Origin of the sequence: Burkholderia cepacia GG4 (assembly GCF_000292915.1) — a bacterium.
GTDB lineage: Bacteria > Pseudomonadota > Gammaproteobacteria > Burkholderiales > Burkholderiaceae > Burkholderia > Burkholderia cepacia_D.
In genome coordinates this window covers 2,743,454-2,801,124 of sequence record NC_018514.1, presented here as the reverse complement: position 1 = coordinate 2,801,124, position 57,671 = coordinate 2,743,454, and the positions used below count along the sequence as shown (strand labels likewise).

44 protein-coding genes (2 of these 44 running past the window's edge) are annotated in these 57,671 nt (G+C 66.9%); 15 read left to right on the top strand and 29 right to left on the bottom strand.

Features of this window, described 5'->3' with window-relative positions; genetic code table 11:
- Positions 1 to 2,309: the 3' portion of a heavy metal translocating P-type ATPase gene (locus GEM_RS28265; RefSeq protein WP_014900857.1), read on the top strand. Its footprint begins 736 nt before the window's first position; the window shows 2,309 of its 3,045 coding nt (coding positions 737–3,045); the start codon falls outside the window, past its left edge; the stop codon is at positions 2,307 to 2,309.
- 193 nt (positions 2,310 to 2,502) lie between these two features.
- Here GEM_RS28265 and GEM_RS28260 read toward each other — a convergent pair whose 3' ends face one another.
- Entirely contained in the window at positions 2,503 to 2,982 is a 480-nt protein-coding gene (locus tag GEM_RS28260) for a GNAT family N-acetyltransferase (RefSeq protein WP_014900856.1), read from the bottom strand.
- A 265-nt stretch (positions 2,983 to 3,247) separates the two neighbouring features.
- Here GEM_RS28260 and GEM_RS28255 point away from each other — a divergent pair, with 265 nt between their 5' ends.
- A complete protein-coding gene (locus GEM_RS28255) occupies positions 3,248 to 4,453 on the top strand; it encodes an MFS transporter (protein ID WP_014900855.1) in 1,206 nt (401 codons plus the stop codon).
- Here GEM_RS28255 and GEM_RS30740 read toward each other — a convergent pair.
- From GEM_RS30740 to GEM_RS28245, 3 genes are all read right to left on the bottom strand, one after another.
- Positions 4,412 to 4,666 (bottom strand): hypothetical protein, encoded by a 255-nt coding sequence (locus GEM_RS30740; RefSeq protein WP_014900854.1) that lies wholly within the window; start codon positions 4,664 to 4,666, stop codon positions 4,412 to 4,414. The genes GEM_RS28255 and GEM_RS30740 overlap by 42 nt on opposite strands.
- 162 nt (positions 4,667 to 4,828) lie before the next feature.
- Complete coding sequence (locus GEM_RS28250; RefSeq protein WP_014900853.1) at positions 4,829 to 6,232, bottom strand: hypothetical protein; 1,404 nt, start codon at positions 6,230 to 6,232, stop codon at positions 4,829 to 4,831.
- A 104-nt stretch (positions 6,233 to 6,336) separates the two neighbouring features.
- Positions 6,337 to 7,035, bottom strand: a complete 699-nt coding sequence (locus GEM_RS28245; protein WP_014900852.1) for an MgtC/SapB family protein — start codon at positions 7,033 to 7,035, stop codon at positions 6,337 to 6,339.
- Between the two features lie 111 nt (positions 7,036 to 7,146).
- On the opposite strand from GEM_RS28245, the gene GEM_RS28240 reads away from it, so the two are divergent.
- Positions 7,147 to 8,256, top strand: coding sequence for an AGE family epimerase/isomerase (locus GEM_RS28240; RefSeq protein WP_041490869.1), 1,110 nt, complete (start codon positions 7,147 to 7,149; stop codon positions 8,254 to 8,256).
- On the opposite strand, the gene GEM_RS28235 is transcribed toward GEM_RS28240, so the two are convergent.
- Positions 8,229 to 9,854, bottom strand: coding sequence for a methyl-accepting chemotaxis protein (locus GEM_RS28235; RefSeq protein ID WP_014900850.1), 1,626 nt, complete (start codon positions 9,852 to 9,854; stop codon positions 8,229 to 8,231). The genes GEM_RS28240 and GEM_RS28235 overlap by 28 nt on opposite strands.
- A gap of 267 nt (positions 9,855 to 10,121) precedes the next feature.
- Here GEM_RS28235 and GEM_RS28230 point away from each other — a divergent pair, with 267 nt between their 5' ends.
- Complete coding sequence (locus tag GEM_RS28230) at positions 10,122 to 10,565, top strand: PaaI family thioesterase (RefSeq protein ID WP_014900849.1); 444 nt, start codon at positions 10,122 to 10,124, stop codon at positions 10,563 to 10,565.
- Positions 10,566 to 10,960: 395 nt separating this feature from the next.
- Here GEM_RS28230 and GEM_RS28225 read toward each other — a convergent pair whose 3' ends face one another.
- From GEM_RS28225 to prpB, 5 genes are all read right to left on the bottom strand, one after another.
- The gene (locus GEM_RS28225; RefSeq protein WP_014900848.1) at positions 10,961 to 12,010 is read right to left on the bottom strand and encodes a CaiB/BaiF CoA transferase family protein; all 1,050 of its coding nucleotides are present in this window, start codon (positions 12,008 to 12,010) and stop codon (positions 10,961 to 10,963) included.
- A 313-nt stretch (positions 12,011 to 12,323) separates the two neighbouring features.
- The gene (gene prpF / locus GEM_RS28220; protein ID WP_041490868.1) at positions 12,324 to 13,514 is read right to left on the bottom strand and encodes a 2-methylaconitate cis-trans isomerase PrpF; all 1,191 of its coding nucleotides are present in this window, start codon (positions 13,512 to 13,514) and stop codon (positions 12,324 to 12,326) included.
- Positions 13,515 to 13,540: 26 nt separating this feature from the next.
- On the bottom strand, positions 13,541 to 16,135 hold the full coding sequence (gene acnD / locus GEM_RS28215; protein ID WP_014900846.1) for a Fe/S-dependent 2-methylisocitrate dehydratase AcnD: 2,595 nt from the start codon (positions 16,133 to 16,135) through the stop codon (positions 13,541 to 13,543).
- An 81-nt stretch (positions 16,136 to 16,216) separates the two neighbouring features.
- Positions 16,217 to 17,389 (bottom strand): bifunctional 2-methylcitrate synthase/citrate synthase, encoded by a 1,173-nt coding sequence (prpC, locus tag GEM_RS28210; protein ID WP_014900845.1) that lies wholly within the window; start codon positions 17,387 to 17,389, stop codon positions 16,217 to 16,219.
- Between the two features lie 359 nt (positions 17,390 to 17,748).
- Positions 17,749 to 18,642, bottom strand: a complete 894-nt coding sequence (prpB, locus tag GEM_RS28205) for a methylisocitrate lyase (RefSeq protein ID WP_014900844.1) — start codon at positions 18,640 to 18,642, stop codon at positions 17,749 to 17,751.
- Positions 18,643 to 18,812: 170 nt separating this feature from the next.
- Between prpB and prpR the strand changes: the two genes are divergently transcribed.
- The gene (prpR, locus tag GEM_RS28200; RefSeq protein WP_014900843.1) at positions 18,813 to 20,807 is read left to right on the top strand and encodes a propionate catabolism operon regulatory protein PrpR; all 1,995 of its coding nucleotides are present in this window, start codon (positions 18,813 to 18,815) and stop codon (positions 20,805 to 20,807) included.
- A 42-nt stretch (positions 20,808 to 20,849) separates the two neighbouring features.
- On the opposite strand, the gene GEM_RS28195 is transcribed toward prpR, so the two are convergent.
- Positions 20,850 to 21,473 (bottom strand): CGNR zinc finger domain-containing protein, encoded by a 624-nt coding sequence (locus GEM_RS28195; protein WP_014900842.1) that lies wholly within the window; start codon positions 21,471 to 21,473, stop codon positions 20,850 to 20,852.
- A 279-nt stretch (positions 21,474 to 21,752) separates the two neighbouring features.
- On the opposite strand from GEM_RS28195, the gene GEM_RS28190 reads away from it, so the two are divergent.
- On the top strand, positions 21,753 to 22,136 hold the full coding sequence (locus tag GEM_RS28190) for a VOC family protein (protein WP_014900840.1): 384 nt from the start codon (positions 21,753 to 21,755) through the stop codon (positions 22,134 to 22,136).
- Positions 22,137 to 22,335: 199 nt separating this feature from the next.
- On the opposite strand, the gene GEM_RS28185 is transcribed toward GEM_RS28190, so the two are convergent.
- Positions 22,336 to 23,184 (bottom strand): ureidoglycolate lyase, encoded by an 849-nt coding sequence (locus tag GEM_RS28185; protein ID WP_014900839.1) that lies wholly within the window; start codon positions 23,182 to 23,184, stop codon positions 22,336 to 22,338.
- Between the two features lie 659 nt (positions 23,185 to 23,843).
- On the opposite strand from GEM_RS28185, the gene GEM_RS28180 reads away from it, so the two are divergent.
- Entirely contained in the window at positions 23,844 to 24,665 is an 822-nt protein-coding gene (locus GEM_RS28180) for an IclR family transcriptional regulator (RefSeq protein ID WP_014900838.1), read from the top strand.
- 227 nt (positions 24,666 to 24,892) lie between these two features.
- Entirely contained in the window at positions 24,893 to 25,444 is a 552-nt protein-coding gene (locus GEM_RS28175; RefSeq protein ID WP_014900837.1) for a hypothetical protein, read from the top strand.
- 673 nt (positions 25,445 to 26,117) lie between these two features.
- On the opposite strand, the gene GEM_RS28170 is transcribed toward GEM_RS28175, so the two are convergent.
- The 5 genes from GEM_RS28170 to GEM_RS28150 form a co-directional block, all read right to left on the bottom strand.
- Positions 26,118 to 28,475, bottom strand: coding sequence for a GNAT family N-acetyltransferase (locus tag GEM_RS28170; RefSeq protein WP_041490867.1), 2,358 nt, complete (start codon positions 28,473 to 28,475; stop codon positions 26,118 to 26,120).
- A gap of 571 nt (positions 28,476 to 29,046) precedes the next feature.
- On the bottom strand, positions 29,047 to 29,343 hold the full coding sequence (locus GEM_RS28165) for an H-NS family nucleoid-associated regulatory protein (RefSeq protein ID WP_014900835.1): 297 nt from the start codon (positions 29,341 to 29,343) through the stop codon (positions 29,047 to 29,049).
- 103 nt (positions 29,344 to 29,446) lie between these two features.
- Complete coding sequence (locus GEM_RS28160) at positions 29,447 to 29,731, bottom strand: hypothetical protein (RefSeq protein ID WP_014900834.1); 285 nt, start codon at positions 29,729 to 29,731, stop codon at positions 29,447 to 29,449.
- Between the two features lie 61 nt (positions 29,732 to 29,792).
- Positions 29,793 to 30,320: a hypothetical protein gene (locus tag GEM_RS28155; RefSeq protein ID WP_014900833.1), complete on the bottom strand. Its 528-nt coding sequence runs from the start codon at positions 30,318 to 30,320 to the stop codon at positions 29,793 to 29,795.
- Positions 30,321 to 30,386: 66 nt separating this feature from the next.
- Entirely contained in the window at positions 30,387 to 31,874 is a 1,488-nt protein-coding gene (locus GEM_RS28150; protein ID WP_014900832.1) for a sigma-54 interaction domain-containing protein, read from the bottom strand.
- Between the two features lie 326 nt (positions 31,875 to 32,200).
- Here GEM_RS28150 and GEM_RS28145 point away from each other — a divergent pair, with 326 nt between their 5' ends.
- Both GEM_RS28145 and GEM_RS28140 read left to right on the top strand, forming a co-directional pair.
- On the top strand, positions 32,201 to 33,604 hold the full coding sequence (locus GEM_RS28145; RefSeq protein WP_014900831.1) for a GntP family permease: 1,404 nt from the start codon (positions 32,201 to 32,203) through the stop codon (positions 33,602 to 33,604).
- A 492-nt stretch (positions 33,605 to 34,096) separates the two neighbouring features.
- Positions 34,097 to 34,348 carry a DUF4148 domain-containing protein gene (locus GEM_RS28140; protein WP_014900830.1) on the top strand — a complete coding sequence of 84 codons (252 nt, stop codon included), beginning with the start codon at positions 34,097 to 34,099 and terminating at the stop codon, positions 34,346 to 34,348.
- Between the two features lie 48 nt (positions 34,349 to 34,396).
- On the opposite strand, the gene GEM_RS28135 is transcribed toward GEM_RS28140, so the two are convergent.
- Entirely contained in the window at positions 34,397 to 35,992 is a 1,596-nt protein-coding gene (locus GEM_RS28135) for a thioredoxin family protein (protein WP_014900829.1), read from the bottom strand.
- A gap of 310 nt (positions 35,993 to 36,302) precedes the next feature.
- Here GEM_RS28135 and GEM_RS28130 point away from each other — a divergent pair, with 310 nt between their 5' ends.
- Entirely contained in the window at positions 36,303 to 36,647 is a 345-nt protein-coding gene (locus tag GEM_RS28130; protein WP_014900828.1) for a helix-turn-helix domain-containing protein, read from the top strand.
- A gap of 326 nt (positions 36,648 to 36,973) precedes the next feature.
- Here GEM_RS28130 and GEM_RS28125 read toward each other — a convergent pair whose 3' ends face one another.
- The 3 genes from GEM_RS28125 to GEM_RS28115 form a co-directional block, all read right to left on the bottom strand.
- Positions 36,974 to 38,020, bottom strand: coding sequence for a helix-turn-helix domain-containing protein (locus GEM_RS28125; RefSeq protein WP_014900827.1), 1,047 nt, complete (start codon positions 38,018 to 38,020; stop codon positions 36,974 to 36,976).
- Positions 38,021 to 38,364: 344 nt separating this feature from the next.
- Positions 38,365 to 43,257, bottom strand: coding sequence for a YadA-like family protein (locus tag GEM_RS30730; RefSeq protein WP_014900826.1), 4,893 nt, complete (start codon positions 43,255 to 43,257; stop codon positions 38,365 to 38,367).
- Positions 43,258 to 44,423: 1,166 nt separating this feature from the next.
- Positions 44,424 to 44,984 carry a GNAT family N-acetyltransferase gene (locus GEM_RS28115; protein ID WP_014900824.1) on the bottom strand — a complete coding sequence of 187 codons (561 nt, stop codon included), beginning with the start codon at positions 44,982 to 44,984 and terminating at the stop codon, positions 44,424 to 44,426.
- Positions 44,985 to 45,305: 321 nt separating this feature from the next.
- On the opposite strand from GEM_RS28115, the gene GEM_RS28110 reads away from it, so the two are divergent.
- Together GEM_RS28110 and GEM_RS28105 are read left to right on the top strand one after the other, a co-directional pair.
- Positions 45,306 to 45,575, top strand: coding sequence for a hypothetical protein (locus tag GEM_RS28110; RefSeq protein ID WP_014900823.1), 270 nt, complete (start codon positions 45,306 to 45,308; stop codon positions 45,573 to 45,575).
- A 162-nt stretch (positions 45,576 to 45,737) separates the two neighbouring features.
- Positions 45,738 to 46,730, top strand: a complete 993-nt coding sequence (locus GEM_RS28105; RefSeq protein WP_014900822.1) for a DedA family protein/thiosulfate sulfurtransferase GlpE — start codon at positions 45,738 to 45,740, stop codon at positions 46,728 to 46,730.
- A 69-nt stretch (positions 46,731 to 46,799) separates the two neighbouring features.
- Here the strand turns inward: GEM_RS28105 and GEM_RS28100 are convergent, their stop codons facing one another.
- From GEM_RS28100 to GEM_RS28070, 7 genes are all read right to left on the bottom strand, one after another.
- Entirely contained in the window at positions 46,800 to 48,272 is a 1,473-nt protein-coding gene (locus tag GEM_RS28100; protein WP_014900821.1) for an OprD family porin, read from the bottom strand.
- Between the two features lie 159 nt (positions 48,273 to 48,431).
- Complete coding sequence (locus GEM_RS28095) at positions 48,432 to 49,454, bottom strand: ABC transporter ATP-binding protein (protein WP_014900820.1); 1,023 nt, start codon at positions 49,452 to 49,454, stop codon at positions 48,432 to 48,434.
- On the bottom strand, positions 49,451 to 50,443 hold the full coding sequence (locus GEM_RS28090; protein WP_014900819.1) for an ABC transporter ATP-binding protein: 993 nt from the start codon (positions 50,441 to 50,443) through the stop codon (positions 49,451 to 49,453). The genes GEM_RS28095 and GEM_RS28090 overlap by 4 nt, the downstream gene beginning before the upstream one ends.
- A 1-nt stretch (position 50,444) precedes the next feature.
- Positions 50,445 to 51,347, bottom strand: a complete 903-nt coding sequence (locus tag GEM_RS28085) for an ABC transporter permease (RefSeq protein WP_014900818.1) — start codon at positions 51,345 to 51,347, stop codon at positions 50,445 to 50,447.
- Positions 51,348 to 51,360: 13 nt separating this feature from the next.
- Positions 51,361 to 52,299: an ABC transporter permease subunit gene (locus GEM_RS28080; RefSeq protein ID WP_014900817.1), complete on the bottom strand. Its 939-nt coding sequence runs from the start codon at positions 52,297 to 52,299 to the stop codon at positions 51,361 to 51,363.
- Positions 52,300 to 52,310: 11 nt separating this feature from the next.
- Positions 52,311 to 53,924, bottom strand: coding sequence for a peptide ABC transporter substrate-binding protein (locus GEM_RS28075; RefSeq protein ID WP_014900816.1), 1,614 nt, complete (start codon positions 53,922 to 53,924; stop codon positions 52,311 to 52,313).
- A 178-nt stretch (positions 53,925 to 54,102) separates the two neighbouring features.
- The gene (locus tag GEM_RS28070; RefSeq protein WP_014900815.1) at positions 54,103 to 54,684 is read right to left on the bottom strand and encodes a cupin domain-containing protein; all 582 of its coding nucleotides are present in this window, start codon (positions 54,682 to 54,684) and stop codon (positions 54,103 to 54,105) included.
- 499 nt (positions 54,685 to 55,183) lie between these two features.
- Here GEM_RS28070 and GEM_RS28065 point away from each other — a divergent pair, with 499 nt between their 5' ends.
- A complete protein-coding gene (locus GEM_RS28065; protein ID WP_039318547.1) occupies positions 55,184 to 56,707 on the top strand; it encodes a peptide MFS transporter in 1,524 nt (507 codons plus the stop codon).
- A gap of 120 nt (positions 56,708 to 56,827) precedes the next feature.
- A complete protein-coding gene (locus tag GEM_RS28060; protein WP_014900813.1) occupies positions 56,828 to 57,034 on the top strand; it encodes a hypothetical protein in 207 nt (68 codons plus the stop codon).
- Positions 57,035 to 57,089: 55 nt separating this feature from the next.
- Here GEM_RS28060 and GEM_RS28055 read toward each other — a convergent pair whose 3' ends face one another.
- Positions 57,090 to 57,671: the 3' portion of an OpgC domain-containing protein gene (locus GEM_RS28055; RefSeq protein WP_014900812.1), read on the bottom strand. Its footprint extends 543 nt past the window's final position; the window shows 582 of its 1,125 coding nt (coding positions 544–1,125); its start codon lies off the right edge, out of view; its stop codon occupies positions 57,090 to 57,092.

The window sequence follows — 57,671 nt, the reverse complement described above, 5'->3', positions numbered from 1 at the left end:
CGACGCCGGTCGCCGTCACGCCGCCTGCCGCTTCCGCTGCGTCGGCCGCTTCCGCCGAGTTTGAATTCGACATCGGCGGGATGACCTGCGCGTCCTGCGCCGGCCGCGTCGAAAAGGCGCTCGCCGCCGTGCCGGGCGTCGCGCGCGCGTCGGTCAATCTCGCGACCGAGCGCGCGTCGGTGCATGGCGCCGGCGCGCTCGACGCCGCCACGCTGATCGCGGCGGTCACGACGGCCGGCTACCGGGCGTCGCTCGCGGCCGCGCCTGAAGCCGGTGCCACCGCCGGCACGGACGCCCGCGCCACCGCCCCGGCACCGGCCCCCGACGCCCGCAAGCGCCGCGAAGCGATCCGCGAACGCAACCTCGTGATCGGCTCGGCCGTGCTGAGTGCGCCGCTCGTCGTGCCGATGCTCGTCGCGCCGTTCGGCATCGACGCGATGCTGCCCGGCTGGCTGCAGCTCGTGCTCGCGTCGATCGTCCAGTTCGGCTTCGGCGCACGCTTCTACCGCGCCGCCTGGCATGCGGTGAAGGCACGCGCCGGGAACATGGACCTGCTCGTCGCGCTCGGCACGTCGGCCGCGTTCGGCCTGAGCCTGTGGATGCTGTTGCGCGACGCAGCGCACCCGGGCCACCTGTATTTCGAGGCATCGGCCGTCATCGTGACGCTGGTGCGCTTCGGCAAGTGGCTCGAAGCGCGCGCGAAGCGCCAGACGACCGAGGCGATCCGCGCGCTGAACGCGCTGCGGCCCGACCGCGCGCGCGTCGTCGAGCACGGCGTCGAACGCGACGTGCCGCTCGCGCAGGTGCGCGTCGGCACGACCGTCAGCATCCGTCCCGGCGAGCGCGTGCCCGTCGACGGCCGGATCGTGTCGGGCCGCTCGCACGTCGACGAATCGCTGATCACCGGCGAAAGCCTGCCGGTGCCGAAGGACGACGGCGACCCGGTCACGGCCGGCTCGATCAACGGCGAAGGCGCGCTGGTCGTCGCAACCACCGCGATCGGCGCGGAGACGACGCTCGCGCGCATCATCCGTCTCGTCGAATCCGCACAGGCGGAAAAAGCGCCGATCCAGCGGCTCGTCGATCGTGTGAGCGAAGTGTTCGTGCCGGCGATCCTCGGGATTGCCTTGCTGACGCTGATCGGCTGGCTGATCGCCGGCGCCGGCACCGAAACGGCGATCCTCAACGCCGTCGCGGTGCTCGTCATCGCGTGCCCGTGCGCGCTCGGCCTCGCGACACCGGCGGCGATCATGGCCGGCACCGGCGTCGCGGCACGCCACGGCGTGCTGATCAAGGACGCGCAAGCACTTGAGCTCGCGCAGCGCGCGACCGTGATCGCGTTCGACAAGACCGGCACGCTGACCGAAGGCAAGCCGTCCGTGACGGCCTTCGAAGCGGTCGACATCCCACGTGAGCAAGCGCTCGCTCTCGCCGCGGCGGTCCAGCGGCACAGCGATCACCCGCTCGCGCGCGCCGTGGTCGCCGCGCACGCTGCGGACGTCATGGCCCGCGGCGGCGCCGGTGGGGCGGTCGAGGCGATCGTCGCAGCCGATGCGCGTGCGGTCGCCGGACGCGGTGTCGAAGCGCGCGTCGACGGGCAGCTTCTCGCGCTCGGCAGCACGCGCTGGCGCGACGAACTCGGCATCGTCGTGCCGCCCGCGCTCGACGCGCGTGCGGCGCAGCTCGAACGCGCGGGCAACACGATTTCGTGGTTGATGCGTGCCGATGCGCCGCGCGTGCTGCTCGCGCTGATCGCGTTCGGCGACACCGTGAAGCTCGGCGCGCGCGACGCGATCGCGGCCTTGGCGGCGCGCGGCGTCGCGAGCGTGCTGGTGACGGGCGACAACCGCGGCAGCGCGGCGGCCGTCGCGGCGGGGCTCGGGATCGGCGAGGTGCATGCGCAGGTGCTGCCCGACGACAAGGCGCGCGTGGTGGCCGAGCTGAAGCGCACGCACGGCGGGATCGTCGCGATGGTCGGCGACGGGATCAACGACGCGCCCGCGCTTGCCGCGGCCGACGTCGGCATCGCGATGGCGACCGGCACCGACGTCGCGATGCATACGGCCGGCATCACGCTGATGCGTGGCGATCCAGCGCTCGTCGCCGACGCGATCGACATCTCGAAGCGCACGTACCGGAAGATCCAGCAGAACCTGTTCTGGGCGTTCGTCTACAACCTGATCGGCGTGCCGCTCGCGGCGCTCGGCTGGCTGAACCCGGTGATCGCGGGCGCGGCGATGGCGTTCTCCAGCGTCAGCGTCGTGACGAACGCGTTGTTGCTGCGCAGGTGGCAAGGCCGCGCACGCTGATGCGGGCCGCGACGCGCGCCGGACCGTCCGATGGGCGTCCGGCGCTCGTCGCATGGGGAATGGGGAAAGTCGTGGCGCTTGCCAACCCGTCATGCACACGTGCTGGCACGAATTGCAGGCGCCGGGCCGCGCAGACAAGCGGAAGCTGGCGGGGCATCGGGAACGCGCCACGGCGAAGCACGAGCAAACGGCTTCAGCCCGGGACGACCGGCTTGATCAGCGTCGTCGTGATCGGCGCGAAACCACAGGCCCGATATAGCGCACGTGCGGCCGCGTTGTGATTGAACACCGACAGCCCGATCTCCGTGACGCCGTGGCGGCGCGCCTCGGCGTCGAGTGCGTCGAGCGCGCGCGTGGCCCAGCCCTGGCGGCGCCGGGACGGGACGATGTCGAGGTCGTAGATGAACAGCGTGCGGTTCGCCCCTTCGGGCACGATTGCGTACCAGAGGTCGCCGACCGTATCGCCGCTGGCGGCGTCGATCAGCAGGACGAGGGTCTGGCCGGAGGTGAGCAGGCCGTCGGGCAGCAGCGTGTCGAAACAGGCGCGGGCCCGGCCCTCCGCGTCGTCGGCCGCGTTCTGACCGGATGACACGAGATCGCGCGCGTAGCCGTCGATGGCGCGCGTGCGGTATGCCTGAAATTCGCCGGCCGTCATCGGCCGCATCTGCAGCATGGCCCGGTTGTCGCGAGGAAAGTCGAATTTCCAGTGTAGCGGGACGTTCGCACCGACGCGCGATGCGGCGACACCGATCGAGAAAACCTCTGCCCCGCGCCGACTCCGCATGGCGGCGACGCGCGCGCCTTCGACGAACGGCGTGTCAATGCAGATGCGCCCGCGCGGATCGGCAGATCGCCTGTCACGCGGCGCCCATTCTCTATGCATCCCCGCTGCGTTCTGATTAAATGACCGGCTCCCGGCATTCCGCAGAACAATAACGATGAGCGATCTGAATAGCGAAGTTTCCGTCGGAGAAACGCACGCTTCCGACGCTACGCGCCGGCGCACGCTGTGGGCCGCCTGCGGTGCGCACGCGGTGCATGACGGCCTGACGGACGTCATCTATGTGCTGCTGCCGATCTGGCAGGCACAGTTTGCGATCAACTTCGCGCAAATCGGCCTGCTGCGTGGATCCTATTCCGGGGTGATGGCGGGTTTCCAACTGCTCGCGAGCCGCGCGGCAAGGCGCTGGGGGCGGGAACCCATGCTGGTAGGCGGCACGGCCGTCGCCGGCATCGCTTACCTGATCGCGGGCCAGGCCGGCGGACTGGCGACACTGATGGTCGCGCTGGTGCTGGCCGGACTCGGCGCAAGCACGCAGCATCCGCTCGCGTCCTCGATGGTCAGCGACGCCTATGACGCGGGCGGCGGCGTGAAGGAAGCACTCTCCCAATACAACTTCGCCGGCGATATCGGCAAGACGCTCATACCCGGCGCGATCGGTCTGCTGCTGGCCGTTGCGACGTGGCGCACGGGCACCACGCTGATCGGGTTGATCGGCCTCGCTTCGGCCGGCCTGCTTGCGTGGCTGATTCCACCGAACCGCGTGGCTGCCAGGCTGAGCGGCAAAGCACCGAGGGCTGCTGCCGTGCGTGGATCGGTCTGGGGTTTGCGCGCGTTGCTCGCGACCGGAACCGTGGACAGTGCGGTGCGGATGGGTTTTCTGACGTTCTTGCCGTTCCTGCTGAAAAGCAAGGGCGCCGGCACCGCCGGTATCGGCATCGCGCTGGCGCTGCTATTCGTCGGCGGCGCGTTCGGCAAGTTGCTCTGCGGCTATCTGGGCGTGCGCATCGGCATGATGAAGACGGTGTGGCTCACCGAATCCGCCACGTCGCTGCTGATCGTGCTCGTCGTATTCGCGCCGCTGTTCGCGATGATGACCGCGCTTCCGTTGCTTGGGCTCGCACTCAACGGAACATCGTCGGTGCTGTACGGTGCGGTGCCCGAACTGGCGGGCGAAGGCAAACGCGAGCAGGCGTTTGCGCTGTTCTATACCGGCACGATCGGTGCCGGCGCGCTGTCGCCGGTCCTGTTCGGACATCTGGGCGACGTTGCTGGCGTGCCCGCGGCACTGCTTTCGCTCGCTGCGATTCTGCTGTTGACGCTACCGCTGTCGTGGTCCGTCCAGAAGGGACTGGATGCGTGACGCCGCGCAGTCGATCTGACCGCGCCCGATTGGCGAATCAGCGACGGTACAAGACGATCGGTACGAGGTTCGAACGACGCAGGCGAGGTTCGAACGACGCAGGCGCTCGGCTTCGGCGCGACGCGCAGCGTACGAATATTCCGCGTCGAGCGGCAGGTGCGGGGAGACGAACAGGTCGTCGATCTTTTGCAGCAGGGCAAGAATGAAGCTCATGTGAGACTCCTGACAGATGGCGCTAGGGTTTTCCCTTAGATGAACTCTATTCTAAGGGTTTTCCCTGAACTCTGCCAGCACGCCGCCCCCGTGCCGCCGCCGACGCACGGGCCGGAATCGCGAGCCTTGCCCGCTCTGGGTTTACAGGTAGGGTCGGAATATTTAACGGGTTCGACGCGCGCGCTTCGCCGCTGCCGCCTCGCGATTCGCGTTGCGCTGAAGCCGGTCGACCTGCGACAGCATCGCTTCGTGGTGTTCCGCGAGCGTCATCAGCGTGGCCTGCTGGGTCGACAGATCGGCAGCCAGCCGGTCGATCCGCTGTTGCCGGGTGTCCAGATCCTGTTTCAGTTGCGCGATCTGCCGCGTTTGCAGCACCAGCGTGACGAGCCCCGCGAAGACGACGGTCGCCAGCGCCAGCAGCAGCCGGTTGACGCGACGCATCTCGCGATCCGCAGCCTGCTTCAGGTTGGCCGTCTCAGCCTGCAGGGTGGCGAGCCGGTTCGACAGCGGGCGCAGGTGGGTGTCGGGATCGAAGACCGGCGCGCTCGGTGCGGTTGATTGTGCGCCGTCGGCCGACGGCTTCGTCACGAACGACGCCGCGGATGCCACCGGCTGCACGGCCGGCGATGCCGACGCTGCAACTGCTTGCGCGGCAGTTGCGGCAGCGGCGGAATCGACAGGTTCGGCGGTTGAAAGCGGTTCGGCGGATGGCGCAGTGTGCTGAGGTGCGGTCGATTCCGGCTCGGCGCCGACAGCCGCCTCTTCCGGTGCGCTGCGCACCGATGCCGCTGCGCGTGCGCCGGCGGCCGCCCGGCGCTTGCCGCCCGAGGCGGCACGCCGCCCTTTCGCGGTCTCGCCGGGCGTCCGCACTGCTTCATCCTGCGTGACCGGCGCTGCGGCAGCGTCGGCCTCGCCGCCTGCTTTCACGGGACGGTCGCCGATAACTGCCTCGACCGCACCGCTCTCCGCACTGTCGATCGCAACGGAGCGATCGGTTTGCGTCTCGGCCACGTGGCCAGTTTCCGACACGCTGCCGGCCTTCGCCTGGCCGCCATCAGTGACTGGCTCGCCGGCTGCAGTCGCGATGACGCCATCAGACTGCCGCGCATCGTCGAGCGCCTTTGCGTCGGCAGCGGCAGCGCGCACGACATCGGCGTCGGCGTCGATCCCATCCCCGTTGCCGCGCGTCGATGCAGACACTGTCGTCGGCGCGGTGTCGGAAGCCTGCTCCACCTCACCGGCAACGCCGCCGGTCGCAGCGAAGCCATCTAGCGTCGCCTGCCGACGGGCATGCTCGCCGTCCGCGACGGCCGCCACCGTCTCGACATCCGCCACCGCGTCATCGCGCGCGACGACCGACGCACGCGCGGCCGGCTCGAACACCGGATCGCCGAACAGGTCGAGCGTGCGTTCGTCGCGCGGCGAATCGCCGGCCGGCGCGTTGCCGGGCCGCACGGTGGCCTTCGCGGACGTGTCGCTCACGGCCGCGACTGCGCGCGGACGCGAACGGGCCGACGAACGGTTGGAATGGGAATGGGAGCGAGGCAGGGAAACGGATTCGGTCATGGAGTCGGATTACAGGCCCGCGAACGCGGAACCGGATGTCGAACGGAATCAGTGACCAGCCATTGTCGCATGACCGATCGCCGATCCGGCCGTTCCGATGCCGTCTATTCGTCGTCCGACAATCCGCTGCCTTCCTCGCAGCGCGTAACGCACGACAGCCCGCGCAGCTTGTCGCAGATCGCGCGATACTCCAGATCCGACACGCGCCCGAGCGCGATGCACGCTTCGTCGTGCTCGCCCGTGTCGTCGGCGCGCTGCACGATGAACTGCTTCACACGCGCGCTGTCGGGGCCGAGCGCCGCGTGCAGCGCATCGAACGTCAGAGTGCCGCTCACCACCGCCAGCGCAAGCTGGCGGCGCTGCCGCACCGTGAAGTAGCGCCGCTCGAGCGGCTTGATGCCGGCCAGGATGATCAGGATGATGATCGTCGCAGAAATCGCTGCGACGTACCAGCCGCCGTCCACCTCGAGGCCGATCGCGGCGACCGACCACAGGCTCGCGGCCGTCGTCAGCCGGCGCACGATCTCGCCGCGCAGCAGGATCGAGCCCGCGCCGAGGAAACCGATGCCAGACACCAGCTGCGCGGCGATCCGCGACGGATCGAGCACGATGTGTTCGCTGCTGCCGAGCACATCGGCGAAACCGAATGCCGACACGATCGTGATGAGCGTCGAGCCGACGCAGACCAGCATGTGCGTGCGCAGGCCCGCCGCCCATGAAAGGCGCTCGCGCTCGAAGCCGATGACGCTGCCGGGCGCCGCCGCGAGAACCAGTCGCATCACGAGTTCCCGGTTGCTCAGCATGCGATTTATCTCCTTTTTTGAGGACGGCCGCGCGGAATGTTATATCCTTGGCCCCGGCCGCGCCGCTCCGGGCCGCGCCGACTCGACTCGATCCAAGCGCTCAACCCCGCCATGTCCGTTCCCGATTCCGCTTCCACCCAGACCGCCCGATTGCGCGACCATTTTGCGCACGTCATCTTGCCGATCTGGCAGGGTTCAGGGTTCAACCAGACACTACGGCTGCCGTTCGAGGCCGTCGATCCGGCCAGCCACGCACCGCTGCCCGCCACCCGTTATCGCGCCATGGCATGTGCGCGGCAACTGTTCGTGTTCGCGCAGGCCGGCAACACCGCGCACGCGGCCACGCTGTTCGACTCGCTGTGCAGCCGCTTCCGCGACCCGCGCCACGGCGGCTGGTTCTACAGCGTCGACGCGCAAGGCGCGCCGCTCGACACGACGAAAGACCTCTACACACATGCGTTCATTGTGTTCGCGTGTGCCGCCTGGCATGCGGCGTCGGGCGACGCCGCGGCGCGCACGGTCGCCGAGGAAACCGCCGCGCTGATCCAGGACCGCTTCGCGCCGCAACCGGGCAACGCGCTGCTCGACGCCGCACGTCACGCCGATTTCTCGTCATCGGGCAGCGGCGCGCTGCAGAACCCGCTGATGCACCTGACCGAAGCGTGGCTCGCAGCGGCCGATGCGTTCGGCGACGCGGCGTTCGACGATGCGCTGGCGCACACCGCACAGGCCGTCGAGCGCACGTTCGTCGATACGGCGACCGGCTGCGTCGCCGAGCTGCCGCTCGGTGCGGCCGACAACCGCTTCGAGCCCGGCCATCAATTCGAATGGTTCTATCTGGTCGATGCGGCCGGTGCACGGCTCGCGCAAACCGGGCTCCCTGACGCGCTCGCGCGGGCGTTCGCGTTCGCCGAGCAGCACGGGATCGATGCGCAGACGGGTGCCGTGTGCGCGGCAGTGGACGCGCAAGGCGCGTGCCTCGACAGCACGCAGCGGATCTGGGCGCAGACCGAATACCTGCGCGCGCTCGCGACGCACGGCGGCACGCCGGCGTCCGCGCCGCTCGCGCAGCAGATCGAGCGCTTCGCCGCGCGCTTCCTGCATCCGCGCGGCTGGTTCGAGTGCAAGACGGCGGACGGGCAGGTGTCGCGCGCCGACATGCCGTCGACGACGCCCTACCACCTCGCGACCGCCTACGCGGCGCTGCCGGCCGGTTCGTAACCCGCGCCGTCGAACGACGCCGCGCCCGCATCACGCACACCGCGACCGGCGCGCGCGTCGCCCAGTTCGAACACCGACACCGCCTGCATCAGGTGCGCGGTCTGGTCGTTCAGCGACGCGGCCGCCGCCGCGACCTCCTCCACCAGTGCCGCGTTCTGCTGTGTCAGCTGATCCATCTGCGTGACGGCCTGGTTCACCTGCTCGATGCCGACGCTCTGCTCGACCGACGCGGCCGTGATCTCCGACATCGTCTGCACGACCCGTGTGATCGACGCCGACACCGTCCGCATCGCGTCGCCGGCACGCTCGACGAGCTCCGAGCCGCCGTCGATCTGCGCGACCGATTCCTCGATCAACGCCTTGATCTCCTTCGCCGATTGCGCGCTGCGCTGCGCGAGCGAGCGCACTTCGCCCGCGACCACCGCGAAACCGCGGCCTTGCTCGCCGGCCCGCGCGGCCTCGACCGCCGCGTTCAGCGCGAGGATGTTGGTCTGGAACGCGATGCCGTCGATCACCGAAATGATCTCTGCGATCCGTCCCGAGCTCTGCGCAATGCCGCGCATCCGGTCGATCACGCTGTCGACCACGCCGCCGCCGTGGCGCGTCGCGTCGAGCGCCGCGTCGGCCAGCGCGCTGGCCGCGCGCGCGCTGTCGGTATTCTGGCGGACGGTCGCGGTCAGTTCCTCCATGCTCGCGGCGGTTTCCTCGAGCGACGCGGCCTGCGTGCCCGTCCGCGCGGACAGGTCCGCGTTGCCGCCGGCGATCTCGCCCGCGCCGAGGTGGATCGCGTCGGACGCGTGACGCACCGTGCGCACGGTGTCCGCGATGCTTGCCTGCATCGCGGCGAGGCCGCGCAGCATCCGGTCGATCTCGAACACGCCGCCGGCCCGCACGGTTTCGTCGAGCCGGCCCTGCGCGATCCGCTCGAAATGGCGGCCGGCTTCGTCCAGCGGCGCGACGACCGCGCGCCGCGCGGCCGCATAGATGGCCACGCTCGCCGCCAGCATCGCCACCAGCAGCACGATGCCGACCCACTTGAACCACTGCATCCCGCTGTCGATCGTGCCGAGCGCGTCGCGGCTCGATGCGCCGCCGTAATCGGCGAAGCGGTGCAGTTCGGCGAGGTACGCGTCCTGGAAGCCTTGCGTCGGCTGGTCGAGGAACGCCTGGATGTTGTCGGCGTCGAGGAATTGCACGAGTTCGCCCAGCGCGCCGCGCAGCGCGCGATAGCGCTCGGCGAGCGCCGCGACGCGTGCGCGGTTCGTTTCGTCGACGGGCTGCGCGGCCGTCAGCGCGGCGAACGCCTTGTCCGCTTCGGCGAGCGACGCGCTCGCATGACGGATGATGTCGTCGGGCTTCGGGCCGCCGCGCACCATCCGCGTGCCGGCGCGCGACAGGTTGACGCGCGCGTCGAGCAGGCGCTCGGTCGCCTGGCTGGCCGCGTCGACCTGCGAAATCGCGACGTTCGACAGATCGTCGACGCCGCTGCGCGTCGACGCGAGCGCCCAGAAGCCGAGCGCCTCGATCGCGAACAGGAAGAGGCAAAACACGGTCAACACGCCGAGCAGACCCGACGCGAGCTTGATTTTTCCGAACATGGGGGAGATTCCTGGAGAGCCGACGATGGAGCAATGAACAATGCCCCGGCATTAGCGGCATTTCTTCGTCGGACTTTAGAGACGGCCGGTCAGGGGCGCCGTCTTTTCCGCCGAATCGCCCGCAAACGAGGACAATGCCCACATTCGACGCAATAATCGCGTCGCACCGCATCGGCAATCGCAAGAAACGCGGACGAATTTCCTTGCTTATCCGCAGCCCCCTTCCTAGAGTTCAGCGCAAGCGGACACGCATTGTGAGGAAAGTCGATGACGGACATCACGGACCACGCGCGCGGCGCATTGCGCGCGCAACCGTTCAGCATGCTGCTGGGCACGGAGCTGATGCACATCGGCGACAACGAGGTGTCGCTGTGCCTGCCCGTACGGGAAGAGTTGCGGCAGCAGCACGGCTTCGTGCACGGCGGCGTGATCGGCTATCTCGCCGACAACGCGCTGACGTTCGCCGGCGCGCTCGTGCTCGGCCCGCGCGTCATCACCGCCGAATACAAGATCAACTACCTGAGGCCGGCCGTCAGCGGCACGCTCGTCGCGCGCGCAAAGGTCGTCTACGCGGGCCGGCACCAGGCGACCTGCCAATGTCATGTGTTCGTCATCGACGGCGATCACGAGCGGCTCGTCGCGATCGCACAAGGCACGATCAACCGCGTCGGCGACGGCAAGATGCCGGATGCGCCGGAGGAAACGGCGTGAGTCCGGTGCGCCGATGAGGTGTTTCGGCGAGTCTTACGCCGTGTCCTGATGCGGTTCCGCGCGACTTCGACGTGTACTGCCTTCCCGTCCGACTCGACGCCAAAATCTCCGTAAATGTCCCCACCGCGGTACGAATATTCCCTAAATGGCGCGAATTATTCTTCTTGCCACCCATAGCTCGATGCGGCCGGCCAGCCGTCATCCTGTCATTCACCGGAATGCTCGGACTTCGGCTCGTGCTCGGTTCGATTTGCACCGGCGACGGCTCGCAACTCATCGTCGTGACATGCACTGGTAGCCGGTGGCACCGCTAGTTCCTTCATTGGGTTTGGTGCAGTGTCGAATTGAGATAAAACAGCATTGCTTAGTCCGGAATGCATCCAATTCCGGGACGCTCAACCCTTTTCCCCCGTCAACGGCAGGAACCGCGGCGCCACGCGCGCCCGAATATTGCCATTCGCGTCGGTACGGTAAATCCCGCGCGCCGCATTGTGCGGATGCTCCACCGCGTCGGCCACGCTCAGCACCGGCGCAAAGCACGCGTCGGTACCTTCGAGCAGCGTGCGCCAGTGCGCGGACGGCTGCTGCGCGAATACCTCCGCGAAACGCACCTTCAGCGCGGGCCAGCGCGCGCGATCGTATTGGGACGCCGGATCGACGTCGGTCAACCCGAGCCGTTCGACCAGCAGCGCATAGAACGGCGGCTCGAGCGCGCCGATCGTCACGCATTCGTCGTCCGCGCAGCGGTACACGTCATAGAACGGCGCATCGTGAAAGAGGCTCGGCTGCGCACCGTCGAGCTGCCCGTTCGCGCGCGCCCACAGCGCGAGCGAACCGAGCATCGACACGATGTCGACGATCGCGCCGTCGACCACGCGCCCCGGGCCGCCGCCGCGCACGTCGAACAGCGCGCAGACGATCCCGAACGCGAGCCCGAGCGCGCCGCCCGCATCGCCGACGACCGTCGGCGGCACGCCGGGCCGGCCGTCGCGCGGCGCTGACAGCGACAGCAGCCCCGTCAGCGCGACGTAGTTCAGGTCATGTCCGGCGGCCGTCGCGAGCGGCCCGTGCTGGCCCCAGCCGGTCATCCGCCCATACACGAGCTTCGGATTGCGGCGTGCGCACTCGTCGGGCCCGAGGCCGAGGCGCTCCATCACGCCGGGCCGCAGCCCTTCGATCAGCGCGTCGGCCTGCGCGATCAGCGCGAGCGCCGCGTCGCGGCCGGCCGGCGACTTCAGATCGAGTTCGACGATCGTCTTGCCTTCGCGCAACAGGTCGCCATCGCGCCCCTGCAGTGCATCCGGCGCGCTCGTTCGGCCGGCCGGGCGCGCGATCAGCGTGATGCGCGCCCCCATCCCGGCGAGCATCCAGCCTGCGAGCGGGCCGGGGCCGAGACCTTCGAATTCGACGATATGGACGCTGGAAAGCGGGGCACCAAGCGACATACGATTCTCCTGTCGACCCACGTTAGCGCTTTAGCGCTTACGTGGGTCCCATGCTTCGCGGTCGACCCGCGTTAGCGCTTTAGCGCTTACGCAGGTCCCATGCTTCGCGGTCGACCCGCATTAGCGCCTTGGCGCTTACGCAGATCCCATCCCTTGCGGTAAACCAGCGTTAGCGCGCCGGTCCGATGCTTTGCTCATCGCCTCGGCGCCGCCACGCATGCATCAAACGAAAAATCCCTGCGTAGCGGATTCGCTGCGCAGGGATCGGGTCAAGCTTCAGCCGCGCCAGCTCGCGCGCACGAACCGTCGAGCGTCAGAACGCGTCGCCCGGCACGCGCACCCAGCCTTCCATCAGCACGCGTGCGCTGCGGCTCATGATCGCCTTCGTGACGGTCCATTCGCCGTTCTCGAGCCGGGCTTCCGCGCCGACGCGCAGCGTGCCCGACGGATGCCCGAAGCGCACCGCGTTGCGTTCGCCGCCGCCCGCCGCGAGATTGACCAGCGTGCCGGGAATCGCCGCAGCCGTACCGATCGCGACCGCCGCCGTGCCCATCATCGCGTGGTGCAGCTTGCCCATCGACATCGCGCGCACCAGCAGGTCGACATCGCCCGCGTTCACGCGCTTGCCGCTCGACGCGACATAGTCGGCCGGCTTCGCGACGAACGCGACCTTCGGCGTGTGCTGGCGCGTCGCGATCTCGTCGAGCGTGTCGATCAGGCCCATGCGCAGCGCGCCGTGCGCGCGGATCGTCTCGAACTTCTCGAGCGCCTTCGCGTCGCCATTGATCGCGTCCTGCAGCTCCGTGCCCGTGTAGCCGATCGCTTCGGCCTCGACGAAGATGGTCGGAATCCCCGCGTTGATCATCGTCGCCTTCAGCGTGCCGATGCCGGGCACCACCAGATCGTCGACGAGGTTGCCGGTCGGGAACATCGACCCGCCCGAGCCTTCTTCGTCGGCAGCCGGGTCCATGAATTCGAGCTGCACTTCGGCGGCCGGGAACGTGACGCCATCCAGCTCGAAATCACCCGTCTCCTGCACCGCGCCGTTCGTGATCGGCACGTGCGCAACGATCGTCTTGCCGATGTTCGCCTGCCAGATCCGCACGGTCGCGACGCCGTCGCGCGGCACGCGCGACGCCTCCACGAGGCCGCCGCTGATCGCGAACGGGCCGACCGCCGCCGACAGGTTGCCGCAGTTGCCGGTCCAGTCGACGAACGCCTTGTCGATCGCGACCTGCCCGAACAGGTAGTCGACGTCGTGGCCGGGCCGCGTGCTCTTCGACACGATCACCGTCTTGCTGGTGGACGACGTCGCGCCGCCCATCCCGTCGATCTGCTTGCCGTACGGATCGGGGCTGCCGATCACGCGCAGCAGCAGCGCGTCGCGCGCGGCGCCCGGCGCCTGCGCGGCGTCCGGCAGGTCCTGCAGCCGGAAGAACACGCCCTTGCTGGTGCCGCCGCGGATGTAAGTCGCCGGAATCCTGATTTGAGGAATGTGAGCCATGTTTGCGTTATCCCTGTGTGACCCGGTCATGCCGCCTGCGACGATTCGAGGAAGTCCTGCGCGAAACGCTGCAGCACGCCGCCCGCGTCGTAGATCGACACTTCCTCGGCCGTATCGAGCCGGCACGTCACCGGTACCTCGACGCGTTCGCCGTTCTTGCGGTGAATCACCAGCGTGAGATCGGCGCGCGGCGTGCGCTCGCCGATCACGTCGAAGGTCTCGGTGCCGTCGATGCCGAGCGTGGTGCGGTTCGTGCCCGGCTTGAACTCGAGCGGCAGCACGCCCATCCCGATCAGGTTCGTGCGGTGGATCCGCTCGAACCCTTCGGCGACGATCACCTCGACGCCCGCGAGCCGCACGCCCTTCGCGGCCCAGTCGCGCGACGAGCCCTGGCCGTAGTCGGCGCCGGCGATCACGATCAGCGGCTGCTTGCGATTCATGTAGGTCTCGATCGCTTCCCACATCCGCATGACCTGGCCTTCCGGCTCGACGCGCGCGAGCGAGCCCTTCTTCACCGCGCCGTCGACCACCGCCATCTCGTTGATCAGCGTCGGGTTCGCGAAGGTCGCGCGCTGCGCGGTCAGGTGGTCTCCCCGGTGCGTCGCGTACGAGTTGAAGTCTTCTTCCGGCAGGCCCATCTTGGCCAGGTACTCACCGGCCGCGCTGTTCGCGAGGATCGCGTTCGACGGCGACAGGTGGTCGGTCGTGATGTTGTCGCCGAGCACCGCGAGCGGGCGCATGCCCTTGAGCGTGCGTTCGCCGGCCAGCGCGCCTTCCCAGTACGGCGGACGGCGGATGTAGGTGCTCTGCGCGCGCCAGTCGTACAGCGGCGCCGCGCGCTCGCCGGCATCGGCCGTGCGCGCGAACATCGGCTCGTAGACCTTGCGGAACTGCTCGGGCTTCACGCTCGACGCGACGATCGCATCGATCTCCTCGTCGGTCGGCCAGATGTCCTTCAGCGTGACGGGCTTGCCGTCCGGGTCGTGACCGAGCACGTCCTTCTCGATGTCGAAGCGGATCGTGCCGGCGATCGCATACGCGACGACGAGCGGCGGCGACGCGAGGAACGCCTGCTTTGCATACGGATGGATGCGGCCGTCGAAGTTGCGGTTGCCGGACAGCACGGCCGTCGCGTACAGGTCGCGGTCGACGATCTCCTGCTGGATCTTCGGATCGAGCGCGCCCGACATCCCGTTGCAGGTCGTGCACGCGAACGCGACGATGCCGAAGCCGAGCTTCTCGAGTTCCGGCAGCAGGTTCGCTTCTTCCAGATACAGCTCGACCGCCTTCGATCCCGGCGCGAGCGAGCTCTTCACCCACGGCTTGCGCGTGAGGCCCTTCGCGTTCGCGTTGCGCGCGAGCAAGGCGGCTGCAATCACATTGCGCGGGTTGCTGGTGTTCGTGCAGCTCGTGATCGCGGCGATGATCACCGCACCGTCGGGCATCTCGCCCGCCTTCTCTTCCCACGCGCCGGCGATCCCGCGCGCGGCGAGGTCGGACGTCGGCAGCCGCTTGTGCGGGTTCGACGGGCCGGCCATGTTGCGCACCACGCTCGACAGGTCGAACGTCAGCGTGCGCTCGTACTGCGCATTGTTCAGCGTATCGGCCCACAGGCCCGCCGCCTTCGCATAGGTCTCGACCAGCTTCACCTGTTCGTCGCTGCGGCCGGTGAGGCGCAGGTAGTCGGTCGTCTGGCCATCGATGAAGAACATCGCGGCCGTCGCGCCATATTCGGGCGCCATGTTCGAGATCGTCGCGCGGTCGCCGAGCGTGAGGCTCGCCGCGCCCGCACCGCGGAATTCCAGATATGCGCCGACCACCTTTTCCTTGCGCAGGAACTCGGTCAGCGCGAGCACGACGTCGGTCGCGGTGATGCCGGGCTGGCGCTTGCCGGTCAGCTCGACGCCGACGATGTCGGGCAGGCGCATCCACGATGCGCGGCCGAGCATCACGTTCTCCGCCTCCAGGCCGCCGACGCCGATCGCGATCACGCCGAGCGCGTCGACGTGCGGCGTGTGGCTGTCGGTGCCGACGCAGGTGTCCGGATACGCGACGCCGTCCTGTGCCTGGATCACCGGCGACATCTTCTCCAGGTTGATCTGGTGCATGATGCCGTTGCCCGGCGGGATCACGTCGACGTTCTCGAACGACTGCTTGGTCCATTCGATGAAGTGGAAGCGATCCTCGTTGCGACGATCCTCGATCGCGCGGTTCTTCGCGAACGCGTCCGGATCGAAGCCGCCGCACTCGACGGCGAGCGAGTGGTCGACGATCAGCTGCACGGGCACGACCGGGTTCACCTTCGCCGGGTCGCCGCCGCGCTCCGCGATCGCGTCGCGCAGGCCCGCGAGGTCGACGAGCGCCGTCTGGCCGAGGATGTCGTGGCACACCACGCGCGCCGGGAACCACGGGAAGTCGCGCTCGCGCTTGCGCTCGATGATCTGCTTCAGCGAATCGGCGAGGATCGCCGGATCGGCGCGGCGCACGAGGTTTTCGGCGAGCACGCGCGACGTGTACGGCAGCGTGTCGTACGCGCCGGGTGCGATCGCTTCGACCGCGGCACGCGCGTCGAAGTAGTCCAGCGACGTGCCGGGCAGGGGTTTGCGGTTGGCGGTATTCATGATGTGGGGCGGAATTCGGGGTAAGACGTTCCGCGCGCGCCGGCGGCCCGCATCACGGGCGCCGGTGCGCGCGGCGGGCGATCAGCGCTTCTCGATCGGCACGAACTGCAGGTCTTCCGGACCCGTGTAGTTCGCGCTCGGGCGGATGATCTTGTTGTCGATGCGCTGCTCGATGATGTGCGCGCTCCAGCCCGACGTGCGCGAGATCACGAACAGCGGCGTGAACATCGCGGTCGGCACGCCCATCATGTGATACGACACGGCGCTGAACCAGTCGAGGTTCGGGAACATCTTCTTCGCTTCCCACATCACCGATTCGAGGCGCTCGGCGATGTTGTACAGCTTCAGGTCGCCCGCTTCCTTCGACAGCTTGTGCGCGACGCCCTTGATCACCTTGTTGCGCGGATCGGAGATCGTGTAGACCGGGTGGCCGAAGCCGATCACGACTTCCTTGTTCTCGACGCGGCGGCGGATGTCGGCTTCGGCGTCGTCCGGCGAGGTGTAGCGGCTCTGGATTTCATACGCGACTTCGTTCGCGCCGCCGTGCTTCGGCCCGCGCAGCGCGCCGATCGCGCCGGTGATCGCCGAGTAGATGTCCGAGCCCGTGCCCGCGATCACGCGGCCGGTGAAGGTCGATGCGTTGAACTCGTGCTCCGCGTACAGGATCAGCGACGTGTGCATCGCGTCGACCCACGACTTCGACGGCGTCTTGCCGTGCAGCAGGTGCAGGAAATGGCCGCCGATCGAGTCATCGTCGGTTTCCGTCTCGATGCGCTTGCCGTTGTGCGAGAAGTGATACCAGTACAGCAGGATCGAGCCGAGCGATGCCATCAGGCGGTCGGCGATGTCGCGCGCGCCCGGCAGGTTGTGGTCGTCCTTCTCCGGCAGCACCGTGCCGAGCACCGACACGCCGGTGCGCATCACGTCCATCGGGTGAGCGGAAGCCGGGATCTGCTCGAGCGCGGCCTTCAGTGCGTTCGGCAGGCCGCGCATCGCGCGCAGCTTGGTCTTGTACGCGGCCAGTTCGGTCAGGTTCGGGAGCGTGCCGTGCACGAGCAGGTGTGCGATTTCCTCGAACTCGCACGATTCGGCGACGTCGAGAATGTCGTAGCCGCGGTAGTGCAGGTCGTTGCCGGTCTTGCCGACCGTGCACAGCGCCGTGTTGCCCGCCGTCACGCCCGACAGCGCCACCGACTTCTTCGGCTTGAAGGCGCCTGCGGCGGCCGGTGCTGCTGCGTCTTTCGTCTCGCTCATGTTTCCGTTCTCCAATAGGTGTCTCTGTGTCGACCGGACTTAGCGCTTCAGCGCTTAGTCCGGTCCCATGCTTCGCGGTCGACCCGACTTAGCGCTTCAGCGCTTAGTCCGGTCCCATGCTTCGCGGTCGACCCGACTTAGCGCTTCAGCGCTTAGTCCGGTCCCATGCTTCGCGGTCGACCCGACTTGGTGCCTCAGCGCTTGGTCCGGTCCCATGCTTCGCGGTCGACCCGACTTGGCGCTTCAACGCCTGGTCCGGTCCCATGCAAAGCCGGATCTCGGCCGGGCCCGGCGCATCGGCGCGCGGCCCGGCTTCATGCAATGCGTTCCGGGATACGAGTCCCGGCGCGCGAGCCGCGTTACTTCTTGCCCTGCGCGAACAGTTCGTCGAGCTTCCGCTCGTACGCGTGATAGCCGAGGAAGTCGTACAGCTCGGCGCGGGTCTGCATCGTCGGCACGGCGGCCTTCTGCGTGCCGTCGCGGCGCAGCGTCTCGTAGAAATTCAGCGCGGCCTTGTTCATCGCGCGATACGCGCCGCAGCAGTAAAGCGCGATGTCGACGTTCGCCTCGCGCAGTTCGTCGAGCGTGAACAGCGGCGTCGAGCCGAACTCGGTCAGGTTCGCGAGGATCGGCACCTTCACGGCGGCCTTGAAGCGGCGGTAGTCGTCGAGCGATTTCATCGCTTCCGGGAAGATCATGTCCGCGCCGGCTTCGACGTAAGCCACCGCGCGCTCGATCGCCGAGTCGATCCCTTCGGCGGCGGCCGCGTCGGTGCGCGCCATGATCACGAACTGGTCGTCGGTGCGCGCATCGACCGCGGCCTTGATGCGATCGGCCATTTCGTCGGCCGGCACGACCTCCTTGCCCGGACGGTGGCCGCAGCGCTTCTGGCCGACCTGGTCCTCGAGGTGCACGGCCGCGACGCCGGCCTTGATGAACGAGCGGACCGTGCGCGCGATGTTGAATGCGCCGCCCCAGCCCGTGTCGATGTCGACCAGCAGCGGCAGGTCGGTCGCGTTGGTGATCCGGTTCGCGTCGATCAGCACATCTTCCATCGTGCTGATGCCGAGATCGGGGATGCCGAGCGAATTCGCTGCGACGCCGCCGCCCGACAGGTAGACGGCCTTGAAGCCGACGGCCTGCGCCATCTTGGCCGCGTACGCGGTGATCGCGCCGACCACCTGCAGCGGCTGCTCGGCCGCGACTGCCGCGCGGAATTTCGCGCCGGCGCTCTGAAGATGCGTATTGCTCATGAACGGCCTCCTGAGGGAATGCCCATTACCAGCAAGGACCGGGCCAGCTCGCGAAACACGGCTAACCCACTGATTCTTAAGTAACCGGCGCGGGCGCTGCATCGTCCGGAGATTTCAATTTGGCAATTTCATATTTCAAAAATGAAATCGCACGCGCATAATCGATCGTCATGGACCTCTCCTCGACCAAGCCCGTCGGCCCGGCCGACCGCGCGGTGCGCCCGCGCATCTGGGCGATGGGCATCAGCCGCCTGCGCGACCTGTTTCGCGAGATCGCCGGCGAATTCGACGAACGCGCCGACGTGCGCATCGTCACGCGCGCTTACGAAGACGCGCTGAGCGCGATCGCGGAGGCCGGCACCGCGCGGCCCGACGTGATCGTCGCGGCCGGCTCGAACGGCGGCTTCCTGAAAACACGCGCGCAGGTACCGGTCGTAGTCGTGTCGCCGACCGGCTTCGACGTGATGCAGGCACTCGCGCGCGCACGGCGCGACGCGTCGCGGATCGCGCTCGTCAGCGCCGGCGAGACGCCACCGGAAGTGCGCCGCTTCGTCGCCGCCTACGGTCTCGACGTGCAGTTTGCGTCATATCAGTCCGCGCAGGAAGCGGAAGCCTGCGTGCACGACCTGCACGATCGCGGCATCGAGACGATCGTCGGCCCCGGCCTCGTCACCGATCTCGCGGCGAGCGCCGGCATGGGCGCGGTGTTCCTGTATTCGCACGCGTCGGTGCGCAAGGCTGTCGAGACGGCGCTCGAAGTCGCGTACGCGACGCACGCCGAGGCGTTTCGCCGCCAGCGGCTCGACAACCTGCTGCAGCACCTGCGCGACGGCGTGGTTGCACTCGACGCGCGCGGCCGCGTCGAGGCCATCAACGAGCGGCTCGCATCGGCGCTCGGGGTCGAACCCGCTGCGGCCGTCGGCCGCGCGCTCGTCGACCTGCGGCCCGAGCTGCGCACGCTGCGCGGCGAGGACGGCGACGCGCTCGCGACCGTGCGCGGCGTGCGCTACGTCGTGCATCGCGGGCCGCTCGTCGATCGCGGCGTCACGTCGGGCAGCGTGCTGACGTTCCAGGAATCGCGCGCGGTCGAACGGCTCGACCGTGCGCTGCGCTCGCAGCCGAACACACAGCAGTTCGCCGCGCGCTACACGCTCGACGACGTGATCGGCGCGTCCGCGCCGATGGCGCGCGCGCGCGATCTCGTGCGCCGCTACGCGAAATCCGACGCGACCGTGCTCGTGCTCGGCGAAAGCGGCACCGGCAAGGAAATGATCGCGCAGAGCCTGCATGCGCTGTCCGTGCGGCGCAGCTATCCGTTCGTCGCGATCAACTGCGGCGCGTTTCCGGAAGCGCTGCTCGAGAGCGAGCTGTTCGGCTACGAGGAAGGCGCGTTCACCGGCGCGCGGCGCGGCGGCAAGACCGGGCTGTTCGAGGCCGCGCACCGCGGCACGCTGTTTCTCGACGAGATCGGCGAGATGCCGCCGTCGCTGCAAAGCCGGCTGCTGCGCGTGTTGCAGGAGCGCGAGGTGATCCGCCTCGGCTCGACCGAGCCGATCCGCATCGACGTGCGCGTGATCGCCGCGACGCATCGTCCGCTGCTCGCGGCCGTGGAGGCCGGCACGTTCCGCGCCGATCTCTATTACCGGCTCAACATCCTGAACGTCGGCCTGCCGCCGCTGCGCGAGCGCGCCGCCGACATTCCGGCGCTCGCGGCCACGCTGCTCGTGCAGGCCGCGCGGCGCGAGCCGCGGCTGGCCGAACGCGTGCGCGAGGTCAGCGATGCCATGCGCGTGCTCGACGCGACGCAGGCGACGCTCGCGCGCTACCGGTGGCCCGGCAACGTGCGGGAACTGCAGAACGTGGTCGAGCGGATCGCGGTGGAACTGGCCGAGGAAGTCGACGAGAACGATCCGGGCGCCGCGTGCGCGGCGCTCGCGCCCGATGCGCTGCAGGCGATCGCGCCCGAGTTGTTCGCGGCGCCGCCCGACGCGGCCGATACCGATACCGATGCCGACGACGCACGGACGCTCCAGGCGCGCCGCCGCCGCGCGGAAGCCGACGAGATCCGCGCGGTGCTCGACGCGTGCGGCGGCGACCGCGATCGCGCGTGCGCGATGCTCGGCATCAGCAAGACGACGCTGTGGCGGAAGATGTCGGCGAAATAGGTGCGGGCGGGACAGGCGTGACGCGCGGGATCATCGGCCCCGTCAATCGGCCTTGTGATAGTGGCGGTACGCCTTCGCGCGATTGCCGCACGACGACATCGAGCACCAGCGGCGGCTGCCGTTCTTGCTGTCGTCGATGAACAGCCACTGGCATGCGTCGTTCGCGCAGCGCTTGACCTTCGCGAGCCGCGCGCCGCCCAGCAGGTCGGTCGCCGACCACAGCACCGGGCTCAGCAGCCCAGCGAGCGTCGCGCCCGCTTCCCCGATCCGCCACGCATAGCCGCCGTCGACCCGCGCCAGCGCGACGCGCGGCGCCGCCTCCGCCAGAAAACCGCCCAGCAGCGCGAGATCGTCGGCTTGCGGCTCGCGCCGCTCGGCCTGCGCGTGAAAGAGCCGATACAGCGCCTCGCGCAACGCGAGCGCGCGCGCCAGCATCGCCGGTTCTTCATTGTTGTTCAGGTATTGCGCACGACACGCGTCGGCCACGCAGGCCGGCATGCGCGCCTGCTCCCGGCACCACGCGAGCAGGTCGTCGAGCGTGCCGAAGGTTTCCGTCGGCGCGTCGGCGCCGCGCCAGTACAGCGTGTTCGCGAAATCGATGCTCAGCGTTTCAGACGGGGCCGGAATCAGGCAGTCCGTCGTGACGGAAGGTTGCGTTTTGCTCATGACGCGATCGTATCTAACCACCATGCTGGTTGACAAGCGTCCGGGCGCTTTCTAACATAACCAGCATGGTGGTTAAAAACAGGTTTGCTGCGCTGACGTCCCCTCTTCAGTTCAAGGAGCCACAGATGATCGATCGCTTTTCCTGCGGTGTTGTCCACATCGATCGCAGCCACGCGCTTTACGACAGCACGCTCGGCGCACTGCGCTACAAGCGGCTGGCATGGTGGTTATAAGCAGGTTTGCCGCACTGACGTCCCCCTTCAGTTCAAGGAGCCACAGATGATCGATCACCTTTCGTTCGGCGTTGCCCACATCGACCGCAGCCGCGCGTTCTACGACAGCACGCTCGGCGCGCTCGGCTACAAGCGGCTGTACAGCGACGACGGATCCCTCGGCTACGGCACCAGCGAACCGATGCTGTGGTTGCAGCACGCGACCCGTCCGGTCGTCGCCGATCCCGATTCAGGGTTGCACGTGTCGTTTCGCGCATCGTCGCCGGTGGAAGTCGACGCGTTCTACCGCGCCGCGCTCCAGCACGGCGGGCAGGACAACGGCGGCCCCGGCAAGCGCGAGCACTATGGCCCCGGCTATTACGCGGCATTCGTCGTCGACCCCGACGGGTATCGGCTCGAAGCCCATTGCGAGCTGGACAACGTCGTCTGATCCGGTTCGTACGGACCCGGATGAACGACAAGGGCCCGATTCCGCATCGCGCGGAATCGGGCCCTTGTCTTTGCTGCATCGATGTTCGGTTCGCGACGGCCGCCGCCGCCGGTCATGCGAGGCGATCGGGCGGCCGGCCGGGCAGCGCAGCCGGGTTGCGGTTGACTGCACCCGCATCCGGCCCGCGCCGGGCCAATGCTTACTGCGCGTTGCGCGTGCTCTGCAGTTGCTCGCCGAGCCCTTCGATCCCGAGGCGCACCATCTGGCCGGCCTTCAGGAACACCGGCGACGGCTTGATGCCCATCCCGACGCCCGGCGGCGTGCCGGTCGTGATCACGTCGCCCGGTTGCAGCGTCATGCAGGTCGACAGGTAGGCGATCAGTTGCGCGACGGTGAATACCATCGTGCGCGTGTTGCCGTTCTGATAGCGATGGCCGTCGATCTCGAGCCACAGGTCGAGGCGCTGCGGATCGGGCACCTCGTCGCGCGTGACGAGCCACGGGCCGATCGGGCCGAACGTGTCGAAGCCCTTGCCCTTGTCCCACTGGCCGCCGCGCTCGATCTGCCACTCGCGCTCGGACACGTCGTTGACGACGCAGTAGCCCGCGACGTAGTCGAGCGCGTGTGCTTCGTCGACGTCCTTGCAGGTCGCGCCGATCACGACGCCCAGCTCGACTTCCCAGTCCGTCTTCACGGAGCCCTTCGGAATGTCGATGCCGTCGTTCGGGCCGCAGATCGAACTCGTCCACTTGCCGAACACCACCGGCTCCTTCGGCACCGGCATGCCGGCTTCGGCCGCGTGGTCCGCATAGTTCAGACCGATGCCGATGAACTTGCCGACGCGCCCGACGCACGCGCCGATGCGCGGCTCGCCGGGGACGAGCGGCAGCGTGGCCGGGTCGATCCCGCGCAGCCGCGCGAGACCGGCGTCGGACAGCGCGTCGCCGGCAAGATCCGGCACGTGCGCGGACAGGTCGCGAATCCGGCCGTCCGCGTCGAGAATTCCGGGCTTTTCCTGGCCGGACGGGCCATAGCGAAGCAGTTTCATCGTGCTCAACCTCTGTTGTCGAATGTGACAGGATACCGGCCGACGCGGCCGCTCACAGCCACGCGCCGGACTGAATGTCGATCGTCGATGGCGCGCGTCGGCCCAGGTTCCGGCAGCCGTTCGACGCGCGAGGCTCGCGCAGGCGCAGCGATCGCGGCGCCGCACCGGGGTGCAGCGCGCATCGAACGGGCGGCCGCCGGTCTGCGCATCGGCGACGACGGCCCGGCATCCGCGGCATGTGCCGGCCCTTGCCGGCCGGCTTCACGCGCGGCCGCGCCGTCGCTGGCCCGCCACTCTTTGTACCATCGGCGGCCCGCCGTGAAATGGCGCGCGACGGATACCGACTATTGGTGCGCCTGCCGTGGTTGCACCGCAGCATCGGACCTGTCGATACATTCGGCCCGACTCCGAATCCCGCATTTCTTCCATCACAGGCAAGCGAATTGCGAATATTCGTTATGACCCTGTCATCGGGAACGACACCTGATCCGTTCTTGCTCGGTAACGATCGGCAAAAAGATGCCGCATTGCACACTGTAAGTTTGTTGTTAAGCTCACGCGGATGGCGGTCACATCCGCATGCGGCTTGACGAATCCGCGTGCAAAACGGGCCTGCGTGCGTCGCCCACCGATCGGCAATTCCCGGACTTCCAAACATAATGCAAACGACCAACAACCCGCTTCCCGGCATCGACGCACGGGAGTCGATGGGCGCAGCCGATCGCTATCGCGCGCCCGCGCTCGACAAGGGTCTCGACATCCTCGAACTCCTGTCGGAACAAAAGGAAGGACTCACCCGCACCGAAATCACGAAAGAGCTCGGCCGCAACGCGAGCGAGATCTACCGGATGCTCGAACGTCTCGTTGCCCGCCGCTACGTGATGCGCTCGACCGGCGGCGACCGCTACACGCTCAGCCTGAAACTGTTCGCACTCGCCCACCGGCATCCGCCGATGAACCGGCTGATCGCCGAAGCCTTGCCGCTGATGCAGCGCTTCGCCGATGCCGCCGAACAGTCGTGCCATTTGTCAGTCTACGATCGCGGCAACCTGCTCGTGATCGCGCAGGTCGACGGCCCCGGCCCGTGGGGCGTGTCGGTGCGGCTCGGCTCGCGTGTCGGGCTCGCCGATACGGCGTCGGGCCGCGTGATGCTGTCGTTCCAGAGTGCCGAGCAGCGCGCGCACATACTGGCCGAGCATCGCAAGGTCAAGGGTGAAGCGCCGATCAACGAACAGGAACTCGCGTACGCGTGCCAGTCCATCCGGCAGTCCGGCTATCTGCGCCAGGACAGCCGCCAGGCGTACGGCGTCACCGACCTGAGCGCGCCGATCCTCGGCCCGTCCGGCCATGCGATCGCGGTGCTGACCTGCCCGTACATGCGCCGCATCGATGCGCACATGGCGCCGTCCTCCGACACAGTCGTCGCAGGGCTGCGCGATACGGCCGGCCATCTGTCGATGTGCCGCGCGGAGACATATTGAACGCGCGACGGCGCTGAAGCCGGTCGATCGTTCGGGCGCGGCAGTCGTTCAGCCACTCGGCCGGCGGGAGGCCGCTCCGCTGCGCGATGCGCGGCGGGATCGCAGACGCTCGCGTCGGCCTTCGCCAGACCGTTGCCGAAGGTGCGGGCGCTGCACGCGCGGCGCTACGCTAGAATAGCGGCCCTCTCAAAAACTACGGCGGCCGGTTGTCGCGGCCGTCGTGTCTGATGGATGTCATGGCCAAACTTCTGAACGATCAAGAATTCCAGCGTTTCTCCGAACTTCAGCAGAAGCAGGCAAGCTTCACGATCACGCCCGAGGAAGCGGACGAGCTGCGCGATATCGTCGCGCGCGCGCAGAAGAAGCGCGACGATCGCGCCGCTGCGATGCTCGCGATCGAGAACTACATCGAACAGTTCGACATCACGCCCGACGAACTCTTCTCGCCCGAGCAGATCGGCGACGCCGCGCGCACCTACGGCCTCATCACGGCCACCAAGAAGGAACGCACGCTGCCGCCGTCGATCACGTTCAACGGCAAGCCGTACCAATGGACCAAGACGCTCCCGGACGACGTGCGCAGCGCGCTGTTCGACGCGTTTACGTCCGGCGAATCGGTCAAGCGCTTCATCGCGATGCCGAAGGACACCGCGCGTTGCGCACTGACGATCGCCCGCCTCGAGCGCGAAACCGGCGGCGTCTATGCCGAAGCGCACCTCGAAGAACTCGCGATTTCGCGCGACCAGGTGAACGACGCAGCGTCGAAACTCGCTGTGTAAACGCTGTTGCGGGCACGGTTCATGCGTGCCCGTAGCGGCGCGGACGCCGGCCGAGGCCGGTGCCGCGCCTGCCGGAGCACTGCGTCCGCAGGCTCCCGAAAAGCCTCACCTCAGCCTCCCGCAAGCGCTCACCGGCATATCCCGTAACAGCTCACCCAAGGCTCCCGGAGACGCTCACCGCAGCCTCCCGAACGTCCTCACCTACACCTCCCGCAGACGCTCACCCGGCCTTCCCGGAAAGGCTCACCAGCGCTTCCCGCAAGGGCTCACCGGCCGCTCCCGGGAAAGCTCACCGAGTGCTCCCGCATCGGCTCACCTCCGTCATCCCGGAGAAGCTCACTCACGGCTCCCGAAAAGTCTCACCTCTGTAGAATTTCGGACGCTGCGGGTGCGGAATGCGGGTTCGGGGTGCGCGAATGCACAGTCGAAATGGTGCGTACACGCCGGCCGTCGACACACGCAACGGACCCGTCGTCGATGTCGCTGATCGCTGACTTCGCGCTTCTGCACCGGTCCCGAAGGGTTTCCGCCGTGCGTGTTCGATCAGCCTGGATACTTTGCAGCCCGAAGTAGAGCCGGCCCACGCGACCATGAATGAACGCCTCCGACACCGTGCGGCATGTATCGACGACGCACGACATCGCGGCACGTTCGAGCCAGCACCCAACCTCGATTACGACTGCAGCTTCATCCTGAACCCCACCACGCCGGGTTCTTCCGTCGTCGATACCGCGAAACCGCACGACTTCGCCAGCGAGATCATCGCCGTATTCTCGCGCAGCGCCTCGCCGATCATCCACGCCGTGCCGCGCGATCGCGCATAGTCGATGATGCGGGTCATCAGCAGCCGACCGAGCCCCTTGCCCTTCTGATCGGGCCGCACCGCGATCGCGAACTCCGCCGTCTCGTTGTCGGGATCGGCGACCGCGCGCACCACCGCGAGCGTGTGCGACCGGCCCGATACGTCGGTGAACGACACGACGAAGGCCATCTCGCGGTCGTAGTCGATCTGCGTCATGCGCGCCACTTGCGAATGATCGAAGCTGCGCACCGCACCGAAGAACCGCATCCGCAAATCGTCCGGCGTCATCGCGCCAAGCAGTTCGTTGTGGGCCTCCTCGTCCTCCGGACGGATCGGGCGGATCGTCACGGTCTCGCCGCGCCATTCGAGCGTCTGCTCGAGATGGCGCGGATACGGCATGATCGCGAGCCGGCTGCGCCCGGCAGCCAGCGTAATGCGCGGCGCGATGACGTGCACACGATCGGCCAGCACGCGCAGCGTGATCGACATCGCGACGACTTCGCGAACGTCGCATACGACTTGCGACAGCGCGATGAGCGCACCAAGCGTGGGTTCGACGGGCGTGCGTCGCGCATACGGCGAACGCTCCATCACCGCGCGGGCGAGCACCGTATTCAGCGGCGGCAGCCCGTACACGACGAACGGCGCCGAGATGCCGTCCGCCGGCGGCACGGCATAGCGGAACACCGGGCCGAAGTTCGAATCGTCGTACATCTCGACCGTGACGTCGACAACTCTGGCACCCGCCGGCGCATCGGCCGGCTCGCCGTGCAGCCCGAAGTGGGACAGCCAGCGCAGCGCCGCTTCGCCGGCCAGTTCGGGTTCACCGGCCTCGACCCTTCGGCGCGCATCGGCCTGTGCGAACGCGACGCACTCGGCCGGTTGCGGCGGCGTGCCCTCGGGCGTCTGCATCAGCAGTTGCCGACCGAGGTTGTAGTCGACGAGCCGCGCGTATGCGCGCGCAAGCCGCTGCGGTGTCGTATGCACCGGGATGCCGTTGGCGTGCAGTGCGTCGCGCGTCGTTGCGTCGACCCCACCGAAGAAACACGCAAGGATGCCGCGGTACGCATGCTGCCGCGATTCGATCAGCGTGCGCGCGACGGCGTCGGCCGGCGCGCTGTGAGACGTCGAATGCACGACGAACAGCGTGCCCGTCTGCGGAAACGGCGCAAGCGCCTTGATGGCCGCGCCGAAATGCTCGGGGCGCGCATCGTCGCCCAGCGCCAGCGGATTGCCGGGCTCGACGAGATGCGGCAACGCGGCCGACACCGCCGAGGTTGCCGCCGCCGGCCAGTCGGCCAGCACGTCGCGCACCTCCGCGACTGCATCGACCGCGAGTTTCGCGACACCCGCGTCGCTGGTCACGAGCGTCGCCGCGCCACGCGCAGTGACGCGCCCGACGCCGAGCGTCTCGATCTCGTCGAGCAGATCGTCGAGCGCATCGACGCGCACCATTCCCGCACGCTGGAACGCCGCCGTGTAAAGCGCATCGCCGGGATCGGCGCGCCCGGTGCGCAGCGCGAGCACCGGCTTGTTGCGCGCCGCCGCACGCGCCGCCGACATGAACTTGCGCGCGGCGCATACGGTGTCGAGTTCGAGCAGGATCGCACGCGTGCCGGGATCGCTTGCCAGATAGTCGAGCACGTCGCCCGCATCGACGTCGGCCTCGCCGCCGAGTGCGACGACATGCGAAAAGCCGAGGCCGCGCGCATCGGCCCAGCCCAATACCGCGTTCGTCAGCGCGTTCGATTGCGACACCCACGCGACGCCGCCCGATCGCGCCGTATAGGCCGGCGCGCCGAAATGCGCATGCCGGGCGGGCGACAGCACGCCGAGACTGCCGGGCCCGACGATACGGAGCACGAACGGCTTCGCGGCCTTGAGCGTGCGATCGAGCGCGGCGCGATCCGCGTCGGTGCGCGCCTCGCCGACGATCACCGCGACGCGCGTGCCGAGCTCGCCGAGCTTGCGCACGATGCCGGCCCACGTGGCCGGCGGCGTGCAGATCACCGCGACCGACGGCGGCGCGGGAAGCCGGTCGACATCGGCGATGACCCGGTGTCCGTTCAACTCGCGATGCTTCGGATTGACGGGCCACACGGGCCCGTCGAACGCGCCGTCGAGCACGCGCGCCCACACCATCGCGCCGAAACTCCCCGCGCGCGACGATGCACCGACGACCGCAACGGACCTGGGCTGGAACAACGCATCGAGATGGCGGACGGTCACATCGGCTCCCTACGTTAACGAAAGACGACCCGACCGGCACACGCACCCGGCGGGCCGTGCGCCGATCGACGCGAACCCCAAGCATAGGCGAACGGGATGCGGCTGCCTATATGCCGAACGGCCGACTTTGCGACACGCGTCAACGCCTGCAACATGGGCCGGTCGTCGATGCCTGCGCACGACGCACACGATGAACGCATGCGATGCGACGATCCGGTCGCCTCCTCAAAGGTGAGGATTTACAGGAGCCATGGTGAGCATATTCGGGAATTGCGCATCGCGCTGCGTGAATGCGCGAAAGGTGATGGCAGACCGCAGCACGCAGTCACCGCGAAGCGTGCAAATGGCAACGCGCGCATGTCGTGCAATTGCGCGGTTGTTTACCGGAATTCACGGAGATATACGGTCGAATCGCAGCGAATTCGCAAAACGGCACCCGTTAATCGCGCGGCATGGCACGTCGATTCACCGGCCTGCTTCACGCTGCGGTGACACAAAAACAAAACGGTGCGACGGCCATTTGGCCGTTCGCACCGTCAGTCAGCACACGAAAGGTGAGGATTTTCGGGAGTCAGTCCTTGATCAGGAAACGCGCGCGGTTCTTGCCGAGCCATGCCGGCGCACGCCCGCGGCCACTCCACGTTTCGCCCGTCTTCGGGTTCAGGTACTTCGGCGGCAGCGGACGCTTCGGCTTTGCGACAGCGGCGGTGCCCAACGGACGGAAACCGAGTTCTTCCGCCGTAATGTCGAATTCCTCGATTTTCGCCCGGATCGCGGCAATCGCATCGCTAATTGCCTTTTCGCGCTCCTTGTCGATCTTTTGCTGAAGTCTTTCGAGCTGCGCTGTCAGTTGCCTGTAGGTCGCCATATGGATGGGATTCCGTGAGTGTTATTCATGAAAAATAGCCGACTCCAAGCGAATAGAAAAGCGCTTCACCCGATTATGGTCTCCTCATCCGGTCATGTCGGGATCAATAACCGCTTTTCTTCTTGCATGCGAAGAGAAGGTTTCGCACGGCGTCATCGGTCGATTGCTGGAGGATGTCGAATTCCCCGTTGCACATGGCTCGGGCATTGTCCGTGCAATTGCTCCAGCCACTGCCGGTGCACTGCACCTGCGTAGTCGGGCGCCCGTCCGAAGTAAACAGCGGCGCCCCGCCGCCGCACCCGCCGAGCCCTGCGACCAGGGCCAACAATCCGGCCCGACGCCAATGCGTTCCGGGCCACCGACAGACCGACGCAAGCATGTGTTTCATTGTTCTTTCCGTCAACCATTTTTTGAATGTCGCGAGTATGCCACGCACGCTCATCACGCGTTCATTCCGGCGTCCGGTCGGGCCGTCCGCGCGTCTTGTACGGCACGGCCCGGTGCGGATCGTCGGTGATGCGAACGAAAACCTGCTCGACGTCGGGAAGCGCGCCGAGTTCGCGCTGCAGCACCTGCCGATCGAAGGCCGGATCGGCACACCCTTCGACATAAATGAAGCGCCGCTGCACGGTGATCCACAGGCTCGTGCCCTGCAGGCGATCGGAGCCAGCGAAATGCGCTTTCGCAGCCGCGGCGATCGGTGCGTCATACATATAGGAATTCGGTTTCGTGCAGCGGTGGGCGAGCCAGCAGGTGGTCCCGCGCTCGGCGCGGTAATGCGCGTCGTCCGTCATCTCGGCGCGCGTCATCCACGGGCCGAGCGGCAGCGGACATTCGGCGAAGTCCTGCGACAACGCGACGAACGGATCGTTGTACCAGTTGCGCCGCGCAGCGGGTGCGTCAGCGTCGTCGCCCTGCGCGAACGCCGACGTCGCCACCAGCACGGCCAGCCATCCGGCGATGCCGATTCGTTTCATCGTTGTCTCCTGTTGGGCACTTTCCGGGTGCCGCTCGTCATGTCCGACCGCATCCGCCACCGCTTGCTATCGGTCGATCCCCAGCGCCGCCAGTTTCTTGTAGAGCGTCGCCCGACCGATACCGATGCGCGCGGCCGCTTCCACGACCTTCCCGTCGCACGCCGCGAGTGCGTCGATCAGGAACTGGCGCTCCCACGCGGCCAATGCATCGGTATACGAAACGACTGGCGCACCAGATGCACCCGGCGCGTCGCCCGCGTCCCGGCCGACCTGAGACGGAGCAGTCCGCATGCCCGCCGGCATGCTGTCCGGCGCGACACGCACCGGCCCGAGGAACGGCGCGAGCGCACCCGCATCGATCACCGTGCGGTCCGACAACATCAGCGCACGTTCGAGCGTGTTGCGCAGCTCGCGCACATTGCCGGGCCACGGGTACGCACACAGCATCCGCAGCGCATCGTCGGTCAGTTCGCAGTGCGCGGCGCGGCCGTGCTGCGCGGCGAGTTCCTCGAGCGTCGCGTACACGAGCGCCGCGATGTCCGACGCTCGCTTGCGCAGCGGCGGTGCATGGATCGTCAGCACATTGAGCCGGTAGTAGAGATCCGCACGAAAGCGCCCGTCCGCGACCAGCGCGGGCAGGTCGGCCGACGTCGCGGCGATGATCCGGACGTCCGCGCGCACGATCCGGTTCGAGCCGACCGGTTCGAACTCCTTGTCCTGCAGCACGCGCAGCAGCTTGCCCTGCAGCGGCAACGGCATGTCGCCGATCTCGTCGAGAAACAACGTGCCGCGGTCGGCCAGCTCGAACTTGCCGACGCGCCCCTTGCGATCGGCACCGGTATACGCACCCGGCGCCGCGCCGAAGAATTCGGTTTCGAGCAGCGTGTCGGGAATCGCGGCGACGTTGACGGTCACGAGCGGCTGGAGCGCGCGCGCCGAAGCTGCGTGGATCGCATGCGCGAGCAGTTCCTTGCCGGTGCCCGTTTCGCCGAGCAGCAGGACCGGCGAATCGACCTGCGCGGCGCGGCGCGCCTGCCGTTTGGTTTCGAGGCTCGCGGCACTCGTGCCGACGAAGCTCGCGAACGTGTATTTCGCACGGCGCGCCTGCGCAAGCGAACGCTGCGTCGCGATCAGCTGCTGCTGAAGCTGCGCGTAGCGGGAAAAGATCGGCGTGAGCGTCTTCAACTGGTCGAACAGCGCGAAGCCGATCGCGCCGACCGTCTCGCCCGCCTCGTTCTTCAGCGGCAGGCGCGTGACGACCAGCGGCTCGCGGCCGGTCTCCATGATGTCGAGCAGGATCGGCTGTCCGCTCGACACGACCTCGCGCATCAGGCTGTTCGGAATCACGGCCTCGCAGTCGAGGCCGACCGCCTGCTGCGGATCGGCGAACCCGAAGCGCGCCGCGTAACGCTCGTTCATCCACACGACGCGCGCATCGCGATCGACGACCACCGTGCCCGCACTCGAATCTTCGAAGGTCCGAAACAGCGACTCGGCGGCACGCCGCAGCACGTCGCCGTAATTGACGGGCAGGCGGGCCCAGTCGTTCATCATCGTGTCGTCGTCTCCGCGTATGCTTGGCCGGATGTCTCCAGAACGAGACGGATTATCTCATTTCGGAGACACGCGGGAATGGCTTGTCCGGGAAAGCCCTGCGTGCTTCATCGGGCGTCCCGGGCGGCCGGATCGTCTCCGAATGGAGACGTTTTATGTAGAATCATCAGACATTCGCCGGCGCGGGCCCGCCGGCCTGCGTCGGACCCATGTCCGGCGGCGCAATCCGGCCGATGGCACGAAACCTGCACGAACCTGAGCCGGTCCGCGGCGCGTCCCGCGATCGAACAACAACCAAAGCCATTCAAAGCCATTAGGAGACTCCCTTGTCTTTCGTGATCGTCCTCGCCGCGCTGGCGTTCCTGATGTTCGCCGCGTATCGCGGCTACAGCGTGATCCTGTTCGCGCCGATCGCCGCGCTCGGCGCGGTCCTGCTGATCGAACCCGCCGCCGTCGCACCGGTCTTCTCCGGCATCTTCATGGAGAAGATGGTCGGCTTCGTCAAACTGTACTTCCCGGTGTTCATGCTCGGTGCCGTGTTCGGCAAGGTGATCGAACTGTCCGGGTTCTCCGAGTCGATCGTCCATGCGGCGATCCGCTACATCGGCCGCTCGCGTGCGAATGCGGTGATCGTCGCGGTGTGCGCGCTGCTCACCTATGGCGGCGTGTCGCTGTTCGTCGTGGTGTTCGCGGTGTATCCGTTCGCGGCCGAACTCTATCGCCAGAGCAACATTCCGAAGCGGCTGATGCCCGGTGCGATCGCGCTCGGCGCGTTCTCGTTCACGATGGATTCGCTGCCCGGCACGCCGCAGATCCAGAACATCATCCCGACCACGTTCTTCAAGACGACCGCCTGGGCCGCTCCCGCGCTCGGCACGATCGGCTCGCTGTTCATCATCGTCGTCGGCCTCGCGTACCTGGAATGGCGCCGCCGTTCGGCGATGGCGAAGGGCGAAGGCTACGGCACGTCGCTCATCAACGAACCGGAGCGCGTCGAAGCGACGGCACTGCCGCATCCTGCGCTGGCGATCCTGCCGCTGATCCTCGTCGGTGCGTCGAACTTCACGTTCACCAAGCTGATCCCGCAGTGGTACGGGGCCGCGTCGTACACGGTTGCGCCGGACGTGCTGCCCGGCGTGCACACGCCGGTCACGACGTCGATCAAGACCGTCGTCGCGATCTGGTCGGTCGAGGCCGCGCTGCTGCTCGGTATCGTGCTGGTCGTCCTGACCGCGTTCAAGCGCGTCAGCGACCGCTTCGCGGCCGGCTCGAAGGCCGCCGTCGGCGGCGCGCTGCTCGCCGCGATGAACACGGCGTCGGAATACGGTTTCGGCGGCGTGATCGCCGCGCTGCCGGGCTTCCTCGTCGTCAGCGACGCGCTGAAGAGCATTCCGAACCCGCTCGTGAACGCGGCCGTGTCGGTCAGCTCGCTCGCCGGCATCACCGGTTCGGCGTCGGGCGGCATGAGCATCGCGCTCGCCGCGATGTCGGACCTGTTCATCAAGGGCGCGCAGGCAGCCAACATTCCGATGGACGTGCTGCACCGGGTCGTCGCGATGGCCAGCGGCGGCATGGACACGCTGCCGCACAACGGCGCGGTCATCACGCTGCTCGCGGTCACGGGCCTCACGCACCGCGAGTCGTATCGCGACATCTTCGCGGTCACCGTGATCAAGACGCTCGCGGTGTTCTTCGTGATCGCCGTGTACTACACGACGGGCCTCGTGTAAGCCCCCACATCGGGCAGCGTTCCGCACGCTGCCCCACTCCGGCCGGCCGCATCGACGCCGGCCGGCGCTCCGCTCCTCAAGCCTCCTTTTGCGTGTCACGGCCGTTCGACTGGCCGGGCATCGCAACACGCAGCGCGGCGCGGCGCTCATCACGCCGCACAGCGTCGGCCCGATCGGCCTGCATGCACACCGGGGCGGATCGCGCGGAATTCACCTCCGACCGGCTCGCCCCGTCCGATCGCCCGGACCCCGTTGGGCACACCATGCTGCCACGTGGCCCGAACGGCTCGACGTCCGCCATGCACCGCCATCCGGCATCGCGCGCTAGCGCCGACCCATTGCTACCGCCCACCCATTGTTACCAACAGCAGAACACTGCGTTGGGAGTGATCGCATTTTTCCCGCACACGGCCGGGCCTACACTGCCTTCAACCGCCGCCGCTTCGTCGCCCGAAGCCCGGCCGCCCAGTCGAAAACATGGAGGTCCCGATCATGAAGCGCCTGATCCATGCAGTTGCCATTGCCTTGGCCGTATCCGCGCCGCTCGCCGCCCTGGCACAGTCGAACCCACCGCTGACACGCGCGCAGGTGCACGCCGAAGTGAAGGCGCTCAAGCAGGCCGGCTTCCAGCCCAGCGACTGGTTCTATCCGGCCAGCATCGTTTCCGCCGAAGCGAAGATCGCCCGTCAGCAGCGCGACGGGTATGACGGTAATAGCGGCGCGGCGCCGGAATCGGCCCAGTAATCGCGGGATCCGCTCTCCCGGCCCGCCCGGCCGCGCCCTCGCGCGCCGTTACGCCTTCACAGGCTGAATCAGCTTCGTGCATGCCGCTGCCTGCGGATCGCCCGCAGGCAGCTTTGCGCACACCCCGTCGAACTGCTTCACGACCGACCTGACCGACGCATCGTGCGCGCTGCCGCCGCGCCAGCGGTTGAGCTGCGTGACGACCTTGGTCAACGCGCGCAGGTTCGCACCATAGAAGGCATCCTTGGTCTTGCCCGCCTGAGCCAGCACGCTTGCGGCAATCCCTTCGATGCGCGCCGCATCGTCCGGTGCCAGCGCGACTGCATTCGCGAAATAGGTTGCGCCCCAGCGCAGCTTCGTCGCCGGTCCGCTCGCCGAGTCGTACGCCTTGCCGTACCAGTCGAGCGCCGCGGCCTTGTCGCCGCGCGCCTTCGCATTCGCGGCCAGCCCTGACATGAAGTAGTACGGCGTCGACGAACGCGGCAACTCGGCCTTCAGCAGCACATCCGATTCGTCGTAGAGCCCCGCGTCGGTCAGCGTGTCCGCTGCTTCGCTGACGAGCGCCTGGCGTTCGTACGCATTCGCGGCACCCTGCACCGATGCCGCGATCTGCTTGCGGGCGGTGTCGACCAGAGCCGGCGCAGCGAGCGGCGCGCCGTCGTGCGCGTCGCCGCGCGCGAGCAGCACGCGGCCGTGCAACGCCATCAGCCGGTCGATCGACGACAGCGTGGTGTCGGTCGACAGGCGCGCGAGCGCCGTGTCGTACGCAGCGCGCAACGTCGCGCGCTGCGTGGCGTCGCCGCCGAGGTACGCGACCACCCGCGCGGGCGCCGCCACCAGCACGTCCGAATCGGCCCGCGACAGCGCCGGCTCACGCAGCACCCCGCGCAGTGCATCGGCGAGCGCGGCCTTGTCGAGCGCACCGGCCTGCGCGGGATCGTCCGATGCCGCGACCACCGCCGACTTCAGCGCGAACCGCGCGGCGTCCGCCTTCGCGCCGGCTGCGCGCGCACGTTGCGACAGCGTCTGCAGCGTCACCGCGACACGGTCGGCCGGCACCGGCAGCGCGCCGTCGGTGTCCCACGAATAGTCGGCAAGCAAATGCCATTCGTCCGGCGTCAGCGACGCGCCGTTGTTCAGCGCGTTCGCGAGCGTCTGCCGCACCGGATGCGTGGCCGTCATCCCGAGCGACAGCGCTTGCATGTAGCGGTCGAGATCGGCTTCGCCCGGCAGCCGCGTCACTTCGGTGCCGTCCGGGCGGAACAGGATCATCGTCGGGTAGCCGTGCACCTTGAAGCGCTCGCCGAGCTTCTGCGCGCTTTCGGTATCGCCGTCGAGATACACGGGCACGAAGAACGTCGAGCGGCTCTTGAATGCCTGCTGGCTGAAGATCGTCGACTTCACCTGGTTGCACGACGGGCACCACACCGCGCCCCAGTACAGCAGCAGCGGCTTGCCGGTGCGCTTCGCCAGCGCGAAGGCCGCATCGACGTCGCCCTGCTGCCACGCGATGCCGGGCGGCAGATGCACGCCGCCGCTCGACGCGCTGGATACCGCAGCACCCTGCGGCGCGGTGGTGGCAAACGCCGCACCCGCGGCGGCGATCAGGCAGGCGGCAGTCAGGTTTCGGAGGACGGTTTTCATCGAAGCGGGTTCCGTAGAGAAGAAGGCGGGTGCATCGCGCGCCGCTGTCGCGCGAATTTCGGCGATGGAAACGTTGGCGCGCCGACGTACGGGTGCGCCGCACGCCAAATCATCGAACCATACCGCGCACGCGCCGATCGTCTAACGAATAAGTTTTCGAATGGTTATTACGCGTCGAATTCAGCAATGCGAATTACGCGCGTACCGATGTTGGTCGCAAGGGGAAACTCGCATTTGCACATCGGTGTAGAGTCCGGCGCTCAACAAATCTCGCACGTTCCCGCGCCCGGAACTGAATCCCGAGTCGCTGATGTGCCGGTTCCGGATTTCGCGCGCCCCCCTGTACCGGGCCTTTGCCGAAGATGGCGGCGTGACCAGGCTCATCCGCAACAAGCGACTCGACGCGGCCTACCTGGCACTCAGGTATCAGCGCGGCCCCGCGCGTCCGATCGGCGCGATCGCGGCCGAGTACGGATTCTCGAGCAGCGCGCAGTTTCTGCGGGCGTTCCGCTCGCATTTCGGTTTTACACCCAGCGACGCGCAGCGCGACGGCGCCATGCACGCAGCAGCGTCCGGAGGAGGCGCGCATTCCCCGCAACGCCATCTCGCGAACTTTCAATCGGCGCCAGATACCGAATCGCACACATGGCGTTGATTAAATACGTGCACCGTGTGCAGTCATCGTCACGGCGAATCGACCGCTATTGCTGATTCGAATCGAGATACTGCGATCATTCGACGAAATGGGACACTTCAAAGCATTTAAAGAGACGAATCACCGCCCGCGCCGTTCATCTTGATTCGCGTTAGTAAGATAATTAACGAATCGGGCACCCCCGTGTCCGATCTTTGTGCCTTCACAAGCCACATGCGTGTGGCTTTTTTTTCAACCGAGCGCAACGCCTTCATGCACTGAACGGCAAACGGGCCATCGGTCCGACCGCGCGAACCTGCACCGGCCTGTGCTCGCCGGATACGACATCATCGATCGCTCGTCCCCGGTTTCGGCTGCGGCACCACCGCGTAACGCGCGAAATAACCGTGCAACCGCGACAAATCATGCGCGGGCGCCGCGAGCTTCGCGTGCCCCCTCCTGATCTCGCTCGCCGTCATGCCGAAGCGCTGACGGATCGCGTGCACGAACCGGTCGCTGCTCGAAAAACCGTGGCGCAGCGCGATTTCCTTGATCGACTGCCCGCTCGACCGCGGATCGACAAGCGCCCGATACGCGAGATCGAGACGGCGGGCGCGAATGAAACGCGCGACACCGCCGTCCATCTCGAACACGCGATACAGGTGCGCACGCGAAATGCGGAAGTACGCCATCAGCGATTCGGGGCCGAGATCGCGATCCGTTACGTGACCCGCGATGTACCGCACGATCCGTCTGCGCAGGACGGTGCCGTGCGTCGCGAGGCCCACGTCGTCCCCGTGTGACGCGTCCAGTAACCCGGCCGCGAGCAGCGCCACCAGTGCGTCCTGCACCGCGGTCGCCTGCGGCGTCGACACATGCGCCGCGACCCGGTGCACCCCTCTCAGATAGTCGGCGAGCAGGCGCGTGGTTCCCTTGTCCGCGCCAAGCACCGCGCCGTGCAGATTCCGTCCGTCGGCCACCCGCTCGAGCCCGTCGCGCGGCATGACGACCGCGAGGGATGCGCCCGGGTCCACCTGGCTGCTCAGCGGCCGGGCAAGGTCGATCACATAGATGTCTCCCGCCTGCGCGCGCGCGTCGACGCCGTCGAAATGACCGACGTGCGCGCCCTCCTGCACGAGCTGCACGACGTACTGGTCGAGGCCGCTTTGTTCGATCGTGCGGCGATCGCGCCGGTACGCTTGTGCATTGAATGATGCACGCCACAGCAGCATCTCGCCGACCATGCGCGACACGAGCGTACCTGCCAGACGCGCGTCGCCGTGATCCGCTATCAGGGACGTTTCCGCGATGGGCCGCGTGACGTCGCGCCAGTACTCGTCCCGCAGCGCGGGCTCGATGTGGTCGGTCGAAAGATAGACTTCCCCGGAAGCCATGTTGTCCTCGCATTTTTTATTGCGAATGTCGTTGTCGTGGATCGGAACGGGCGACGCGCCACGGTCATCCGAGCGGCAATCCACGCCTAGGGCGATTGCAGCGCCGCCCCGTAACGGGATGCGCCGTGCCCGCTATCGGATCCGCTTGCCTGCGCCGGTTCACCGAGCGCCAAACGGCCGCGGTGATCGGGCGGCGCGAAGCACCGCCTTCGGCGGGATGCGGCAGCCGGTCCGGCATGAGTCGCTTCGTCGCCTGCCGGCTGCGAACCGCCCCGAACGGGCAGGTTCGCAGCGGCTCGCCGCGCACTTGACGGACGTGCGCGGCCCCGCGATGTCGGCGTGCGTCAGAACTGGTAGCCCGCGCCGACGACCGCGCCGAAGTCCGAACGGGTGTTGCCCGTGACGGACGCTTTCACGACCCACTTCTCGTTCTGCGTCACGTACGAATAACCCGCCGCGAAACCTTGCTGGCCGCGGTAGTTCGCCGTGGCGGCCGTCACCATCGAACGCCCCGGTGCGGTCGGTTGCGGAAGACCGGCAACGGCCATCGCCGACGCAACGCCGCCGAACATGTCCTTCTTGACGGTGTTCAGGTCGTTGTACACCTGGCCGACACGTTGATCCGTGTAGCCGCGCGATGCCGCCGACGCTGCCGCGACGTTGTCATTGAGCTGCTGCACGTTCACCGCATCGGTCGGCGCCGTACCGGCCGCGACATGGGTGATCTGACGTTCGTTGCCGGTCGCGCCGACGGAGAACGTGTTGTCGCGATCCGCAACCGAGCCCTGCCCGACGGCCACCGAGTTGTTGCCGGTAGCCGTCGCGGTCGATCCGAACGAACCCGCATCCGCGCGGGCGATCCAGTTCGTGTTCGCATCGGTGGCGACGCCCTTGACCTGCTGGTCGGCCCTGACGCCCTGGAGCGCGCTGTCGAGCTGACCGAGGTTCACCGCGTCATTGCTGTTGACGCCCGCGGCCACGCCCGTCAGCACGCGATCCGCGTTGGCGCCGTTGGCGAAATTCACCGACGTGCCGCCGGTACCCGCGCCGACCGTGATCTGCCCGTTCGGATCCTGCTGCTGCACGAGGCCGGCTTTGCCGTTCGCGACATTGGTCACGTTCTGCTGCAGGTTCGAGATGTCGGTCGTGTTCTGCGCGACTTGCTGGTTCGTCGCGTGGAGCTGCGAGCCGTTCACCGCGTCCGTGCTGGTTGCGCTGAGCGTGCCGGCCTGCACGTTGGTGATCTTCGTGCCGCCCGCGCCGCCGCCGAGCGTGATGACGTGCTTCGAGCTGTCGTCGTACGTGACGGCCAGCGCACCGAGCACGTCGATGTTCGACTGCACGCCCTTCAATTGCTTCACGTTCACCGCGTCGGTATCGGCCACGCCGGCCGCGACGTTCTTCAACACGACGGGCGACGTGACGTCGCCGCCGACGAGCGACACGGAATTCAAACGGTTGCCGCTCGCGTCCACATCGTATTTCACGACGTTCTTCACGGCCTCGCCGGCCTGGTTCGACACGTTCGTGATCTGCTGTTCGAGATCCGATTTCACGCCGAACAACTGACCGCCGTTCACCGCGTCCGTGCTGCCCGCCGCGACATTGCCGTCCGCCACGCTGGAGATCTTCGTGGCCGCGCCGCCTCGCGCTGCGTTGTAGGCGCCGACGACCGGATCGAATTGCAGCGCGTCTTGCTGCAAGCCTGCGATGGCCTTCGTGTTATTGACGATATTCGTTTCCGCGTTGCCGATACGCGTTTCGTGGTTCTGGATCGTCGTCGCGTTGATCGCGACGCGGTGGTCGATGTTGCCGAGCGCGTCACCGACGTTATTGAACGTGTCGCCGCCGACGTCGTACTTCGGCGCATTGATCGAACCGTTCGGGTTCGCCGAGGCACCGCCGCCGAGTGCAGCCGCGACGCTGTCGGTAGCGTAGCGCAGTTGCGAGCCGTTCACCGCATCGCTGCTGCCGGCGTAGACGCCACCTTCCGCGACGTTCGTCACGCGCACCGGCACGCCGTCATTGCCGGCGCCGAGCGAAACCTGCCGCTTGCTCGCATCGTCGTACTTCACCGCGAGCGAATCGAGCGCGCCGACGCCTTCCTTCACCGCACTATTCAACTGATCGACGTTGACCGCGTCGGTGCCCTTCACGCCTTGCGCGAGGTTGGCGATCTGCTGCGGCGCACTGCTGCCGTGGCTTGCGTCGTACGCGCCGAGCGTCGCATTCCATTGCAGCGCGTCCTGCTTTAGCGCCGAAATGCTGGTGGTATTCGTCGTCACGCGTTGATCGATCGACGTGATCGTGCCGCCTTGCGTGGTGATCTGCTGCTGCAGATTGCCGGTGACCTTCGACAGTTGACCGACGTTGACGGCGTCGTTGTTTGCCACCCCGTCCGCGACGTTCGACAGCTTGACCGGGACGTGGCCCGCACCGCCGAGTGTGACGGTGTTCTTGTCGCTTCCGTCGTACTTGACGTTCAGCTTGTCCGCCTGCTGCAGGTTCGTGACGTTCGTATTCGTGGTCGCCAGGTTGCTCGTCAGCGTCGAAACGTTCGTCGTCAGGTTATCGACCCGCGTCGTCTGCGTCGCGACATTCTGGTTGGTCGCGTACAGCTGCGAGCCGTTGACCGCATCGGTGCTGTTCGCGTCGAGCGAACCCGGCGCGACGTTCGCGATCTTCACCGCGCCGGCAGCCCCGCCCGCGAGCGTCACCGAATTCAGACGATTGCCGTTCGTATCCGTGTCGTATACGACCGCATTCTTCGTCGCCCCACCGATCTGCGTGCCGATCTGGTCCTGCACGCGCTGCAGTTGCGCGCCGTTGATTGCGTCCGTGCTCGTCGCCGACACATCGCCGGCCGCAACGTTCGTGATCTTCTGCGCCGAACCGCTACCGTGCGAGGCATCGTATGCGCCGGCCGCTGCCGACCATTGCAGCGCATCCTGTTGCAGCGCGCCGATGCTGGTCGTGTTCTGCGTGACCTGGCCACCGATCTGCGTGATCGAGTCGCCCTGCTTCGCCACCGTCTGGTTGGTCGCATACAGTTGCGAGCCGTTCACCGCATCGGTGCTCGTCGTCGACAGCTCGGCCGCCTTGACGTTCGTCACCTTCGTGCCGTTCGGGCCCGCGAGCGTCACGGAATCGAAGCCTTCCGCACCGTCGTATTTCACGTTTCGCTTGTCGGCCGCCTGCAGGCTCGACACGTCCGTCTGCGTGCCGGCAAGGCTCGAGCTCAGGTTCGTGACGTTCTGGTTGGTCGCGCCGAGCGACGTGCTCAGGCTGGTCACATTGCCTTGCAGGTTGGTGATGTTCGTCACGGCCGACGACAGCGACGACCGGATCGGAGAAATCGCGCCGTTCAATTGACCGACGTTGACGGCATCGTTGTTCGCGACCCCATCCGCGACGTTGTGCAGGCTCACCGGGCCGCTCGCACCTTGCCCGCCGAGTGTGACGCTCGTGTGAGCGTCGTCGTCGTACTGCACCGCGTTCTTCGTGGCCGCACCGATCTGGCTGTTGATCGTCGTGCTGAGATTGCTGATCTGCGAATTGACGTTGTTCGTCACGCTCGTGCTGAGCGACGACAGGCCGCCGTCGAGCTGGCCGACATTCACCGCATCGTGCACATCCTTGCCATCCGCGACATTCTTGATCTTGGTGCCGTTGGTGCCCTGCAGCGTCACCGTATCGAAGCCCGACTGGCCGTCGTACTTCACATTGCGTGCATCCGCCTGTTGCAGTTGCGTGATGTTCGACGTGGCCGTGCTCAGCGACGTGCCGATGTTCGTGACGCTCGTGTTCAGATTGTCGATCGTCTGATTGGTCGTGCTGAGCGACGTCTGCAGGTTCGTGATGTTCTGGTTGATCGGTGCAACCGCGGTGCTGATGCCGCTGTTCAGTTGCTTGACGTTCACCGCGTCCGTGTCGGCGGTGCCCGTCGCCACGTTATGCAGACCGACCGGTGAAGTGGCGTTCACGCCCCCGAGCGTCACGCTGTCGTGCGCGCCGCCGTCATACTGGACCGCGTCCTTCGTCGCGTCGACGATCGACGTGCTCAGCGACGAGCCGAGGTTGGTGATCTGCGTATTGACATTGCCTTGCACCGTCGACAGGCCGCTGTTCAGCTGGCCGACGTTCACCGCGTCCGTGTCGGCGACACCCGCCTTCACGTTGCCGATCGTCGTGCCGCCGTTGCCGTCGAGCGAGATTGCGGTGTGCGTGCTGTCGGTGTATTTCACGTTCAGCAGGTCGGCCGCTTGCAGATTGGTGATATTGGTCGTTGCCGTCGACAGCGACGTGTTGATGGTCGTGATCTGGCCGCCGACCGTCGTGCTCAGGTTCGTCACGCGCGAATCGACGTTTCCGATGCTCGCCGTCAGGCCGTCGTTGACCGACTTCAGCTGCGCAATGTTGACGGCATCCGTGCCATCCACGCCGGCCGCGACGTTCTTCAGCTGACGCTCGTTGCCGATCGAACCGAACGAAACCGCGCCGCCGACCGGTGCGGCCGTGCCGCCGAACACCGGCTGGTTCGTGTTGTTCGCCGCACCGACGCTGCCCGAGCCGATCGCGATCTGGTTGTCGCCGTTGGTCTGAGCACCTGCGCCGATCGCGACGGATTGCGTGCCTGCCGCACGCGTCTGCGTGGCGGCGTCATAGGCTGCACCGTTCGACACGCCGTCGCTCGCCGTCGGATTTGCGCCGCCGATCGCGACCGAGCGATCGCCTTGCGCAAGCGCCGAATGGCCGAGTGCGATCGAGCTCTTCCCGTGCGCATCCGCGACGTTGCCGAGCGCCATCGAGTAATCGCCGACTGCGGCCGATTGACGTCCGATCGCGAGTGCCGTGTTGCCTTGCGCGAGAGCGACCGTGCCGATCGCCGTCGCCGAATTGGCAAGCGCCTGTGCACCGACGCCAATTGCGGTGGCACCGCCACCGCCGCTGCTGGTGTCCTTGCTGTTCGCGTTGGCCCGATCGCCGATCGCGATGCCGGCGGCGCCTGCCTTCGCGTTGTTGCCCGCGGTATAGCTCGCGGTGCTCACAGCGACATACTGGCCACTCTTGGTCGCAACGCAAAGCGGGTTCGTTCCGTCGATACACTGCCCATTGAGCGCGTTGTCCGGATTGCCGCGGTCGACGAAGTTGCTCTGCGCATGAACGAGCCCTGCACTCATGATGCCTACTCCGGCGAACATCGCCGCCACGAGCATCGAAATCTGCTTCTTCTCCATATCGTATTTCCCCTTTTTTAAAGTAGAGTTGCGTTACAAATCAGTAGTGCGAATCTTTGTATGCTCTCGAGCATCCCGGCCGCGCTGGCCAACCAACTGATACGAGAACATGCGTAACGATTTCCGCGCGTGACGACGCATCCGCGTCGATGCGGACGATCTTCAGCTGCCGGTTATCGATGCCGCTCGAGCGGCCTTACAGACTCAATTTCGAAGGTGTCGCCGGGCGCGTGACGAATGCGCGGCAACGTCGACGGCGTACGGGACTATTTGCCCGGGCCATTGGAGGGGGTGACGTCGTTCAGGCGAACGACAGATTCGAGTGCCGGCATCGCGACAACAACGTCGACGACTTGCGGCATCGCGGCGGCTTGCGGTCGAGCGCCGATTACGGACAGGATGTTCCACGGCATTTTGATACTTCCCCGTAGCGAATGGACTTCTGCTCTCTCATGCACGGCCTGCGGGATCGATAGCGTTCTCGAACGCACCCGCCAGTTCTGGACCGGCTCTGCTTTATTCAGTGTTCGATCCAGCCGGGTATCCGGCCCGGGATCGACACTATCGTTCTATGCGACTGGCGGGTCTCCATCACTTCCGCAATCCGCTCTCTTTTTTTCGGATCGACTGGAATTAAATCCATCTCCCTTACCAAAATCGCGAACGGATTATATCCATCAATTTTAAGAAACGGCCTCTCAAAATTACAAACAGCCGCCATTTATTTGTCAAACATCGTCAAAATTACCGCCAATTTCGCCGATATTTAGAAAAACCTTTTATTAAACAGAGCCTCGCAAAAAGGTGCAATCCCAATACCCCTCCATTGTCTCATTTGATATTTCAAAACGTCTCATTTCTCGATTTCAATAATTCAATCAAGTCGAATACCTGCATATTCAAAATCAGCGCATTCTCGCGAATGCCGTTTGATGCGCGACGCGCCCCCGATCATCGAGCCGGAGCGGCAACGCAAGATAAGGAAACCAAGGAAGGAGGCAAGCAACGCTCACCCGCCGGTTCCGACAGGAACCGGCGCGCAGAAATGGAACCAGGCAGAAAATGGAATCGATCCGGATTCGACCGGACACAGGCATGCCGGCCGATTCTGGCGGTCTTGCACACACCGTGCGTTCCCGCTGGCTGCGCCCCGGGCGAACACGGCGTCAGTCGCGAGCGTCAGCGGAGAGGGGCGCGTCGGGATTCCGAATGCCGCCGGCAGACGGCCGGGCCACACGCCTGAGCCGCGCCATGTGGCAGGTGGATACGTACTCGCCGTCGCGCAGCGCGAAGTCCGGCGACTCGCCCTCGATCCGGAACCCGTGCTTCTCGTACAGCGCGATCGCCGCGCGGTTGTCCGCGTACACCGTCAGTTCGATCCGCGTAATGCTCAGCCAGTTTTCCGCCAGATCGATCGCGGCGGCCAGCAGCCGGTTACCGATGCCGCGCCCGTGGTGCGACGCCTTGACCATCATCCCGAACCCGGCCACATGGCGCCGCCTTGGGTTCTGTTCCGGGGTGAGCCCGAGATGGCCGACCACCTCACCGTCGAGCTCGGCGACGAGGCTGAAACCCCGTTCGCGTATGCCGTCGATACGTTGCGCCCATTTTTCGAGCGACGGGAACGGCGCCTGCAGCGTGTTTGCATAGACGGCCGGGGCCGCGGCGATCTGCCGGATCGCGTCGATATCTTTCGTTTCGCTGTGTCGGATCGTGATGTTGGCCATGAGGGTCCCGGATCGAGGCTGCACGCGACAGCCCTGGATCAGGCTTCGCCGTCGTGCCGATAATCCTTCGAGATTATCCGATTACACGCTTTCGTCATACGGTTGCGAAGCAGGGCGCCGTCCGATCCGCGATCCGGAGCCCGGACCTGTCCCACAAGGCCCGCGAAACGGACCAAACATCCGAAGGATGGCTGGTGCAGCCCTCATTTCGCGCCCACGAAAATGCTCCGTATTGCCGCCCGTTCGCGTTAAACTTCGTCAAGCTGCATTCAACAACGACATCTTCGCCAATACGGCATCCACGACACGAGGATAGGTTCGATGCGCACTACCGGCTCATCCGGGGCAATGACCCTGCTCACCGAACACGACCCGGCCGACGGCCGTGAACTGCGCTCGCTCCGGCTCGAATCGACCGCCGACGGCAAGAGCGTGCTGCTGATCGAGATCGACGAGCGCAAGCCCGGCATTCACCGCGAGGTCCGCTACGAGATCACGCCGGCCGAACTGATCGCGGCGATCCGCTCGCACGGCGCCGAACTGCCCGGCGAAAACCACGGCGCCGCATCGCTCGCCCGCACCCCCTCCTGATTTCCAACGGTGAGCCGTGCGCATTGCATCGGCTCACCGCCCCGTCGCATCTCCCTGCCACCGGCAGGCGCTTTCCGTCATTCCCCGCCGCCAGCTTGAAAATGGCCGATAATCGGCCCATCTACGTATCCTCCCCACGCGCTTTCTTTTCGGCCAGCCGTCATGCTCCGTGACCTCGTCGCCCAATACGGGCCGCTTCTCGTTTTCGCCAATGTGCTCGCGGCAGCCATCGGCCTGCCCGTGCCGGCGATGCCAACGCTCGTGCTGTTCGGCGCGATGGCCGCGATGCATCCGGCGATGATCGGCTCGCAGCTCGTGACGGTGCTGGCGCTGTCGGTGCTCGGCGCGCTGATCGGCGACACCGTGTGGTACATCGCCGGGCGGCGATACGGCGGCACGACGCTGAAGACGATCTGCCGGCTGTCGCTGTCGCGCGATACCTGCGTGAAGAAGACCGAACGCTTCTTCGGCCGCTACGGCGTGCGCGTGCTCGCCGTCGCGCGCTTCATTCCGGGCTTGTCGCTCGTGTCGGTGCCGATGGCTGGCGCGCTCGGCACGCGCTATCGCACGTTTGCCGGCTACGACGCCCTGGGCGCCGCGCTGTGGACGATCGTCGGGCTCGTCGCGGGGGTCGTGTTCTACCGGCAGATCGACTGGCTGTTCGCCGGCGCGAGCCGGCTCGGCCGCGCGGTGCTGCTGGTGATCGTCGCGCTGCTGGCAGTCTATGCGGCCGTGCGCTGGATGCGCCGCCGCGCGCTGATCCGTCAGCTGGCAAGCGCGCGGATCGGCGTCGACGAGCTCGACCTCCTGCTGCGCGACCCGGTCGCGCCGGTGGTGCTCGACGTGCGCTCGCCCGAGCACCGCAAGCTCGACCCGTTCACGATTCCCGGCGCGCAGTTCGCGGACGAGCGGCGCATCCAGGACATCGTCGCGCGCTATCCGCTCACGCAGAAGTTCGTCGTGTACTGCTCGTGCCCGAATGAAGTGACGGCCGCGCTGATGGCCAAGCGCCTGCTCGACGCAGGCTTCACCGATGCGCTGCCGTTGCGCGGCGGCCTGGACGCCTGGCGCGACACGGGCCGCCAGCTCACGTCGCTGGTGGAAGACATGCCCGCCGCGAACGATCCGGTGGCGGGGTTGCACAAGCCGGCCTGATCACACTGACTGCAGGCCGGCCGCGCGATACGGATAATACTGCGGGGGGACAACTGCGCCCCCCTTCGATCAGAACGCGTGCAGCGGCACGTTCACGACCAGGCGGTACTCCTTGTTGGTCGCGTCCGCGGTGTGCGCGGAACCGGTATGCCACATCGCGATGAACGTGACCTTCGTGTCCTTCAGCTTGCCGCTCTGGAACGTGTACGACGGGATGAAGCCGAACTCGTGGTGACGGCCCTGCACCGGCGCGCCGTTGCTCCAGTAGATGCTCGACTTGCTCGGATCCGCCGCCGCGCCCGCGCTGCCGTCCGAACCCCAGCCCGTCACGCCCCACAGCATCGCCTTGAAGCCCGGCAGGCCCGCTTCCTTGCCGTAGAACGTGTAACGCAGCTGCAGCGACTTTTCGTGCGGCGCGTTGTAGTCGACGTCCATCGAGTTGGTCAGGAAGATGCCGTTCGTTTCGTTCAGGTAGTCGAAGAACTGGTCGCCGAGAATCTGCTGATAGCCGAGCAGCAGTTCGTGCGGCCCGTGCTGTGCAGCCAGCGACAGGCTGTACGCGTTGTTGTTGATCTTGCCCTGCAGCGCGTCGCCCGTGTCATGCGTCGAGTAGACGTTGCCGAAGCCCGTCCACTTGACCGTCTGCGTGCTGCCGATGCTCTGCTTCACCGACGCGTAATACTGGTGCCACACGTCGTCGGCCTGGTTCGCGTACAGCGCGACTTCACCGTTCGGCGAGTAGTCCCACGTGCCGCCGACGTAGGACAGGCGATTGATGCGCGTGCCGCCGTACTGCGTCGTGAGGTTCGTGAGCGTCGTATGGCCGCGTGCGTCGGTCTTGGTGAAGCTGCCGCCCTCGAGCATCACGTTCTTGAATTCATTGCTGACGATCGTCGCACCGAGGAAGGTCGGCGGCAGCGCACGGTTGTCGTGCTGCTCCATGAACGGGTTGTCGACGGCCTGCAGACCGTACTTGACCACCGTGTTCGAGATCCGCGCCTTCACGTCGTAGATGCCCGGATACGCCCACGCGAGCTGGTTCGAACCACCGCCGCCCTTCGCGATGTGCACCATGCTGCCCGCGCCCGCGCCGCCGTCGAGCTTCAGCGCCGCATACAGCGACGCGTCCACGCCGAAGCCGATCAGGCCGGTCGTGAAGCCCGACTCGAAGTTCGCCATCGCGCCCTGGACCCACGCGTGACGGTGCGGCCCGCCCTTGTTGTCGAGCGTGTCCGCGTAGTTGCGGAACAGGAAGTTCAGATGGCTGTCGGCAATGAAGCCGTTCGACTTCGACTGCGCCGAAGGCTCGTCCGGCGGCGTGACGGCCTGGGTTGCCTCGGCGTTGATAATCGCGTTCTCGGTCGATGCCTGTGCGACCGTCATGCTCGTGCCGGCGGACGGCGCGGCCTGTGCGACCGTCAGCGGTGCGGGGGCTGCGTCGTCGGCGCGCGCGACGCCGCTCAGCGATACGCCGGCGAGCGCCGGCAGGCCCCATGCAAGCAGCATCTTCGATGCCGTCCCGATCGTCTTCTGCTTCTTCATCGTAATTCTCGTCTTGTGTTGATGTCGTCCACGCCGGTTGCGATCCGCTTCCGGCCCCCCGGCGTGCCCGGCTAAGGACGCGCCTGTACCCGCGGCGCGAAGATCATTCGCGCCGCACCTACCCCTGTTGACCTGCCTTGTTATGTTTGCTGCGTCACTTCACGCCGCCACGCCCGCCCGAATGCACGCGACACGCGCCGCCGAGCCCTGCCGCACTTCCGGCAGCGGCACGTCCTGCGCGCACGCGTCGATCGCGACCGGGCAGCGCGTGCGGAACGCACAGCCGGACGGCGGGTTGAGCGGAGACGGCATCTCGCCTGCCAGCAGCATCGGACGGCGAGCACGCTCGCGCGCCGGCTCCGGCGTCGGCGCCGCATCGAGCAGCGCCTTCGTGTACGGGTGCTGCGGCACGCCGTACACGTCATGCCGCGCGCCGAACTCCATCACGCGGCCGAGATACATCACGAGCACGCGCTGGCTGATGGCCTTCACCACCGCCAGATCGTGCGCGACGAACAGATAGGACAACGACAGTTCGCGTTGCAGATCGCGCAGCAGGTTCACGATCTGCGCCTGGATCGACACGTCCAGCGCCGATACGGGTTCGTCGCAGATCACGAGCTTCGGCTCGCCGATCAGGGCGCGCGCGATGCCGACGCGCTGGCACTGTCCGCCGGAGAATTCGTGCGGATAGCGCAGCAGATGATGCGCGTTCAGGCCGACCCGCTCGAGCATCGTGACCACCCGGCGGCGCACTTCGGTGCGGCCGAGGCCCGCGTGGTGCGTGACGAGCGGCTCGGCGACGATCTGCTCGATCGTCATGCGCGGATCCAGCGACGCGAGCGGATCCTGGAAGATCATCTGCACTTCGCGGCGCATCGCGGTGCCGCGCAGGTGATCGGGCGCGACGGCTTCGCCGCGCCAGCGCACCGTGCCGGCCGTCATCGGCACGAGGCCGATCAGCGCGCGCGCGAGCGTCGACTTCCCGCAGCCCGACTCGCCGACGAGCCCGACCGTCTCGCCGCGCTTCACGTCGAACGACACGCCGTCGACCGCGCGCAGCGTGCCCTTCGGCGACCACGGATAGCCGCCGAGCGGCACGCGGAAATGCACCTTCAGATCCTCGACGGACAGCAGCGTGTCGCCCGTCGCGCCGTCGTTGCGGCGTTCATTGACGCTCATCGCAGACCTCCCGTCAGATCGGCCAGCGGCCGGTGGCACGCGCGCACCGCGCCTACCGCGCCATAGGTTTCGAGCGCGGGGCGCGCGTCACCGCAGCGCGCCTCCGCATACGTGCAGCGCTTCGCGAACGCGCAGCCGGCCGGCGCGGTGCCGGGCATCGGCGGATTGCCGGGAATCGCGACGAGCGGGGCATCGTCCGCGTCGGTCAGGCGCGGCAGCGCGTTGAGCAGGCCGATCGTGTACGGATGCGACGGCGCCGCGAAGATCGATTCGGCCGGCGCGTATTCGACGGTGCGGCCCGCATACATGACCATCACGTCGTCCGCGAGGCCCGCGACCACACCCATGTCGTGCGTGATCAGCACGATCGCGGTGCCGCGCTCGCGGTTCAGCTCGCGCAGCAGGTCGATGATCTGTGCCTGCACGGTCACGTCGAGCGCGGTGGTCGGCTCGTCGGCGATCAGGATTTCCGGCTCGGACAGCAGCGCCATCGCGATCATCACGCGCTGGCGCATACCGCCCGAGAACTCGTGCGGATACATCCGGATGCGGCGCGCCGCGTCGGGAATGCGCACCGACTCGAGCGCCTCGATCGCGCGCTTCGTGGCTTCCTTGCGCGACAGCTTGCGATGCAGCTGCAGCGTCTCGGTCATCTGCCGCTCGATCGTCAGGAACGGATTGAGCGACGTCATCGGATCCTGGAAGATCATCGCGATCCGGTCGCCGCGCACCGCATTCAGCGCGCGCGTATCCATCTCAAGCAGGTTGTCGCCACGATAGCGCGCGGCGCCGGTCGTCGCGCCGTTGCCGGCCAGGAGGCCGAGCAGCGCCATCACGGTCTGGCTCTTGCCCGAGCCCGATTCGCCGACGATGCCGAGCGTCTTGCCGGCTTCGAGCGAGAACGACACGCCGCTCACGGCGTCGATCGGCGGTGCGTCCTTGCGCGAGAAACGCACGCCGAGGTTTTCAACTTCAAGCAGAGCTGCCATTTCAGCGATCCTTCGGGTCGAGCGCGTCACGCAGGCCGTCGCCAACGAAGTTCACGCAATAGAGCGTCACGCACAGCATGACGGCCGGCGCCAGCAACAGCCACGGCGTCGATTCCAGTTTCTGCGCGCCGTCCTGGATCAGCACGCCCCAGCTCGTCATCGGTTCCTGCACGCCGAGGCCGAGGAACGACAGCACCGATTCCGTCAGCACGATGTTCGGCACCGAGACCGTCGCATACACGACGACCACGCCGAGCAGGTTCGGCACGACGTGGCGCAGGATGATCGACGCCGGCGACACGCCGATCGCGCGCGCCGCATCGACGAACTCGCGGTTGCGCAGCGACAGCGTCTGGCCGCGCACGACGCGCGCCATGTCGATCCACGAGAACGCGCTGATGGTCAGCACGACCAGCATGAACGAGCGGCCGAACAGGGTCATCATCAGGATCGCGATCAGCAGGTACGGGATCGCGTACATCATGTCGACGACGCGCATCATCGCGGAGTCGACGCGGCCGCCCGCGAAGCCGGCGATCGCACCCCACGCGACGCCGAACAGGCCGGACACCAGCGTGCCGAGCAGGCCGACCTCGATCGACACGCGGCCGCCGATCAGCGTGCGCACGAGCAGGTCGCGGCCGAGCTCGTCGGTGCCGAACCAGTGCTGGTTCGCGAGCGTCGGCGGCAGGCTGATCGAGCCCCAGTCGCTCGCGGCGGGATCCGCCGCAAGCAGCCACGGGCCGATGAAACACGCGAGCGTGATCAGCGCGAGCAGCACGAGGCTGAACACGGCCGCGCGGTTGTGAAGGAAGCGCGCGAACGCGAGCGCGAGCGGCGAGCGCGAACGCGGCGGCGAGTCGGTCTGCACGGGCAGACTGACGACGGGAGTAGTCGGAGTCATCGCGGTGCCTCGCTCAGTAACGGATGCGCGGATCGAGCCACGCGTAGGCGAGGTCGACCAGCAGGTTGAACAGCACGGCACAGACGGTCGTCAGCACGACGAGGCCGAGCACCAGCGTGTAGTCACGGTTGATGGCGCCGTTCACGACCAGTTGCCCGAGCCCCGGCAACGCGAACACCGATTCGGTGACGACGGCCGCCGTGATCGACGTGATGCAGACCGTGCCGAACAGCGACACGACCGGCATCAGCGCGGGCTTGAGCGCGTGGCGCAGCACGATCGTCGAGCCCGGCAGGCCCTTCGCGCGCGCAGTGCGGATGAAGTTGCTCGACAGCGTCTCGATCATCGAGCCGCGCATCACGCGTGCGAGCAGCGACACGTTGATGAGGGTCAGCAGCACGATCGGCAGCAGCCGGTACTGCCAGCCACCGTCGCCCCAGCCGCCGGCCGGCAGCCAGCCGTTGCCGGCCGACGTCTTCAGCAGGATCGCGAAGATCCACACCAGCACCGGGCCGAGCACGAACGGCGGCACGACGTTGCCGAAGTTGCCGATCAGCATCACGAAGCGGTCGATCAGGCTGTCGCGGCGCACGGCCGCGACGGTGCCGAGCAGCACGCCGAACACGATCGAGATCGGGATCGACACGCCGCCCACGCCGAGACTCACGGGCAGCGCCTTCTTCACGAGATCGTTCACCGACCAGTCGACGTAGCGGAACGACGGGCCGAGATCGCCCTGCAGCAGCGAACCGAGATACAGCAGGTACTGCTTCCACAGCGGCTCGTCGAGGTGGTACTTCGCGTTCAGGTTCGCGAGCGTCGCCGCGGACAGCTGCTTCTCCGTATCGAACGGACCGCCGGGCGTGAAATGCAGCAGCAGGTAGCAGACGGTGATGACGGCGAGAATCGTCGGCACCGCCCACAACGTGCGTCTCAATGCGTAGGCCAGCATGATCGCTCCGCTCAGTGCTTGATCAGGTACATGTCCTGCGAAGCACGCATGTCGATCACGTTCTTCAGCGAATAGCCGCCCACGTAGGGCTTCACGAGACGGTCGGCCGAGTACTGGAACAGCGGCACCATCGGCGTGTCGTTCATCGCCGTGTCGTGCGCCTGCGTGAGCAGCGTGGCGCGCGCCTTGTCGTCGAGCTTCTGGTTGCCTTCGTCGACGAACGTGTCGACCTGCTTGTTGCAGTAGCCGACGGTGTTCTGCGAGCTGCCGCAGCGGATCAGGTCGAAGAAGGTCATCGCGTCGTTGTAGTCGGCGAACCAGCCGTCGCGCGCGATCTGCACCTTGCCGTCATGCCGATCCTTCATCAGCACCTTGAACTCGACGTTCTCGAGCTTCGTGTTGATGCCGAGCTTGGTGCGCCATTCCGATGCCGTGAACAGCGCGACCTTCTTGTGCAGGTCGTTGGTGTTGTAGGTGAGCGTGAACGACAGCGGCTTCGCGTCCGAGTAGCCGGCCTGCTTCAGCAGGGTCTTCGCGGTCTCGACACGCTTGGCCATCGGCCACGACGCCCATTCCGGCGTGAACGGCTTCGCGCCCTTCGTGCCGTTCGGCATCAGCCCGTACATCGGCTTCTCGCCGGCCTGCGTGAGCTTCGACGTCAGCACCTCGCGATCGATCACCATCGACAGCGCCTGGCGCACGCGCTTGTCCTTCAGCGCCGCGTCGCTGTTGTTCAGGTAGTAGTAGTACGTCGCGAGCTGCAGGCCCGGGCGCAGTTCGCCGCCGAACTGCTTGCTGACCTGCTGGAAGATGCCCGACGGGATCGAGTAGCTGTAGTCGATCTGGCCGGCCTGGTACATGCGCATCGCCGTTTCATCGCTCTCGATCGGCAGGTACGTGACCTTGTTGATCACGACCTTCGGCGCGTTCCAGTACTTCGCGTCCTTGGTCACGACGATGCGGTTGTTCGGCTGCCAGTCGGCGAGCTGGTACGCGCCGTTGCTGACGAGGTTGCCCGGGCGCGTCCACGCGTCGCCGAACTTCGCGACGGCGTCCTTGTTCACCGGCACGAGCGGCGCCATCGCGGTCAGCTCGGGGAAGAATGCGACCGGCACGTCGGTCGTCACTTCGAGCGTGTACGGATCGACGGCGCGCACGCCGAGCGTCGACGGCGCGGCCTTGCCCGCGATGATGTCCTTCGAGTTCTTCACGAACTCGACGAGGATCGTGTATTTCGAGCCCGTCTTCGGATCGACGAGGCGCTGCCACGAATAGACGAAATCGGCGGCCGTCACGGGCTCGCCGTTGCTCCACTTCGCGTCGTGGCGCAGCTTGAAGATCCACGTCTGCGGCGTCTTGCGCTCCCACGATTGGGCGACGCCCGGCACAACCTGGCCGGTCGCGTCGATACGGGCGAGCCCCTCGAACAGGTCGAGGCCGATCGTGTTGCCGGTCCACGACTCGATGTGCGCCGGATCGAGCGACTCGACTTCGGCGGGCACCTGGCGCGTCAGGTCCTGTTGAGGAGCGAGCGCGACGTTCGACGGAACGGTAACGGCGTGGGCGACAGGCGTCGTCAGGGCGAGCGTGGCCAGCACGGCCGACATGGCATGCAAGGATTTCATCGTGGCAGTCTTGAGAAAGTGTTTCGGTGAGCGTCGCGCGGCGGATGCCGCGGATTACGCGTGAGACGCTGACGGGTACAGCGATTGAGGAGGCCCGTGATTCTCGTATTGCATGTTAGTATTCCTTACGTTTCTTTCGACAGGCATCCCATCTCGGAAACGAAGGAATACCCGTGCGTTAGAACAATCGCGGTGTACCGACCCAGACCACCACCGATTCAACCTTCGCGGTGTTGACCCAGCTGTGCGGGACCGTCGACTGATAGTGCGAACTGTCGCCGGCATGCAGGACGAACGTCTTGCCTTCCAGCGTCAGCGACACTTCCCCTTCAATCACATACAGGAACTCCTCTCCTGCATGTGTCGTCACCTCCGACCGCTTCTGCCCCGGCGGCATTCGCACGAGGATCGCCTCGAGCTGACGCCCTTCGGTCACGTTCGTCAGCCTCGCGAACAGGTTCGCCGAATCGGCGAATCCGAAGAAGCGCAACTGCTCGCCTCTGCAGACCGAGCGTTCCTCGCTCGGCGTATCCACGAAGTACTGCACCGTCACGCCGAGCGCCTGTGCGATACCGGCCAGCGACGTCAGCGACGGCGACGCGAGCCCGCGTTCGACTTGAGACAGAAACGGCTTAGAAATCCCCGCGGCGGTAGCGGTGTCGTCGAGCGTGCGCTTGAGTCGTTGGCGCAACGCGCGAATCTTGCTGCCCAGTGCGGCGGCAGCGTCTGCTGACCGCGAGTTTTCAGTGGGGGGAACCATAGCAGGCCGAAAAGTGGTCGTCAAAAAATGTTTGATGGAAAGTAACTAAGTTAGATCGATTTGGCTTAGTCTTCGGGTTCGCACACGTCTTCGGTGTTGAGCCCGGTGCACTAAACAGGGCACGAAGCGAGCGAAACGACGCGCTATCTTGCCAGACTCGCCGGCTTCACAGGCAAGCTGCAAGCGGCTCTCCGGGAATCTGCGGAGAACGGGCGCAAAGCTTACAAGTAGATGATGAGACAAATGTTCCTGAAAGCTGCCGCCATATCGGGAGTTTCCCTGAGTGGCGCGAACCTGACGCACCGGACCGGCGAACGTTACCATTCGCGCGCCGGTCGGGGCCCCGCCCCGCCCTACCAGGCGGCGTCCGACCCCGGCCCGGGCTAACCCGCCCGACTGCTCCATCGCCCACGCAAGGCCTACCCGGCCACTGCGCTGCGGCGCCAGTTCGACCCCCAAGGCGACGCGCGATCCGCGACGTCCGTTTCAGACGAGATTGATGATGCAAACACCTGTTTCCCAAACCCGATCGTTTACGACGGTCTTCCTCATCGAGATGTGGGAGCGCTTCGGCTACTACGGCATGGCCGCGCTGCTCGTTCTCTTCATGATCGACAAGCTCGGCTTCACCGACAGCAACGCGAGCCTGACCTGGGGCGCGTTCACCGCGCTCGTCTGGGCGGCACCGTCGATCGGCGGCTGGATCGGCGACAAACTGCTCGGCTCGCGCCGCACGATGGTCATCGGCGCGATCGTGCTGTGCCTCGGTTACCTGATGCTCGCGCTGCCGAACGACCAGCTTGGCTACATGTACGCGTCGCTGGCCGTGGTCGTCGTCGGCAACGGTCTGTTCAAGGCGAACGCGGCGAACCTCGTGCGCCGGATTTACGAAGGCGACGACGCGCGTATCGACAGCGCGTTCACGATCTACTACATGGCAGTCAACATCGGCTCGACCGTGTCGATGCTCGCGACGCCGTGGATCAAGGATCACTGGGGCTGGCACACTGCATTCGCAGTATGCGCCGCGGGCATGATGCTCGGCGTCCTGAACTTCTTCCTGATGCATCGCACGCTTTCGCAGATCGGCTCGCAGCCGGATGCGGAGCCGATCCGCTGGGGCCGCCTCGGCGCGGTTCTCGCGGGCAGCGCGGTGTTCTGCGTCATCACGATGTACGTGATCGGACACAAGCAGCTCGCGGTCGCGAGCGTGTGGACGGCAGCGTTCGCGATCCTCGCGATCTTCGGGTACATGATCGCGAAGGCAGAGCAAACCGAGCGCGCAGGCCTCATCGCCGCGCTCGTGCTGACCGCGCAGGTGATCCTGTTCTTCATCTTCTACATGCAGATGTCGACGTCGCTGACCCTGTTCGCCATGCGCAACGTCGACCCGCGCTTCATCGTGTTCGGCACGACGCTGTTCTCGTGGAGCCCCGCGCAGTTCCAGGCGCTCAACCCGATCTGGATCATGCTGATGAGCCCCGTGCTCGTGGCGATCTACAACCGCCAGGCGAAGAACGGCCGTGACCTTCCGGTCGCCGCGAAATACGCGCTCGGCTTCGCCACGGTCGCGCTCGGCTATCTGATCTTCACGATCAGCGGCCGCTATGCGGTCGACGGCCACGTGTCGTCGTGGTTCATGGTGTGGGGCTACGCTCTCAACTCGCTCGGCGAACTGCTCGTCAGCGGCCTTGGCCTCGCGATGATCGCCCGCTACGTGCCGGCGCGCATGAGCGGCTTCATGATGGGCGCGTACTTCGTCGCGACCGGCGTGTCGCAGTATCTCGGCAGCGTGGTCGCGAACTACGCGCAGATGCCGTCGAAGGACCTGCCCGCGACCGTGTCGCTGCCGCTCTACCTGTCGCTGTTCGAGAAGCTCGGCTGGCTCGCCGCGGTCGGCATGCTGCTCTCGCTGCTGCTGCTGCCGATGATGAACCGCCTGTCGCGCCAGCATCAGCGTTGCGCGGAAGAGCGCCGCGAGGAAGAAGCCGGTCAGGCGCCGGCGCTGGCCTCGGTCCAGTAAGTACTATCCCTCGGCGTGCGGCATGCACGCCACATTCTCCCGCCAGAGCGGCCAGCACGTCCTACACTGGTTGCAACAGCGCATTCGCTCCATCGCGATGTGCACTGGTGGGAGAAGATCATGAAAAGCAAAACGACACGGCTTTTGAGGCTACTGTCGGACATCCGGCACGCGCAGCGCTGCACCGCATTGCGCGCCGCCCGGGCCGCAGCCGAAGCCGACGCGGTGCTCGCGCAACCGGACGATCCGAAGTCCGACGAACGCGACGACACCGAATCCGACGACGCGACCGTCGTCCCCCGCTCCCGTATCAGCTCACCTCACTGACTGCTCCGCCGCCGCGCGGCCCGTTGCGTGCCGCCTGCGCGTGGTCCCGCGCCGCTCACGCGGCCGCGCCGCGCCAGCGCGCGATCCACGCTCCCGAACCGGCCACGGCCATCATCAGCGCGACCGCGCATGCGTCGGCCGCGAGGCCCACGCCGAGATGCCGCAGCTCGGCACCGTTCGCGACCGGATGCAGCAGCGAATCGATGACGAGCGAGATCGCGGCGCCCGCGACGAAGCAGATCAGCCCGCGCCGGCCGACCGCGACGACGGGCCCCACGGCGCGCGCGATCCGCGCGATCCAGCCGTAACGCACGCAGTCGGCCATCAGCCACGCGACCGCCGCAAAGCTCACGATGCGCGGCAGCGCGAGATCGCGCTTGAGCACGCCTTCGGGAACCGGCAACCCCGAGAACAGCTTGTAGCTCGCGCAGCCGAGCACGATCGCGCATGCCACGCCGGTCGCCGCGGCGCTCCAGCGCCCGAGCGCGATGTGCCGGTACACGGGCTGGCAGCGCGCGAGCACGCCGCCGACGAACATCAGCTGCCACGCGAACGGATTGAAGCTCCAGCGGAACGAATCGGTATCCAGCAGTTCGGGGCCGAGCCAGCCCGCCGCGAGCCACGACGCGGCGCTGAT

Bases quoted from the DNA above. Each gene is read 5' to 3' on its own strand.
- GEM_RS30730 (WP_014900826.1), bottom strand. From the start codon at position 43,257: ATGGAGAAGAAGCAGATTTCGATGCTCGTGGCGGCGATGTTCGCCGGA.
- GEM_RS30740 (WP_014900854.1), bottom strand. From the start codon at position 4,666: ATGAGCTTCATTCTTGCCCTGCTGCAAAAGATCGACGACCTGTTCGTC.
- GEM_RS28190 (WP_014900840.1), top strand. From the start codon at position 21,753: ATGATCGATCACCTTTCGTTCGGCGTTGCCCACATCGACCGCAGCCGC.
- GEM_RS28175 (WP_014900837.1), top strand. From the start codon at position 24,893: ATGGATGTCATGGCCAAACTTCTGAACGATCAAGAATTCCAGCGTTTC.
- GEM_RS28130 (WP_014900828.1), top strand. From the start codon at position 36,303: ATGTGCCGGTTCCGGATTTCGCGCGCCCCCCTGTACCGGGCCTTTGCC.
- GEM_RS28125 (WP_014900827.1), bottom strand. From the start codon at position 38,020: ATGGCTTCCGGGGAAGTCTATCTTTCGACCGACCACATCGAGCCCGCG.
- GEM_RS28065 (WP_039318547.1), top strand. From the start codon at position 55,184: ATGATGCAAACACCTGTTTCCCAAACCCGATCGTTTACGACGGTCTTC.
- GEM_RS28225 (WP_014900848.1), bottom strand. From the start codon at position 12,010: ATGTCGCTTGGTGCCCCGCTTTCCAGCGTCCATATCGTCGAATTCGAA.
- GEM_RS28070 (WP_014900815.1), bottom strand. From the start codon at position 54,684: ATGGTTCCCCCCACTGAAAACTCGCGGTCAGCAGACGCTGCCGCCGCA.
- GEM_RS28230 (WP_014900849.1), top strand. From the start codon at position 10,122: ATGACGGACATCACGGACCACGCGCGCGGCGCATTGCGCGCGCAACCG.
- GEM_RS28150 (WP_014900832.1), bottom strand. From the start codon at position 31,874: ATGATGAACGACTGGGCCCGCCTGCCCGTCAATTACGGCGACGTGCTG.
- GEM_RS28185 (WP_014900839.1), bottom strand. From the start codon at position 23,184: ATGAAACTGCTTCGCTATGGCCCGTCCGGCCAGGAAAAGCCCGGAATT.
- GEM_RS28245 (WP_014900852.1), bottom strand. From the start codon at position 7,035: ATGCTGAGCAACCGGGAACTCGTGATGCGACTGGTTCTCGCGGCGGCG.
- prpF (WP_041490868.1), bottom strand. From the start codon at position 13,514: ATGGCTCACATTCCTCAAATCAGGATTCCGGCGACTTACATCCGCGGC.
- GEM_RS28060 (WP_014900813.1), top strand. From the start codon at position 56,828: ATGAAAAGCAAAACGACACGGCTTTTGAGGCTACTGTCGGACATCCGG.
- GEM_RS28090 (WP_014900819.1), bottom strand. From the start codon at position 50,443: ATGGCAGCTCTGCTTGAAGTTGAAAACCTCGGCGTGCGTTTCTCGCGC.
- GEM_RS28195 (WP_014900842.1), bottom strand. From the start codon at position 21,473: ATGAGCAAAACGCAACCTTCCGTCACGACGGACTGCCTGATTCCGGCC.
- GEM_RS28165 (WP_014900835.1), bottom strand. From the start codon at position 29,343: ATGGCGACCTACAGGCAACTGACAGCGCAGCTCGAAAGACTTCAGCAA.
- GEM_RS28080 (WP_014900817.1), bottom strand. From the start codon at position 52,299: ATGCTGGCCTACGCATTGAGACGCACGTTGTGGGCGGTGCCGACGATT.
- GEM_RS28115 (WP_014900824.1), bottom strand. From the start codon at position 44,984: ATGGCCAACATCACGATCCGACACAGCGAAACGAAAGATATCGACGCG.
- prpR (WP_014900843.1), top strand. From the start codon at position 18,813: ATGGACCTCTCCTCGACCAAGCCCGTCGGCCCGGCCGACCGCGCGGTG.
- GEM_RS28140 (WP_014900830.1), top strand. From the start codon at position 34,097: ATGAAGCGCCTGATCCATGCAGTTGCCATTGCCTTGGCCGTATCCGCG.
- GEM_RS28255 (WP_014900855.1), top strand. From the start codon at position 3,248: ATGAGCGATCTGAATAGCGAAGTTTCCGTCGGAGAAACGCACGCTTCC.
- GEM_RS28105 (WP_014900822.1), top strand. From the start codon at position 45,738: ATGCTCCGTGACCTCGTCGCCCAATACGGGCCGCTTCTCGTTTTCGCC.
- GEM_RS28135 (WP_014900829.1), bottom strand. From the start codon at position 35,992: ATGAAAACCGTCCTCCGAAACCTGACTGCCGCCTGCCTGATCGCCGCC.
- GEM_RS28235 (WP_014900850.1), bottom strand. From the start codon at position 9,854: ATGTTCGGAAAAATCAAGCTCGCGTCGGGTCTGCTCGGCGTGTTGACC.
- GEM_RS28075 (WP_014900816.1), bottom strand. From the start codon at position 53,924: ATGAAATCCTTGCATGCCATGTCGGCCGTGCTGGCCACGCTCGCCCTG.
- GEM_RS28260 (WP_014900856.1), bottom strand. From the start codon at position 2,982: ATGCTGCAGATGCGGCCGATGACGGCCGGCGAATTTCAGGCATACCGC.
- GEM_RS28100 (WP_014900821.1), bottom strand. From the start codon at position 48,272: ATGAAGAAGCAGAAGACGATCGGGACGGCATCGAAGATGCTGCTTGCA.
- GEM_RS28155 (WP_014900833.1), bottom strand. From the start codon at position 30,320: ATGAAACGAATCGGCATCGCCGGATGGCTGGCCGTGCTGGTGGCGACG.
- prpC (WP_014900845.1), bottom strand. From the start codon at position 17,389: ATGAGCGAGACGAAAGACGCAGCAGCACCGGCCGCCGCAGGCGCCTTC.
- GEM_RS28110 (WP_014900823.1), top strand. From the start codon at position 45,306: ATGCGCACTACCGGCTCATCCGGGGCAATGACCCTGCTCACCGAACAC.
- GEM_RS28250 (WP_014900853.1), bottom strand. From the start codon at position 6,232: ATGACCGAATCCGTTTCCCTGCCTCGCTCCCATTCCCATTCCAACCGT.
- acnD (WP_014900846.1), bottom strand. From the start codon at position 16,135: ATGAATACCGCCAACCGCAAACCCCTGCCCGGCACGTCGCTGGACTAC.
- prpB (WP_014900844.1), bottom strand. From the start codon at position 18,642: ATGAGCAATACGCATCTTCAGAGCGCCGGCGCGAAATTCCGCGCGGCA.
- GEM_RS28240 (WP_041490869.1), top strand. From the start codon at position 7,147: ATGTCCGTTCCCGATTCCGCTTCCACCCAGACCGCCCGATTGCGCGAC.
- GEM_RS28180 (WP_014900838.1), top strand. From the start codon at position 23,844: ATGCAAACGACCAACAACCCGCTTCCCGGCATCGACGCACGGGAGTCG.
- GEM_RS28160 (WP_014900834.1), bottom strand. From the start codon at position 29,731: ATGAAACACATGCTTGCGTCGGTCTGTCGGTGGCCCGGAACGCATTGG.
- GEM_RS28095 (WP_014900820.1), bottom strand. From the start codon at position 49,454: ATGAGCGTCAATGAACGCCGCAACGACGGCGCGACGGGCGACACGCTG.
- GEM_RS28085 (WP_014900818.1), bottom strand. From the start codon at position 51,347: ATGACTCCGACTACTCCCGTCGTCAGTCTGCCCGTGCAGACCGACTCG.